Source organism: Pseudarthrobacter humi (genome assembly GCF_024294965.1).
GTDB classification, from domain to species: Bacteria; Actinomycetota; Actinomycetes; order Actinomycetales; family Micrococcaceae; genus Arthrobacter; species Arthrobacter humi.
Genome location: NZ_JANCLV010000004.1, coordinates 167471 through 223317 on the forward strand (window position 1 = coordinate 167471; position 55847 = coordinate 223317).

56 protein-coding genes (2 of these 56 running past the window's edge) are annotated in these 55847 nt (G+C 64.4%); 26 read left to right on the forward strand and 30 right to left on the reverse strand.

All coding sequences use genetic code 11. The annotated features are described in order from the left end of the window. The 9 genes from NFC73_RS07985 to NFC73_RS08025 all read right to left on the reverse strand — a co-directional run. Positions 1-1279: the 5' portion of a right-handed parallel beta-helix repeat-containing protein gene (locus tag NFC73_RS07985; RefSeq protein WP_254749128.1), read on the reverse strand. It extends 86 nt beyond the left edge of the window; only the first 1279 of its 1365 coding nucleotides appear in the window; its start codon is at positions 1277-1279; its stop codon lies beyond the left edge, outside the window. Between the two features lie 27 nt (positions 1280-1306). Next, a complete protein-coding gene (locus NFC73_RS07990) occupies positions 1307-2344 on the reverse strand; it encodes a carbohydrate ABC transporter permease (protein WP_254749129.1) in 1038 nt (345 codons plus the stop codon). After that, entirely contained in the window at positions 2344-3231 is an 888-nt protein-coding gene (locus NFC73_RS07995) for a carbohydrate ABC transporter permease (RefSeq protein ID WP_254749130.1), read from the reverse strand. The genes NFC73_RS07990 and NFC73_RS07995 overlap by 1 nt, the downstream gene beginning before the upstream one ends. Positions 3232-3314: 83 nt before the next feature. Continuing rightward, entirely contained in the window at positions 3315-4592 is a 1278-nt protein-coding gene (locus NFC73_RS08000) for an ABC transporter substrate-binding protein (protein WP_254749131.1), read from the reverse strand. A 313-nt stretch (positions 4593-4905) separates the two neighbouring features. Further along, complete coding sequence (locus NFC73_RS08005) at positions 4906-5736, reverse strand: phosphoenolpyruvate hydrolase family protein (RefSeq protein ID WP_254749133.1); 831 nt, start codon at positions 5734-5736, stop codon at positions 4906-4908. Then, on the reverse strand, positions 5729-7006 hold the full coding sequence (locus NFC73_RS08010; protein ID WP_254749135.1) for a Tm-1-like ATP-binding domain-containing protein: 1278 nt from the start codon (positions 7004-7006) through the stop codon (positions 5729-5731). The genes NFC73_RS08005 and NFC73_RS08010 overlap by 8 nt, the downstream gene beginning before the upstream one ends. A gap of 41 nt (positions 7007-7047) precedes the next feature. Then, positions 7048-7431, reverse strand: a complete 384-nt coding sequence (locus NFC73_RS08015) for a cupin domain-containing protein (RefSeq protein ID WP_254749137.1) — start codon at positions 7429-7431, stop codon at positions 7048-7050. Between the two features lie 13 nt (positions 7432-7444). Next, complete coding sequence (locus tag NFC73_RS08020; protein WP_254749139.1) at positions 7445-8080, reverse strand: GntR family transcriptional regulator; 636 nt, start codon at positions 8078-8080, stop codon at positions 7445-7447. A gap of 34 nt (positions 8081-8114) precedes the next feature. Further along, positions 8115-9242 carry a Gfo/Idh/MocA family protein gene (locus tag NFC73_RS08025; RefSeq protein WP_254749141.1) on the reverse strand — a complete coding sequence of 376 codons (1128 nt, stop codon included), beginning with the start codon at positions 9240-9242 and terminating at the stop codon, positions 8115-8117. A 365-nt stretch (positions 9243-9607) separates the two neighbouring features. Here NFC73_RS08025 and NFC73_RS08030 point away from each other — a divergent pair, with 365 nt between their 5' ends. From NFC73_RS08030 to NFC73_RS08055, 6 genes are all read left to right on the forward strand, one after another. Further along, a complete protein-coding gene (locus NFC73_RS08030) occupies positions 9608-10807 on the forward strand; it encodes an ABC transporter substrate-binding protein (protein ID WP_254749143.1) in 1200 nt (399 codons plus the stop codon). Positions 10808-10872: 65 nt separating this feature from the next. Then, complete coding sequence (locus NFC73_RS08035; protein WP_254749145.1) at positions 10873-11790, forward strand: zinc-binding dehydrogenase; 918 nt, start codon at positions 10873-10875, stop codon at positions 11788-11790. Beyond that, positions 11787-12737, forward strand: a complete 951-nt coding sequence (locus tag NFC73_RS08040; protein WP_254749147.1) for a carbohydrate ABC transporter permease — start codon at positions 11787-11789, stop codon at positions 12735-12737. Before NFC73_RS08035 ends, NFC73_RS08040 begins: the two co-directional genes overlap by 4 nt. Next, complete coding sequence (locus NFC73_RS08045) at positions 12734-13561, forward strand: carbohydrate ABC transporter permease (RefSeq protein ID WP_254749148.1); 828 nt, start codon at positions 12734-12736, stop codon at positions 13559-13561. The genes NFC73_RS08040 and NFC73_RS08045 overlap by 4 nt, the downstream gene beginning before the upstream one ends. Before the next feature lie 62 nt (positions 13562-13623). Further along, complete coding sequence (locus NFC73_RS08050; RefSeq protein WP_254749149.1) at positions 13624-14415, forward strand: sugar phosphate isomerase/epimerase family protein; 792 nt, start codon at positions 13624-13626, stop codon at positions 14413-14415. A gap of 77 nt (positions 14416-14492) precedes the next feature. Then, positions 14493-15653, forward strand: a complete 1161-nt coding sequence (locus NFC73_RS08055; protein WP_254749150.1) for a LacI family DNA-binding transcriptional regulator — start codon at positions 14493-14495, stop codon at positions 15651-15653. Between the two features lie 209 nt (positions 15654-15862). On the opposite strand, the gene hpt is transcribed toward NFC73_RS08055, so the two are convergent. From hpt to dacB, 5 genes are all read right to left on the reverse strand, one after another. Then, positions 15863-16414 carry a hypoxanthine phosphoribosyltransferase gene (hpt, locus tag NFC73_RS08060; protein WP_056347981.1) on the reverse strand — a complete coding sequence of 184 codons (552 nt, stop codon included), beginning with the start codon at positions 16412-16414 and terminating at the stop codon, positions 15863-15865. A 30-nt stretch (positions 16415-16444) separates the two neighbouring features. Beyond that, positions 16445-17506 (reverse strand): tRNA lysidine(34) synthetase TilS, encoded by a 1062-nt coding sequence (gene tilS, locus NFC73_RS08065; protein WP_254749151.1) that lies wholly within the window; start codon positions 17504-17506, stop codon positions 16445-16447. Between the two features lie 114 nt (positions 17507-17620). Beyond that, positions 17621-18754: an Rv3626c family coenzyme F420 biosynthesis-associated protein gene (locus NFC73_RS08070; RefSeq protein WP_056347689.1), complete on the reverse strand. Its 1134-nt coding sequence runs from the start codon at positions 18752-18754 to the stop codon at positions 17621-17623. Between the two features lie 132 nt (positions 18755-18886). Continuing rightward, on the reverse strand, positions 18887-19858 hold the full coding sequence (locus NFC73_RS08075) for a hypothetical protein (RefSeq protein ID WP_254749152.1): 972 nt from the start codon (positions 19856-19858) through the stop codon (positions 18887-18889). A 508-nt stretch (positions 19859-20366) separates the two neighbouring features. Continuing rightward, on the reverse strand, positions 20367-21863 hold the full coding sequence (dacB, locus tag NFC73_RS08080; protein WP_372494601.1) for a D-alanyl-D-alanine carboxypeptidase/D-alanyl-D-alanine endopeptidase: 1497 nt from the start codon (positions 21861-21863) through the stop codon (positions 20367-20369). Between the two features lie 154 nt (positions 21864-22017). Here dacB and NFC73_RS08085 point away from each other — a divergent pair, with 154 nt between their 5' ends. The 3 genes from NFC73_RS08085 (at position 22018) to NFC73_RS08095 (ending at position 24705) form a co-directional block, all read left to right on the forward strand. Continuing rightward, a complete protein-coding gene (locus tag NFC73_RS08085) occupies positions 22018-22506 on the forward strand; it encodes an inorganic diphosphatase (protein ID WP_056347687.1) in 489 nt (162 codons plus the stop codon). A gap of 94 nt (positions 22507-22600) precedes the next feature. Beyond that, positions 22601-23956 (forward strand): carboxylesterase family protein, encoded by a 1356-nt coding sequence (locus NFC73_RS08090; RefSeq protein WP_254749153.1) that lies wholly within the window; start codon positions 22601-22603, stop codon positions 23954-23956. A gap of 119 nt (positions 23957-24075) precedes the next feature. Further along, on the forward strand, positions 24076-24705 hold the full coding sequence (locus NFC73_RS08095; RefSeq protein WP_308292660.1) for a DUF429 domain-containing protein: 630 nt from the start codon (positions 24076-24078) through the stop codon (positions 24703-24705). Here the strand turns inward: NFC73_RS08095 and NFC73_RS08100 are convergent. Then, a complete protein-coding gene (locus tag NFC73_RS08100) occupies positions 24702-27152 on the reverse strand; it encodes a phosphoketolase family protein (RefSeq protein ID WP_254749459.1) in 2451 nt (816 codons plus the stop codon). The genes NFC73_RS08095 and NFC73_RS08100 overlap by 4 nt on opposite strands. 143 nt (positions 27153-27295) lie before the next feature. Between NFC73_RS08100 and NFC73_RS08105 the strand changes: the two genes are divergently transcribed. After that, on the forward strand, positions 27296-27895 hold the full coding sequence (locus NFC73_RS08105) for a hypothetical protein (protein ID WP_056347683.1): 600 nt from the start codon (positions 27296-27298) through the stop codon (positions 27893-27895). Between the two features lie 116 nt (positions 27896-28011). On the opposite strand, the gene NFC73_RS08110 is transcribed toward NFC73_RS08105, so the two are convergent. Then, positions 28012-28203, reverse strand: coding sequence for a hypothetical protein (locus NFC73_RS08110; RefSeq protein ID WP_254749154.1), 192 nt, complete (start codon positions 28201-28203; stop codon positions 28012-28014). Positions 28204-28292: 89 nt separating this feature from the next. Here NFC73_RS08110 and NFC73_RS08115 point away from each other — a divergent pair, with 89 nt between their 5' ends. The 7 genes from NFC73_RS08115 (at position 28293) to NFC73_RS08145 (ending at position 35098) form a co-directional block, all read left to right on the forward strand. Further along, a complete protein-coding gene (locus NFC73_RS08115; RefSeq protein ID WP_254749155.1) occupies positions 28293-28601 on the forward strand; it encodes a hypothetical protein in 309 nt (102 codons plus the stop codon). A gap of 169 nt (positions 28602-28770) precedes the next feature. After that, entirely contained in the window at positions 28771-29769 is a 999-nt protein-coding gene (locus NFC73_RS08120) for a LacI family DNA-binding transcriptional regulator (RefSeq protein ID WP_254749156.1), read from the forward strand. Positions 29770-29913: 144 nt separating this feature from the next. Then, complete coding sequence (locus tag NFC73_RS08125; protein WP_254749157.1) at positions 29914-31278, forward strand: ABC transporter substrate-binding protein; 1365 nt, start codon at positions 29914-29916, stop codon at positions 31276-31278. 2 nt (positions 31279-31280) lie between these two features. Then, a complete protein-coding gene (locus tag NFC73_RS08130) occupies positions 31281-32258 on the forward strand; it encodes a carbohydrate ABC transporter permease (protein ID WP_254749159.1) in 978 nt (325 codons plus the stop codon). Then, positions 32255-33169: a carbohydrate ABC transporter permease gene (locus tag NFC73_RS08135; protein WP_254749161.1), complete on the forward strand. Its 915-nt coding sequence runs from the start codon at positions 32255-32257 to the stop codon at positions 33167-33169. Before NFC73_RS08130 ends, NFC73_RS08135 begins: the two co-directional genes overlap by 4 nt. Positions 33170-33254: 85 nt before the next feature. Beyond that, a complete protein-coding gene (locus NFC73_RS08140; RefSeq protein WP_254749461.1) occupies positions 33255-34349 on the forward strand; it encodes a Gfo/Idh/MocA family protein in 1095 nt (364 codons plus the stop codon). Continuing rightward, a complete protein-coding gene (locus tag NFC73_RS08145; protein WP_254749162.1) occupies positions 34349-35098 on the forward strand; it encodes a ThuA domain-containing protein in 750 nt (249 codons plus the stop codon). The genes NFC73_RS08140 and NFC73_RS08145 overlap by 1 nt, the downstream gene beginning before the upstream one ends. Before the next feature lie 116 nt (positions 35099-35214). Here the strand turns inward: NFC73_RS08145 and NFC73_RS08150 are convergent, their stop codons facing one another. Continuing rightward, positions 35215-36075: an HAD family hydrolase gene (locus NFC73_RS08150; RefSeq protein ID WP_254749163.1), complete on the reverse strand. Its 861-nt coding sequence runs from the start codon at positions 36073-36075 to the stop codon at positions 35215-35217. 274 nt (positions 36076-36349) lie between these two features. Between NFC73_RS08150 and NFC73_RS08155 the strand changes: the two genes are divergently transcribed. Beyond that, entirely contained in the window at positions 36350-37393 is a 1044-nt protein-coding gene (locus tag NFC73_RS08155; protein WP_254749165.1) for a hypothetical protein, read from the forward strand. A gap of 29 nt (positions 37394-37422) precedes the next feature. Here the strand turns inward: NFC73_RS08155 and serS are convergent, their stop codons facing one another. Next, complete coding sequence (serS, locus tag NFC73_RS08160; protein WP_254749167.1) at positions 37423-38703, reverse strand: serine--tRNA ligase; 1281 nt, start codon at positions 38701-38703, stop codon at positions 37423-37425. Between the two features lie 90 nt (positions 38704-38793). Between serS and NFC73_RS08165 the strand changes: the two genes are divergently transcribed. Next, entirely contained in the window at positions 38794-39852 is a 1059-nt protein-coding gene (locus NFC73_RS08165) for a diacylglycerol/lipid kinase family protein (protein ID WP_254749169.1), read from the forward strand. 12 nt (positions 39853-39864) lie between these two features. Here NFC73_RS08165 and NFC73_RS08170 read toward each other — a convergent pair whose 3' ends face one another. The 3 genes from NFC73_RS08170 to NFC73_RS08180 all read right to left on the reverse strand — a co-directional run bounded on the left by NFC73_RS08170 (position 39865) and on the right by NFC73_RS08180 (position 41503). After that, a complete protein-coding gene (locus NFC73_RS08170; protein WP_141139103.1) occupies positions 39865-40074 on the reverse strand; it encodes a hypothetical protein in 210 nt (69 codons plus the stop codon). Positions 40075-40198: 124 nt separating this feature from the next. Next, the gene (pheA, locus tag NFC73_RS08175; protein ID WP_254749171.1) at positions 40199-41137 is read right to left on the reverse strand and encodes a prephenate dehydratase; all 939 of its coding nucleotides are present in this window, start codon (positions 41135-41137) and stop codon (positions 40199-40201) included. A gap of 39 nt (positions 41138-41176) precedes the next feature. Further along, positions 41177-41503, reverse strand: a complete 327-nt coding sequence (locus NFC73_RS08180) for a rhodanese-like domain-containing protein (protein ID WP_056347663.1) — start codon at positions 41501-41503, stop codon at positions 41177-41179. 111 nt (positions 41504-41614) lie between these two features. On the opposite strand from NFC73_RS08180, the gene NFC73_RS08185 reads away from it, so the two are divergent. From NFC73_RS08185 to NFC73_RS08195, 3 genes are all read left to right on the forward strand, one after another. Further along, complete coding sequence (locus NFC73_RS08185; protein ID WP_254749172.1) at positions 41615-42358, forward strand: Type 1 glutamine amidotransferase-like domain-containing protein; 744 nt, start codon at positions 41615-41617, stop codon at positions 42356-42358. Beyond that, complete coding sequence (locus tag NFC73_RS08190) at positions 42351-43805, forward strand: amidase (RefSeq protein ID WP_254749173.1); 1455 nt, start codon at positions 42351-42353, stop codon at positions 43803-43805. Before NFC73_RS08185 ends, NFC73_RS08190 begins: the two co-directional genes overlap by 8 nt. A 68-nt stretch (positions 43806-43873) precedes the next feature. Next, a complete protein-coding gene (locus tag NFC73_RS08195; RefSeq protein ID WP_254749174.1) occupies positions 43874-44092 on the forward strand; it encodes a hypothetical protein in 219 nt (72 codons plus the stop codon). 62 nt (positions 44093-44154) lie between these two features. Here the strand turns inward: NFC73_RS08195 and NFC73_RS08200 are convergent, their stop codons facing one another. Together NFC73_RS08200 and NFC73_RS08205 are read right to left on the reverse strand one after the other, a co-directional pair. Continuing rightward, positions 44155-44721: a DUF4190 domain-containing protein gene (locus tag NFC73_RS08200; protein ID WP_254749175.1), complete on the reverse strand. Its 567-nt coding sequence runs from the start codon at positions 44719-44721 to the stop codon at positions 44155-44157. Between the two features lie 77 nt (positions 44722-44798). Then, positions 44799-45722, reverse strand: a complete 924-nt coding sequence (locus NFC73_RS08205) for a nuclease-related domain-containing protein (RefSeq protein WP_254749176.1) — start codon at positions 45720-45722, stop codon at positions 44799-44801. A gap of 286 nt (positions 45723-46008) precedes the next feature. On the opposite strand from NFC73_RS08205, the gene pgm reads away from it, so the two are divergent. Then, positions 46009-47667, forward strand: coding sequence for a phosphoglucomutase (alpha-D-glucose-1,6-bisphosphate-dependent) (gene pgm, locus NFC73_RS08210; RefSeq protein WP_254749177.1), 1659 nt, complete (start codon positions 46009-46011; stop codon positions 47665-47667). Positions 47668-47784: 117 nt separating this feature from the next. On the opposite strand, the gene NFC73_RS08215 is transcribed toward pgm, so the two are convergent. Further along, positions 47785-48390, reverse strand: a complete 606-nt coding sequence (locus tag NFC73_RS08215; RefSeq protein WP_254749178.1) for a malonic semialdehyde reductase — start codon at positions 48388-48390, stop codon at positions 47785-47787. Between the two features lie 186 nt (positions 48391-48576). On the opposite strand from NFC73_RS08215, the gene NFC73_RS08220 reads away from it, so the two are divergent. Beyond that, positions 48577-49929 carry a uracil-xanthine permease family protein gene (locus tag NFC73_RS08220; RefSeq protein WP_254749179.1) on the forward strand — a complete coding sequence of 451 codons (1353 nt, stop codon included), beginning with the start codon at positions 48577-48579 and terminating at the stop codon, positions 49927-49929. Positions 49930-49957: 28 nt separating this feature from the next. Here the strand turns inward: NFC73_RS08220 and NFC73_RS08225 are convergent, their stop codons facing one another. From NFC73_RS08225 to NFC73_RS08235, 3 genes are all read right to left on the reverse strand, one after another. Further along, entirely contained in the window at positions 49958-50821 is an 864-nt protein-coding gene (locus NFC73_RS08225) for an SGNH/GDSL hydrolase family protein (protein ID WP_254749180.1), read from the reverse strand. After that, the gene (locus NFC73_RS08230) at positions 50818-51636 is read right to left on the reverse strand and encodes a GAF domain-containing protein (RefSeq protein WP_254749181.1); all 819 of its coding nucleotides are present in this window, start codon (positions 51634-51636) and stop codon (positions 50818-50820) included. The genes NFC73_RS08225 and NFC73_RS08230 overlap by 4 nt, the downstream gene beginning before the upstream one ends. A 123-nt stretch (positions 51637-51759) precedes the next feature. Beyond that, positions 51760-52077, reverse strand: a complete 318-nt coding sequence (locus tag NFC73_RS08235; RefSeq protein ID WP_254749183.1) for a hypothetical protein — start codon at positions 52075-52077, stop codon at positions 51760-51762. A gap of 142 nt (positions 52078-52219) precedes the next feature. On the opposite strand from NFC73_RS08235, the gene NFC73_RS08240 reads away from it, so the two are divergent. Then, on the forward strand, positions 52220-52714 hold the full coding sequence (locus NFC73_RS08240) for a DUF6328 family protein (protein ID WP_254749185.1): 495 nt from the start codon (positions 52220-52222) through the stop codon (positions 52712-52714). Positions 52715-52780: 66 nt separating this feature from the next. Then, positions 52781-53443, forward strand: a complete 663-nt coding sequence (locus tag NFC73_RS08245; protein WP_254749187.1) for a DUF6766 family protein — start codon at positions 52781-52783, stop codon at positions 53441-53443. Between the two features lie 75 nt (positions 53444-53518). On the opposite strand, the gene NFC73_RS08250 is transcribed toward NFC73_RS08245, so the two are convergent. From NFC73_RS08250 to NFC73_RS08260, 3 genes are all read right to left on the reverse strand, one after another. After that, on the reverse strand, positions 53519-54643 hold the full coding sequence (locus tag NFC73_RS08250) for a glycerate kinase (RefSeq protein WP_254749189.1): 1125 nt from the start codon (positions 54641-54643) through the stop codon (positions 53519-53521). A gap of 72 nt (positions 54644-54715) precedes the next feature. Continuing rightward, positions 54716-55540, reverse strand: a complete 825-nt coding sequence (locus tag NFC73_RS08255; protein WP_254749191.1) for a class I SAM-dependent methyltransferase — start codon at positions 55538-55540, stop codon at positions 54716-54718. Positions 55541-55593: 53 nt separating this feature from the next. Continuing rightward, on the reverse strand, positions 55594-55847 hold the 3' portion of the coding sequence (locus NFC73_RS08260) for a DUF7793 family protein (protein WP_254749193.1). Its footprint extends 133 nt past the window's final position; the window shows 254 of its 387 coding nt (coding positions 134-387); its start codon lies off the right edge, out of view — the gene reads right to left on this strand; the stop codon is at positions 55594-55596.

The following is a 55847-nucleotide window of genomic DNA, read 5'->3' on the forward strand; positions in this document are numbered from 1 at the left end:
GGGCGTCACTTCCGGAATCAAGGATCGTATTCCGAGCTGATTCGGAATCGACCATGACGGCGGTAACGGCGAGGCTGTCCGCAGCCTGGGTGGTCAACAGGGCGTCCACTTGAGCCTCGAAGCAGGAGTCGCTTGACGTGGAGTGAACGTCCATCGCCACCACATGGTTGTTGGAGACGAAATTGGCCACCCCCGCCTTCAGCCGGATGATGACAGGCGTCGCCCCTGCCGGCCGGATGCTCTCTGAGTCGATGATCTGGGAGAAGTGGTTGGCGACGACGGTGTTGTTGCTGCCGCTGACACGAAGAAGCCCATTCAGGTCGTCCAGTCCGTTGTCCACTCCAAGGAAGGGCGTCCACGGCTCATGGTCACGCAGGAAGTGATTCGTGGCCACGAGGTTCTCCGAACTGTTCGCGAGAATCACCATCCCAGGGTAGAACGAGTGCAAACGGTTATTGGTGATGCTTGACCGCGTGACGCCGTTGAGATGGACGCTGCTCGCGCCACGGGGGAACACGTTGTTCGCGGTAATCAGGAGGCCGCCATGGTTCTCGGCGTAGATCGAGTGGCCCTTAGGGCCTGCTCCCACCAGGTTGTCGGTGATCTTTGATGCCTGTCCCCACCCGCGCAGCTCGATGCAGCTTCCGCATTCGGCGATGAAGTTGTCGTGGATGGAAAGCGCGTCTGCTTTGTAGACGGTGAGCGCGTTCTCAAGATAGACGAACCCCATGCCGTTCACGCGGAATGAGTCATTGGCGTCCGCGACGTATATCCCGGTCTTGCCGTTGACGTAGGTGTTCTCCGGAGGCATCCCTGAGCCATCCGGGGTGAAGTGCAACCCGTCGATGCAGAAGTTGGAGAACTCGATCGAGCTGATCCGCGGGCTCCCGCTTCGCGCAACGTAGAAGGCGGCTCCCTTGGATTCTTCCCCGTCTTCGCCGAGGGGAATGTCGACGAGAATCCGACTCCCGCCGGGCCACAGCTCATGCAAGCCGACCCACTCCTCCTCGGGAACGTTGAACCGGATGCTCGACGACGTAAAGCCGTGTCCCGAGCCCTGGATCCTGAGGAAGCTGACGTCAATCACCACCTGCGTACGAAGGTGGTAGTCCCCGGGCGGAATGTAGATCACCGCGCCCGGCTTTCCTCCATTGTTCACATCGGTGACCGTCTGCCGGGCCTTGATGTCAGCGATGATGCTGTTGATTACTTCACCGACGTCCTCGGACGGATTGCCGACGGGCCACGTAGTCACGTCGTAGCAATTATTGCTTGACACAGGTTCTTCCCTTTGTGTTGTGGTTTCTCAGCCCTTGACGGCACCGAGCGTCATGCCTGCGACGATCTTGCGCTGCAAGAGAAGCGTGAGAAGGATGACGGGGATGGAGTAGACGGCAGCGAGCGCCGTCATGGATCCCCAGTCGAGGCCGAACTGGGTCTGGAAGTTTGCAATGACCACCGGGGTGGTCTGGGATCGGATCGCCGTCATGAGGAGGGCGAAGAGGAATTCGTTCCAGGAGGCCAGGAAGGCGAAGATCGCGGTGACCGCGATGCCACCGGAGACCACCGGGATGACTACCCGCCAGAGCGCACCGAGTCGGCTGCAGCCGTCCACCGTGGCCGCTTCCTCCAGGTCCTGCGGAACGGCTTCGAAGAAGCTGGACATCAGCCAGATGGAGAGTGGCAGGGAGATGGTGGCGTGGGCGATGGACAGCGCGATGGGGGTATCTGCAAGTCCCGCCGTCGCCATCATCGATGCGAGCGGGATGCCGATGGCCACAGGCGGCACCATGCGGGTGACCAGGGCCGCCATGATGAAGACGCGGCCGCTGGGTGTTTTGTACCGGGTGATGCCGTACGCGGCCGGAACCGCCAGCACGAGGGACAATACCGTGCTGATGACGGCCGTCTGGGTGCTGTTGATGAACGAGGCCAGCACCCCGCTGCGTCCCAGGGCGTTGGTGTAGTTCTCCAGCGTCCATTCCCGGGGAAGGATCGTCGGCGGCACCGCGATGGTGTCGATCGGCGTCTTGAAAGACGTGAAAAGAAGGTAGAGGAAAGGGAAGGCATATAGCACCATGGCGGCTGCCAGCAGGATCCAGAGCAGAGTCCGTGTGCTGCGCTTTCCGGCCTCGAGGCCTTCCGCGTTGTAGCGGCGCCAGCGCCTGGCGGTACTTGCCGGAGCACCCGTGGTAGGCAATGTTGGGGCTGTTGCGGTGGCCAATGGGATCTCGCTCCTGTTATGCGCTGGGGAGAGGCGCGCTACAACGCCTGCGTGACGTCGTCGGTAGGCGACGTCGGGAGTCGGCAAGGTGCCGTCATCTGGAGTTTGGGCGATGCTCATCAGGTGTCCTTTCCGGGCCGCCAGATGGTAGCGACGGCGAAGAAAGCTACGCCGAGCATTGCCAGCAGGTAGATGGTGCCCATGGCGCTGGCCAAGCCGGGATCGCCGAAGCGGATCATGGTCTTGTAGATCAGCAGGCTCATGGTTTCGGATGCGGACTGGGGGCCGCCGTTGGTCTGGATGAGGATGGTGTCGAAGGCCCGGGCGGCATCGATCCCGCGGACTACCAGGGCCACGGCGATCACGGGCCGCAGCAGCGGCAGGATGATCCTGAACAGCATGGCGGGTGCACGGGCGCCGTCGAGGCGGGCGGCCTCGATGATGTCTCCGGGAATGTTCTGGAGACCGGCGAAGAGGATCAGGCACATGAAGGATGTGGTCAGCCAGATATCCGGAACGGCCACGGAGAACAGCACGATGTCCGGGTTGGACAGCCAGCCGATCTGGTTCGGGTTCTGAAGGATCCCCGCCTGGTGCAGGAGCGTGCCGATCAGGCCGAAGTTGTCGATCATCAGGAATTTCCACAGCAGGCCGGCCACGATCGGGGCGATCATGAGCGGGTACAGGAACACGGTCCGCCAGATCTGGGAGTTGCGTCCCAACGTTGTGAACAGCAGGGCCATGCCCAGGCCGAGGGCAAACTCGAGAGTGACCACCACGAGTGTGTAGGCCAGAGTCCGCCAGCCAGCCCCCATGAAGGCTTCCGAGGTGAATGCCCTGACGTAGTTGTCCAAGCCCACGAAGTCGCGGGGGCCGCCGGCCATGGGTGAGATCTTATAGAAGCTGTCCGCGATGAGCCGGAACAGCGGATAGGCCACGAATACTGCCAGGAACAGGGCCGCCGGAGTCATGAGATACAGGGCGAAGCGGCGATCGGAGATGCGCACGGTTTTCTCTTCTGTTGGTTTGGGACCGCGGCCGGCACCGCATCTGCGGCGGTGCCGCGCTGGCTGGTGCCGGCCGCGGAGTCTTATTTGAGCAGGTCCTGGATCTGCTTTTTGGCGTCAGCCAGGAGGGAGGCGGAGTCCCCGCCGGCCACGGCCTTCTGTAGGAGGGGCACCAGGACCGTGTCCGTGATCTGCTGCCACTTTGCGGTTGCCGGTCGCGTGGCTGTGGCCTTGCCGTTGAGCGTCTGGATCAGAGGGCGGAAGCTTTCGTACCCTTCCTTGTCCTGGTATTTCTCGAACGCCGAAATCCGGGAAGCGAGGCCCAGGCTGGATTCAATACCGAGGCTGTTGTGGTCGTAGGCGCACTTGATGAACTTTTTGGCGTTGTCCGTGTTTTTCGTGGCCTTGGGGACTGAGAGGTACCAGGGTCCGGGAACGCCGGCCACGCCTGCGCTGCCGCCGATCATGGCTGCGGCGCCGACTTTGCCGGCCACCGGTGCGTCCTTGGGGATCTGGCGGTAGGCGTGGGCCCAGAAGCGGGTCATGGCGGTTTTGCCCTGGTTGAACAGGTTCTGGGCTGCTGCCCAGTCCACTTGTGCTGCGCCCGGGGGGGCCGACTTAGTCATGCTGACGTAGAAGTCGAGGGCTTCCTTGTGGGCGGCGTTGTCGATGATCACGTTGTTGTTTTCGTCCAGGACCATGGCGGATCCTGCCTGAAGGACGTGGGCGAGCCATTCGGTTTCCACGGCCCCCTTGACGTCGGTGCCGTACATGCCGTCCTTGGTGAAGAACTCGGAAATGTCCTGGTATTTCTGCCACGTGGTGGGCGCTGCCAGTTCGTAGCCGTACTTGGTCTTGAAGTCCGCCTTGTTCTTGGCGTCTTCGAAGAGGTCTTTGCGGTAGAGGATGATCTCGGCGTTGGTCCAGGCGGGCATTCCGATGAAGTGCCCGTCTACTTCGGCTTCCTTCACCAGTGCGGGGAAGATGTCCTTCTTGGCTTCGTCGGTGAACAGTTCGTCGATGGGCTGGACTGCGTCCTTGAAGCTGGGCAGCCAGACCGAGTCGAGCGCGGCGACGTCGAAGGAGACGGTGCCGGAGGAGAACTCGCTGGAAAGTCTGTTGAACAGTCCGTCATACGGGAGCTCAATGAAGTTGACGCCGAGTCCGGTGTCCTTCTTGCATTGTTCGGCCACCCCGGTCAGCTCGGCGTGGCCGCCGGCCTCAACCAGGACGTTCACGGTGCCACCAGCGCTGCCCGAATCTGTCGGGCCCCCGGCGCCACAGCCCGTGGCCGCAAGTGCGACGGCGGTGCAGAGGCCACCAATCGTGGCGAGTCTGTTGATGTTGTTTCGAGTGGACATCGCTGTCGACTCACTTTCTCTGGGAAGGGAACTTCAAAGAACTCTGGAATTTGCCAAACCGTTTTGCTAAAACGACTTGGCACCAAGCGTAAACCAGGCTCATTCCCAGTGTCAAGGGTCACAATGAGAGTTTTGGCGAGAGCGGCTCACCTTGACGCTGGGCAGGAAAACGTCTCTCGGCCTGCTCGGTTGTTGCCGGGATGCTAGCCGACCGGCAACAGCCTTCAGCCACAAACGGTGTCGTTGCGTCGCAGGTGGGGGGAAGTTGCGGGGCGTGTCAGCAACCTCCCCCACGGGTTCCCATTGGGGTGCGTTAGTTGTTAAGCGTGATTCCGGCGAAGTCGCGTACGCGGGCTGTGATGGCCTGTTCTGTTGGCAGTCGTTCCATTGACGATGCGCCAAAGAATCCGGCCACGCCCGTTGTGGCGTTGAGGACGTGAGCTGCATCCTCAGGATTGGCTAGGGGACCGCCGTGGCATAAAACGATAACGTCCGGGCGTACGGCGACGGCGGCATCGCGTATGGCCTGGATGCGCGTGATGGCTTGATCGAAGCTCATTGCAGTGCTGGCACCGATGGTCCCGCTGGTTGTCAGCCCAACATGGGCCACCAGCACGTCCGCGCCGGCGTTGGTCATGGCTCGCGCTTGGTCTTCATCAAATACGTAGGGTGCCGTGAGCATTCCGCGCTGATGCGCCTCCTGGATCATTTCAACTTCGAGTTGGTAGCCCATCCCTGTCTCTTCAAGATTCTGGCGGAACACCCCGTCAAAGAGTCCCACCGTGGGAAAGTTCTGCACGCCGGCGAACCCCAGCCCTGCGAGCTGGCCCAGAAGGACAGGCATCTGTCGAAATGGGTCGGTCCCGCAGACGCCCGCCAGGACGGGGGTCTGTTGAACCACAGGGAGAACTTCCCTGGACATGTCCACGACGATGGCGTTGGCGTCGCCATAGGGGAGCAGGCCTGCCAGCGATCCGCGCCCGGCCATCCTGTACCGTCCCGAGTTGTAGATGATGATGAGGTCTGCTCCGCCGTCCTCGGCACATTTTGCAGAGATCCCGGTCCCGGCGCCGGCGCCGATGATCGGCCTGCCCGCCCGAATCTTCGCGCGGAACTGTTCCATGACTGCGTTTCGTTCATTCATGCGGTGTCCCTGCATTTCTTCCCTGCGGCTGAACGCGGCGATGTGAATTGTCGTCCTTGATCAGCCGGTCTAGCTCCTCCGCAGCCGCCACTGCGAATGTCCGATCGTTAATTGAGGCCTCCATCTCGATGATGTTGACGGCACTGTTTTTCAGTTCCCCGCGTAGGGCTTCGAGAAGCGCGGAATCAGCGCCCGGGTCCCAGAACGGACCGTCACTGATGTCCAGGGCTGAGAGGCCATGGAGCGGGACGAACAGGGTGGCCTGACCAGTCGCGGCGCTGAGTTTCGCTCCGATGATTCGCCCAAGTGTCTCGTTTTCAGCCCTGGTCGTCCTCATCAACGTAATCGTGTCATTGTGAACGTGGAGTTGGCGTTGGCGGAAGGCCTCTGGCACCGTCGCCAAAGGACCGAAATTGACCATGTCCAGTGCTCCCAGGCTGACGACCTGTGGGACCGCATTCTTTCCGGCGGCGTCGAGTCTGCTGGCTCCAGCGCTTAGTACTCCACCGACCAATTCGTCGGCCAGTTCCGTAGTGGTGAGGTCGAGGACACCGGCAAAGAAACCTGAAGTGATGAGGCGTTCCATGGAACGCCCGCCCGACCCGGTGGCATGGAACACGAGCACTTCGTAGCCCAGTGCCTCCAGATGGTCGCGCGCGGCTGTCACCCCGGTCGTTGTGACGCCGAACATCGAGGCAGCGATCAGCTGTTTTTCCGACGTCGTTGCCGGTTCAGTTTCGCGTGGATCCGATGACGCCATTCCTGCCATGGCGGCGGCGGCGTTTCCGAGGATTTTCCGGGAGATGCTGTTGATTCCGGCAATGTCGACGATGCTGTACATCAGTGTGACATCGGCGGTCCCGATGTAGGGAGAGACGTCACCACTTGCCATCGTAGATACGAGAAGTTTGGGCACCCCGATGGGCAGTTGCTGCATTGCGGCACCGGCGATGGACGACCCGCCCGACCCGCCGAGGGCAAGGACACCGTCCATATCACCGTCGGCTAAGAGCCTGGTCAGCACGGCGCCCGCGCCGTTAGCCATGACGGACATGGCAGCACCTCTGTCGTGCTGATCGCGGAGCGCCGCGAGGCTGGATCCGGCCGCCCGGGCGACCGTGTCGGCGTCAATGTCGGGGGCGAGTGCGGGGTCGAAAATCCCGCAGTCAATCAGGACTGAGGAGCACCCCAGTTCGTGGAGTCGCTGCTTCACCCAGCTGTACTCCGTGCCCTTCGTGTCCATGGTCCCCAGTAGGGCAATGGTTGGCATGTTGCCTCCTAACGTCGTCGTTGAGTGAAGCTGGGTGGTTTTTAGGTGTGCACGTCGGCGGGGACGCCTACGGGTTCGACAACCCGGTTTGGGGAGGAGTAGGAAACCAGAACGTTGAGGACTTCGTCGCCGGTGTTTATGGATGAATGTGGCACTCCTCTGGGAATCACGACACCTTCGCCGGCTGTCAGCGGCCGAATGCTGTCGCCAACCCGCTGATCGCATTGGCCACTCATGACGTAGATGACCTCCTCGCAGTTCGGGTGCCGGTGTGCGTCATTTGAGTGGCCGGGCTGGATGGTCACGACGCCGATGGTTTGCTCTGCCCCTGAGACAAGCTCCGCGTTGACGAGCCACGTCAGAGATCCCCATGAAGCGTTGACGCTGTGCGCCGTGTCTCGGGAAAACGTTTCACCCTTGCTCATGCTTTTTCCTGTCTTAGTCAGTGATATTTGCGATGACGGATAACCGCACATCGTCGATGTGTTTTTTGAGAAGCTCCGATGCCCGCTCGGGATTGCGTGTCTGGAGCGCCTCCAGAAAGAGGTGCCTGTTGACAGCTGCATCTTCGGCTATGTGAGGTTGCCGGTTTCCAATAGCGCGGACCATCTGGATCTGACGGCTCAACAGCGACAGCATGTGCTCAACAGCAGTGTTTTCGCTTTTCGTCACGATGAATTCATGTAATTGCCGGTCAAAATCGCCATAGGCAACTAAGTCCCCGTTTTCCAGGGCTTCGTCGCACTGCCGGACGAGCTCGGCACAATGCTGGATGTCTAGATCCGACATCCGCGGAAGGGCGAGTTTGACGGCGAGCCCTTCCAGTTCCTGGCGGGTGACGTAGACGTCACTGATGTTTTTCCGACTCAGGGCCACAATTGTGTTTCCTTTGTACGGGATCCTTGCGACGATCCGGTCCTGGACCAGCCTGTTGATGGCTTCACGTACGGGCGTCCTGCTGACCTGCAGCCGTGCTGCGAGAATCCGTTCGTCAAGCCGATCTCCGGGGAGGAGCTCCCCCTCAAGCACGAGTCCCCAAATTCGTTCATAGGTACTGTCGTTTAGATTCCCCATGGGAGCCCCTCCAAGTTTGGCGTATACGGTTCGATTACTTCACGCTATCGCCCTTGAGGTCGATGAAAACCCCAGACGGATGGGTGCGGATGGCTTCGAAGATGCGGATGATCTCCAGGCACTGATCGAGCGTTCCCTTTGTGACCGGCTCTTCGGCGAGGACGCTGTGGCAGAACTGATTGATCTCATTGAAGTAACCAAGGAGAAAGTTGCCGTTGTTGAACAGGGCGCCGTGAGAGAACTCCGGGGACCAGGTGAGAGCGGCCGATTCGGTTGGCACGAGGTAGCTTGCGCCGCCATAGTCCGGGCCGGGTGAGGGTCGGTAGTACGTCAGGTCCACGCCGTTCTCCAGGACGACGTTTGCGTTCTGGCCCACAACCTCGACCCGTTCCAGGGGACTGGAACCAGAAATACCGGCAGCGAAGTGAAGGGTACCGATGGCCCCTGAGGCGAAGCGCAGCAGCAGGATTGAACTCTGCGATTTGGGTTCCCATTCATACGTGAACTTATCGACGGTGCCCATCAGGTGGAGAATCGTGGCCATCGGATGCCAGATGTGGTCCAGCAGTCCGTAGACGGCATGCAGGTCTCCGCGCTCTTCCATCGGCGGAATGATCTGGGGATATCGGACTGTAATGGAAGCCGGCGTTCCGAACTCTCCGTTTGAAATGATCTCCTTTACGCGCTCCACCCCGGGGGTGAACATCTTTTTCAGTCCCGTCATGACCGTCTTGCCGGCGGCATCTGCGGCGGCCTTAATCTCTTCGATCTCGTGGACCGATACCCCGGTGGGTTTCTCCATCCAAACGTTTGCCCCGGCGGCAATCGCATCGAGTGCGATTTGAGTCCCCGGCGACCGGCCGTCCTTGTCATAGCTGGTCACGATGAATACGGCTTCTGGACGCTCAGCGGCGAACATTTCCCGATGGTCGGTGTATGCCTTCGTTGCTCCGAAAGCGCGGGCCGCCGCCTCCGCCCGTTCTTCGTTGAGGTCACTGATTCCGACAAGATCAACAGGAGCAAACCTCAGGACCGGCAGCGTGTTGAAATACGGGTGTCGTCCGGCGCCGACCGCGCAGACCCGGAGCCGCCGCGGATATTCGTGGGCGTAGCGGATTGCTCCGCCCTCGTAGTTAAAGGGCTTCTTGATAGTTTCCAACATCGTTGATCCTTATCCTCACCATTGGGGCACGCAGGAATCTGCGGCGCATTCACCTTGTCGGACGGCATCGGGACTGTTGGACGAACACCAACAGTGCTGGTATGCCAAGACTGACTTTGGTATGCCTATCGTTGCACCTTGATCCGAGGCCGTCAAGGCCGCAACACCCGGGCATCTTCTTGGAGGGTCTTGACATGGCACTCGAGCGACTTTAGCGTTGGCATACCACCCAATCGGCTGGCATGCCAGACTCAATGAGGAGTGTCATGTATCAAAAAAGGGTCACGACCCTAATCGCTCTTGCCGCCGCTACTGTCCTGCTCGCGGCCTGCAGCAGCGCCCCACCAGGAGGAAGTCAGACACCGATGGCCGATGAGGAGGGGCCGGTTACTTTGCAGGTGACAGCACTCGAACGGCCTTTCATGAAGGATGCGATTGCGAAGTTTGAGCAGGATCACCCCAACGTGACTGTCACGTTTACCAATCAGCAGCCAAAATTCGAGGACGGTTCGGTCCAGACAATCTTGCGTTCGGGGGGAGGCCCGGATGTCCTTGAGCTTTCGGCAGGTCCGGCGCGCGTAGGTCAGCTGATCAAGAATGGACTCATTCCGGAAATCAATGCGATCTACTCCGAAGAGAACCTCACCACCAATCTTCGTCCGTACGTGCTGAAGCAACTCGACGCGTATTCGGAGGGCAAATACTCGGAAGTAGTCAGCGGGATTGACGTCTTCCAGGTGTATTACAACAAGGCAATCTTCGCGCGACTCGGACTCGCTGAACCAAAAACATGGGAAGAATTCCTACACATCTGTGCTGCAGTCAAGGACACTGGCGTGCTCCCGATTGTTGCCGGCTTCCGTGACAACCTGCAGGGCGGATGGATGTTTGGCAACATCGTCCAAGCAGTGGCAGGTACGCAAGCGATGACCGAGGTCATATACGAGGACGGAAAATTCGACCAGCCGGCGTTGATTAGGGCGGGCCAAACCCTCAGCGACTTCGTTGATCAGGGATATATCGATGGCGGACAAGCCTCAGCCCTGGGATCAGACCAATCGATGGCCGCCTTTTTCCAGGGCCGGGGCGCGATGACCGTACTCGGCCAGACACACCTCATTCGTGCTGAAACCAACGACAAGGTCGACATTTCGCAGTTTGGGTCGTTCCTCATGCCCTCACCAAACCCCGGTCAGGCGCCGGCGGCCACGGCAGGGCTTGGAACCAGCTGGGTAATGAACCCGAACTCTCACGCCCCCAAAGCCTCACGCGACTGGCTTCGATGGGTGGCCAGTGAAGAATACGTCACCATGGCGCTAAAGAGCGGCGGTTTCAATTCCGTTCCGGCACGCAAGCTGCCAGCGGGCGTCTCTATGGGCCCGATGCTGGACGCTGCATCCAACAATGTCGACGGAGCAGGATACAACCCAAGCGTCTTCCTCCCCGCCAAGGCCGTGGCGGCCTGGTATCAAGCACCGCAAGCCATAGTCACGAAGCAAAAGACGCCAGAACAGGCTATGGCCGAGATCCAGTCGGCGCTTTCCCAAGCCAAAGCTGCGGGCTAGCCCCACACCGTCCCCGAATCAACCGGCGCGCTGACAGGCGCGTCAAATCAACAGGAGAAAATCACTTGAAGGCATACATCGCAACCCCCGATCTGTCCGAAGCAGTTACCCTGATGGACGCACCGAACCCGGCTGCGGAGCGCGACAGCGCTGTGATCTCGGTCGAAGCCGTATCTTTGAACCGCGGGGAGTTTGGCGGACTCAGTGAAGCCGGAGCGCAGCCTGGCTGGGATTTCGCAGGACGGGTAACGGCGGAGGCCCTGTCCGGCAAGGGACCCCGGGTCGGCGACCGCGTTGCCGGAGTCGTCCGCAGCGGGGCGTGGGCGGAACAGATCGCCGTTCCGGTCGGCCAGCTTGGCCTATTGCCGGACGATGTTTCATCCAGCCAAGGGTCAACACTTGGAATTGCGGGCCTTACCGCCCTCCGACTTATCCGCAGTCTCGGCAACGTAGCGGGCAAACGGATTCTTGTTACGGGAGCTTCCGGGGCCGTCGGACGCTTTGCTGTCCAGCTTGCGGAGCAATCCGGGGCGAGCGTCACCGCGTTGGTAAGCACTCCCGAGCGGAAGCCGTCTATTTCTTCGCTAAGAGCCAGCGAAGTAGTCTCAGATCCGGCTGAACTCGCGGGACCGTTCGACTTTGTCATCGACGGCGTGGGCGGACCGGTTCTGGAGGCTGCGATTCGCTCCGTCGGCGCAAACGGGACGGTTGTCACTTATGGAATCGCAGGAGGAGCGCCGGCTCAGCTTCGCTTTGCTGACTTCCGAAACGGTCCCGGCAGCTGCCTGCGGGGCTTCTTCATCTGGCAAAGTGACCTGGACAGCTTCGGAATCGACCTGACGTACCTCGCCGATCTCGTCAAGTCTGGCGCCCTTGAGGCCCACGTGGCGCTCGAAGTTGAGTGGTCCGAACTGAACCAGGGACTGACAGCGCTCAAGGAACGCCGGACAGAGGGCAAGGTTGTCGCCCGGAGGGCCGGATGATCTCCACCGCCGAGGGAACGGACCTCGAAAGGAGCATCTCCAAGAATCAGGGCGGGCATACTAGGAAATTCCGCCGGACCTCCAGCTGGACGCTCTCTGCACTCTTCCTTGCTCCCTCGGCCGTTTTCATAGTGCTGTTCCTCTTCCTGCCGGTTGCAGAAGCCTTTCGCCTTTCGTTCTTTGACTGGAACGGCCTATCCGCAACGATGAACTTTGTTGGGCTCGAGACATTCATCGATACGTGGACGGATCTGCGGCTTCTGTCATCGCTGTGGCTCACGGTCGTTTGGTGGGTTCTGCACGTCGTCCTCGCAATCGGCGGTGGGCTGTTCCTGGCGGTGCTTCTGGCGAACCTCCGATGGGGCAGGGGACTGTTTCGAACGCTGACGTTCCTGCCGCATGTACTCTCACTCAGCGTGGTTGGTGTTATCTGGGCACAGCTATACGATCCGGGAATCGGCGTTCTTAATCAGGTACTGAACGGCGTTGGGCTGTCCGCTCTTACCAGAGCCTGGCTGGGAGACCCCCAGACGGCGCTGGTTGCTGTGGCGGTAACCAGCGCCTGGCAGGCCTTCGGCTTTTACATGGTGATCTATCTTGCTGCGATCCAGAACATAGACCCCGGCCTATATGAGGCAGCCCGTGTGGACGGCGCATCTGCCATCCAACAGTTCCGTCACATCACGCTCCCCAGCCTCCACAACGCGACAACCGTTGTGCTGATCCTCGGGTTCATCAGCGCACTTAAAGGGTTCGGGAGCGTATGGGCGATGACCCAGGGCGGCCCGGGTACATCGACAGAACTCATATCCGTATACCTATACCGCCAAGCGTTCCAGTACGGAGAGGTGTCACGGGCCGCCGCAGGGGGACTGACGCTCGGATTCCTGGTCATCATCCTGACCGTCCTATTCAACCGATGGAGAGACAGGAGGTCGGAAGCGTGAAACTACGCATCTTGATTCGGGCCAACGTGCTAGTTGCGGTGATGGCAATCATCGCCTTTGCCATCCTCGTACCCTTCATCTGGGTGATACTGAGCGCATTCAAGAACAACTCCGAGATATTCGGCGAATCTCTGGGCCTGCCAAGTACATGGCGCTGGGAAAACTTCGCCACGGCGTGGACAGAGGGGAACCTCGGCGCATACTTCGGCAATAGCCTCTTCTCCGCCATTGTGGCAACGGCAGTCGGAATTCTCGTGGCGTGTCCGGCGGGGTACGCCTTCGCGAAGCTCTCAATCCGCCGGGTCACACCTGTCTTCTACATATACGTGTTCGGTCTCACGCTCCCCATCCAGACGATCATGATTCCGGTGTTTTACCAGATCAAAGGGTATGGACTATCCGACAACATCTGGGGACTCATTCTCGTCCTCGTGGGCACCGGAACGCCCTTTGCTGTATTCCTCATGCGCGGCTTCTACCGTGACCTCCCGGAGCAACTCAGTGAAGCGGCCAAAATCGACGGCGCCTCCGAATGGACAATCTTTGTCCGCATCATGCTGCCGCTCTCCAAGCCGGGGGTGCTCGCCCTCGCAGTCTTCAGCTTTTTGCAGGCGTGGAACGAGTACCTGTTGGCACTTCTGCTCTTGACCTCGGACAAGAGCAGAACCATTCCCACTGGGCTGGTGATATTCGCCAATTCGGATGTTGCCAATTACGGTCCACTGTTCGCCGGCATGGTGCTGGCCATTGTGCCGTCGGCATTCGTGTACATCCTCCTTCAGAGGTCATTCACGCAAGGACTTGTCGCCGGTTCGCTGAAGTAACTGATCACCATGCCAGCCGCCCATGGATCTGGCGGACGAAAAAGAACACAAGGACACATGACATGAATCTTTCATTCAGTACGGTTGCCTGCCCTGGCTGGAGTCTGGCGCAGGCTGCATCCGCAGCGCACACATTCGGATACCAAGGCATCGAACTTCGCGTGCTCGACGGCAAGGTCGTTGAGCCGTCAACACTTATCGGGCGGTCTGCGGAGGTGCTCGAGACTCTAGGTGACATCAAAGTCGCCTCGATCGACACGTCCATCGCATTGGCCGTCGACGGACCCGAATGGGCCGGACAGTTGGAGGAGTTCTGTGCTTCAGCTGCCGCCGTCGGCGCACCCGTCGTTCGTGTTTGGGGAGGCCGCTATCCCAGTTCAGTCCGATATGAAGAAGCCGTCGAGCAGGTCTCCAAGCGCCTGAACGAAGCTGCGTCCATCGCTGAGGCCGCCAGCGTTCAGGTACTGCTGGAGACTCATGACGCATTCTCTGCCTTATCCGTCATGGAAGACGTGTTCGCCAACATCCCCAGCCCTCATGTAGGCGTACTTTGGGATGTTCACAACACGTACGCGGTGGGCAAAAGTTCCCCCCACGAGGTTTGGTCGTCATTGGGTGACCGGATCGCTCAAATCCATGTGAAGGACGCCCGGCCGGGCGCGGGCGAGCTGTGGGACCCGGTTCTGCTCGGCTTCGGAGCCGTACCCGTCCGGGAATCGGTCGAAACACTGAAGCAGGCAGATTTCGGCGGATGGCTTTCGCTGAACTGGCTCAAGTTCCAACGCCCGGAACTCGAAGAGCCCGAGATTGCGCTTCCGCAATACTCAGGGCTGCTCCAGGAATGGATCAAATAGGGCAAGCGTGGCTGGGCGCCAGCAATGGCGCCCAGCCACAACCATCCGCCGAGTTGTCACTATCCGATGATCTGCGAATGGTTTTGGGACAGGACACCATCGTGGTCAACGGTGCCGGCCAGCGGCAGAATGCGGTCACGGCTGGACAGTCCGTGCCGGCAGCCTCCATGAACTCGGCCCGGAACGGAAAATCAAACGCCACTATCTACGACGTTGCGATGGTTGCCGGCGTCAATCCGTCCACTGTGTCCCGGGCGCTGAGCAAGTCCGGCCGGGTCAGTGCCAGGACGCAGAAGCTCATTGAGGCTGCCGCCACCGGGCTGAATTTCCACGCTAACCCGTTCGCCCGGGCACTGCATACTGGCCGCACCAACACGTTCGGGCTCATAGTCGCGGACCTCACCAGTCCAGCGTCCTTCGACATCATCCGGGGCGCGGGGATCACCGCTACTGTCCGCAATTACACTTTGGCGCTTGCTGGCTCAGCGGATTCGACGGTGACTGAGCTGATCGCAGCCCGCCGCATGATGGCCACCGTGGACGGTCTCATCCTTGCCAGCCCGTGTATGGATGACGATGACATCCGGACCCTCGCCCGCGACAAGCCCGTGGTGGTCATCAACCGCGAGGTAGACGGCGTGCCGTGCGTGGTACCCGACGAAAGCAAGGGTATCAGGGAGGCTGTCCGCAGTCTGGCCGCCAACGGACACACCAAGGTTGCCTTTGTTGCCGGGCCGCCGCAGTCCCCGATGTCCATCCGCCGCTGGGAAGCCGTGCAGGCATCGTGCGAGTTCTCCAGGCTCGACGCCGTTCGCCTGGACTCCAGCAGACCCACGGTCGACGGCGGTCGGCAGGTTGCGCAAGACGTCCGGGCCAGCGGTGTCACGGCCGTGCTGACCTCTAATGACCTCCTAGCTTTCGGGCTGATGCAGGAACTCCAGGCGGCCGGAATGGTGGTTCCGGACGAGATCAGCATCGTGGGCTTCGATGACATCTTTGGGGCCGGTTTCACCACACCGCCGCTTACCACCGTGCGATCACCCCGAGAGGAGTGCGGCTCGGGCGCTGCCACACTCCTATTGGACCTCCTACACGGGACAGCGCTGTCATCTGGTGTCCCGACCATAGTGACAGAGCTTGTCCAACGGGGCTCCAGCGGCAGGGTGTCGGCCCGGAAAATGTCCCCAGCACGGTGCCGCCGCCACGAGATAGAGGCAGAACTTAGGCGACGGGCCTGAGATGTCCTCCTGCGGGCGGTAATCTCGGTGGGTTTTCCCAGAATCTCACGCCAGTGTCGGATCCACATTGCCGATCACGCATCTGGCTTCTCATTTGAGGGCAAGCCCCAAACAGGAAGACGTAAGTTTCCGACCCTGTACGTTCGGCGCCTTAAATGCCCGCGGCGGCCTCCGAAGAGGCCGCCGCCGGCAATGCCGTGCCTGAGTCTTTACTCGTAAACGTGCGGGGCGAGGGTGCCCACGAAGTCCAGGTTGCGGTACTTCTCGGCGTAGTCCAGGCCGTAGCCCACCACGAACTCGTTGGGGATGTCGTAGCCGACGTACTTGACGTCGATCTCCACCTTGGCGGCCGTGGGCTTGCGGAAGGCGGTGCAGATCTCCACGGAAGCGGTGCCGCGGGATTCCAGGTTGGTCTTGAGCCAGGACAGGGTCAGGCCGGAGTCAATGATGTCTTCGACGATCAGGACGTCCTTGCCCATCAGGTCCGTGTCCAGGTCCTTGAGGATCCGGACAACACCCGAGGACTGGGTGCCGGAGCCGTAAGAGGACACTGCCATCCAGTCCATCGAAACGTGGCTGTGGAGCGCGCGGGCGAGGTCGGCCATAACCATCACAGCGCCCTTGAGTACACCGACCAGAAGGATTTCGCGGCCTTCGTAGTCCTTGTCGATCTGCGCAGCGAGCTCCGCGATCCGCTGTTGGATCTGTTCCTTGGTGTAGAGAACGTGCTTGAGGTCTGCCTGGACGTCGTTTGAATCCACCAATGGCTCCTGTGTAGATGCGGGGTGCGACTATTCTTGGGGCGGTTTTTGAGGCCGGAATACTAGCTTCCCACAGCGGGCCGCTTCACGGGGAACATGGGCGCCGCCGTCGGGACCGTCGGGCCGCGTTTCCGCCGCGTCCCGCTGGGCCAGTTCGGCGAGGGACAGCCGGTACACGCTCACACCGCCAGGCAGCTCCACGGGACCGGCGGAACCCTGCCGGCGCAGCAGCGCCTCCGCTGCCAAAAGGCGCTGGTAGCTGGGCTGTTGACCCCCGACGTCGGCCGCTGCCTTGGCGATGACCCGGAACCTGATGGCCGGGGAAAGTTCCCCCAAAGCCTCCTCCGGGAGGCTGACCTCCGGTCCGGACCGCTCGGCCAAGGCTGCAAATGTGCGATCTGCCACGTCCTCCAGATAGTCGGCGTCCAACTGCAGGATGGACGCTGTCCGGGCCAGGGATTCAGCCACGCCGGGCCCGAGTTTTTCCTCGAGCATCGGCAGTACTTCCACCCTGGTCCGGGAGCGGGCAAACGACGGGTCTGCATTGCTGGGATCGTGCCAGGGCTCGAGGTCTTCGACATCGCAGATCTCCAGGGTGTCTGCGCGGCGCAGGCCGAGGAAGGGCCGGAGCAACAGGCCGCGGGCAGGCCGCATTCCAGCCAGCGAGCGCGTGCCGGAGCCGCGGGCAAGACCCAGCAGGACCTGTTCGGCCTGGTCGTCCAGGGTGTGGCCGAGCAGGATGGCCGCGGCTCGGTGCTCCTGGGCGGCCGCCTCCAACGCTGCATGGCGGGCATCCCGGGCGGCGGCCTCCGGGCCCATCCCGGTGCTGGCGACGGTGACGGTCCTGAGGTCCACGGGGGAAAGGCCCAGTTCCTTCAGTGCGTGGACTGTGGCCGCAGCCACCTGGGCCGAGCCTTCCTGCAGCTGGTGGTCAACCACGACGGCGCCGACCGTCAGTGGGTGCCCGTCAACGTGGCCGCGGCGGGCGAAATAGGCCGCCACCGCAGCGAGGGCCATCGAATCCGGGCCACCGCTGCAGGCCACGAGCACATGGGCCGGATAGCCGGCGTCCGCCAGGGCGTTCTGGACCATTTTGCGAGCCTTGCCGACGACGGGCGCGAGCCGGCCAGGCCGTCGTCGTCCGCTTGAAGCCGTGCGGGCTTCCGGCACTTTTGGGGCGTCCGGCACGTTTGGGGCGTACGGCACCTACAAGCCCATCCGGTCGACCCACAGCTTGGCGTCGTGGATTTCGGGCTCAGTCGGGAGGTTGTCCGCGGATTCCCACACGCGGTTAAAGCCCTCCATCCCGGCCACGTCCACTACAGCGCGGACAAACTTGGCGCCGTCGGAATACTGGCGCATCTTGGCGTCCAGGCCCAGGAGGCTGCGGATGAATTTCTCCATCACGCCGCGGTCCTTGCCGCGGTCGGTGAAGCGCTGCCGGATGGTCCTGACGGAAGGGACGATACTGGCGTCGACGGCGTCCATCACAACGTTGGCGTGGCCCTCCAGCAGGCTCATCACGGCCGTCAGGTGGGATAGTGACGCCTTTTCCTCGGGGTTCTGCAGCAGGTCCAGGATGGCGCCGCGGCCGGGAGTATTACCGGTGGCGGTCCGGTCCTTGAGGGAACGCGCGGCGGCGGAGGCACGCTCCATCAGCGAATCTACGTTGCCCAGCAGGTGCCCGCTGAGGTTGTCGATCTCGGAAAGCATGTGGTGGCGGAGCCAGGGCGCAGCCGCGAACTGCACCCGGTGAGTCTGTTCGTGCAGGCAGACCCAGAGCCTGAAATCGTCCGGTGCGACGTTGAGCTCGCGCTCCACGGCCACGATGTTGGGCGCCACAAGCAACAGGCGGCCGGCGGCGGGCGCTTTGGAACCTTCGGCCAACGCGGCGAACGGATCGTACTGGCCCAGGACCTTGCTGGACAGGAACGCCAGGACAGCGCCGAGCTGGCTGCCCGTGATGGCGCCGCTGACGCTTGCCGCCGCCGGGCTGACGTTGCCGCGTCGGCTTTCGAGCATTTTATCCATGGCGGGCTTGAGCATCACGGCAAAGCTCTGTGTGTTTGCCTTGGCCCAGCTGGCCCGGTCCACCACCAGGACAGAGGAGTCGCGGAGGTCCCGTGCGGCTTCGAGGCCAGTGATTTCGTGGACGTGCGGGACGGAGGCGTCCGCGAGGCGGCGCAGGCTGTCCACGGCTTCGCCGATTTCCGCCGAGTTGAGGGTTGGCCCCGCGGAGGCCAGCCGGGCCGCCGTGGACGCGGCCAGGTCCCAGTTGATCAGGGCCTGGGCCGGGCTGGATGATGCCGGGGCTGACGAATCACGCGCAGTGGACTCCATAGTCCCCATCACATCACAGCCGACGGCGGATGGTCCTTAAGTTCGCTGACCGGCGAACGGCTCGGGGCATCGGTGACCCGCGCCTGTGGTTCGTTTCAGAAATCGACCGGTTGCGCTGTCCTTATACTCGCGTCACGGAGTCTTGGTGGCAAGTTCGGCAGGAGCGGTCTTGGCGTAGACGTCCTTACTGACCTCATATCCGTGCTCGTCGAGCTCAAGTGCTTGTTCATTGACGTCGGCCAGTTGGGCGTCAGAGAGCTTTTCGATTTTTTCGAGGTCCAAGGTTTCCTGTTTCACGCCGCCCTCGGCTGTCACCCTTACCAGCCCAGTACCGGCCGAATAGAACTTACGCTGGTGGCCTACATCCGGCTCCAGCGGATTGTGCTCATCAATCACCAGCACGCCTTCGTAGCAGTCGGTGGGGACGCATAGCGCCACGTTGTCCTCGTAGGCACGCGCGCAATCGAGGAAACCTACTGAGGCCGCGTGAGCCTGAACATATTCCGGCGTGCCGGTCCGTGGCTTCGCTTGCATTGCAATTCCGGCTTGGCTCCCCGAAATCCCGTGAATGAAAGTATTGGGCGCCCCCATAAATTTCTCGTTTTCGAACTCCTCGGGATACTCACCGAAGAGCCAAACCGCTCCAGCGTTATCCTGGGCAAAAAAGGCCAGCTCCGATTCAACCAGCGCCCCGTCCTGGTAATCACGGTCCCACATCACCAGGGTTTTCACCCCGTCAATGACCTTGGTCAGGCCGGTTACGGTGTGTGTGACCCTGCGTTCGGTGGTGCCATCTTCAGCGGCGACCGTGCCGGTGGTGGTATACACGGTGCCTGGCTTTAGCGGAAACCACTTGTTGTCGATCGTCGGAGAGCTTTGGAAAGCCGTCTTGTCGAAGCTGACCGCAGACCCTGGCCCGCACAGCTCTGGCGCCTGCGATGTCGCTGTCGGTGACCCTGACGGCGATGCCGGCCCCGAAGTGCCGGTGGAGTTGGGCTGTGCCTGCCCGGCATCCGGCGCACCGCACGACGCCACAGTCGACATCGTCAGGAGCAGCGTGAAAGCGGAACTGAGGGCTAATAGTCGCCTATGTGGCTGGAACATGATTGTGGCCTTCGCTGTCGGAATTCATTGCTTTCAGCAACTGCCACGGGCGCCCCGTTTCGGAGCCCACCGAGGGGCAGCGCTGTCGAAACCGCGCCGGATCTGAGGCGATCCGAAGACGCCATCTATGGGCCGCGGCGAGCCGCCGAACGCGCGGCCTCGAGCACAAGGTCATGCCGTCCGCGTCCTGGCGGGAGTGGGTGGGGGCGGCGTCGGAGTTTGATCGGAAATGGACACCAGCCTCCCCCTTCGTCACGTTTCAACGGCGGATGTCCTCTGCGTAGCCGAACACACGGAGTCCGCGTGTGGTTGAGCCTAGGGCTGGCCTCCGTCGAGTGTCACGAGTAGCCGGTACCTGCTTTTCCGCCCGCCGCGCCGCAAGTAGGTGTACCCAAAAGAGCAGGCCCGCATTACAGCGGTCAGCACCCGCACGAACGGTGTTGCCCGGCACCGCTATTGCGGTGCAGGGCAGCGGTTGCGGTAGGAACCCGGTTGCGTGAGGAGCAGGTCAGCGGCAGCCGCAGGCGGCGAGCGCGGTGGCGGCCCGGTCCAGGGCTTCCCTGTTCCCGGCGGCGCCGGGCTTCAGGTCGTTGCCGATGAAGGAGAAGACCAGGAGCCGGCCGTCGGCGTCCACCACGTAGCCGCTGAGGGCGATGACCGAATTCAGGGTCCCGGTCTTGGCCCTCACCAGGCCGGCGCCGCGGGCCGTGGAGCCATTGACATAGCGGGTGTCCAGTGTTCCGGTCAGCCCCGCGACCGGAAATCCATCCAGCGCGGCCCGCAAACGCGTGTTGGTCCCGCTGGTGATGGCACGCACCACTTCCGCGAACTGGCGGGCGGAGACCTGGTTGGCCAGCGCCAGCCCGGACACGTCCGCGAGCCGCATGGCGTCCGTAGGGATGCCCAAATCCGCGAGCTGTGCGCGGACTGCTCCGGTGGCGCCGTCGTTGCTGGCAGGCTCCCCCGCAGCCGCCGAGGCCATCCGGCCCAGGACCTCTGCCAGGTAGTTGTCCGAGGTCTGCAGCATGAGATCCACCTGCTGGCCGACCGTTGCGGACTGGACCTCGGCAAGGACCGCCGGCTCTTCTGCCCGGGGCGCATCGCCCGAGGGTGCGGTGTAACGTTCGACGCCGGCCGCTACCGTGAGTCCCGCAGCGGCACCCGCCGTCTTGAGCTGCGCGGTAAACGCCTCGGCGGCGGTGATTGCTGAGTCCTGCGGGCGGGGGCCGGTGGTCACGGCCGGGTCAAAGCGCGCCGAGTTCAGCGCAAGCGGGTACAGCGGGGCAACCTCGCCCGCGGCAACGTCCCCGTCTGCCCAGGCGGGGTTCAGCGTTGGGCCGGTGAACAGGGAGTCGTTAACCAGGACCGTCAGCTCGCCGGTTGTTCCTGCGGTTTGGAGCGCGTTCACAGTGGACGTGGCGAGGGTGGCGAGTCCGGCGTGGCCCATCACCTGGTTGGGCGCGGATTCCCCGTCACCCAGGAGGACGTCGCCGCCGCCGGTGAGCACCACCTGGTTGGCAGCGGGCCCCGCCAGGACCTTGGTGCTGAAACGGTGGTCCGGCCCGATTGCGCGGAGGGCGGCCACGGCAGTGAGCAGCTTCATATTGGAGGCGGGAATCCGGCTCTCCGAACCGCCGCGGTCAAACAGGACCTGGCCAGTGAGCGCATCCTGGACCAGCCCCGTGAAGCTGCCGTCGCCGTCGGGCTTTAAAAATCCGTCCAACTGAGCGGCGACCGCGGAGGGCAGCGGCGCGGGCGCCGACGCCGAGAGCGGAGAAAGGCCCATTCTGGCGGAAAGCGCGGTGGGGGCCTGCTGCCAGGCGGGCACTTCGGGTGTCGCCGCAGGAGGCGGGCTGACGAAAGCAGGGGCAACCAGCCATGCCGCCGGGAGGGCCAGCATGACGATCACGGCCAGGAGCAGCGCGGTGGGCCAGGAACGCAGTCCGCGGTGGAACGTTCGCCGGAATCCGTCCCTGAACGCGCCGAAGCCCGATGTTTCCTTCATGTTGGTGCTGGTCCTCAAGTCCTGAAATTTCCCCGCAAGTTCCTGAAACCTGGGCCTCTCGCTATATCCTCAATAGTAGTCGGCGGCACGGACACTCCTTTTTGTTGTTCGTCTCCTGTGCCGCGAACCCCCTGCAATTGCCGAGGAGCATTCCATGAAGCATGACGTGACCATCGAGATCCCCAAGGGATCCCGCGTCAAGTACGAAGTTGACCACGAGACCGGCCGCGTCCGCCTGGACCGCGTCCTCTTCACCTCCATGCAGTACCCCACGCACTACGGTTTCTTCGAGAACACCCTGGGCGAAGACGGCGACCCGCTGGACGCACTGGTGCTCCTGCAGGACTTCGACCTGCACCCCGGCGTCATCGTTGAGTCCCGCCCCATCGGCGTTTTCAACATGACCGACGACGGCGGCGGCGACGCCAAGGTCCTGTGCGTCCCGGTTGATGCCCGCTTTGACCACATCCAGGAAATCAGCGATGTCAGCGAATTCCTGATCAAGGAAATCGAGCACTTCTTTACCCGCTACAAGGACCTGGAGCCGGGCAAGTGGGTCAAGGCCGAGGGCTGGGGCGACCGCGCCGCCGCCGAGGCCGAGCTGGAAGCCTCCATCAAGCGTTACGTGCCGGCAGCGCACTAGTCCGCGCGGTCTCAGCAACGCGGGGTCACTTCCTGCCCATTCCATCTCCGGAATTGGGCAGGAAGTGACCCCGCGTTGTGGTTTAAGGTGGAGGGTGAGTTCCGAGCCTTCGAATCCCCCGTATTTTGAACCGCCGTATTTTGCGCCGCCGTGCGGGCCCATCACAGGGTGGCGGGACGGTGAGGTGGTTCGCGCCACCGGCATTCCCTATGCAACTGCAGGCCGCTTTCAACCTCCGGTGGCCGCGTCCGACTGGACCGCCAGCTTTGCCGCCACCACCCTCGCACCGGCCTGCCCGCAGGGCCCGGTTCCGTTCCTGGACGACGTCCTGGGTACCCGGTACGGCGAGCTCCCAGGAAGTGAGGACTGCCAGCGCCTGTCGATCACCGTTCCGGTCGGGCTTGCCGACGGCGAGCAGGTCCCGGTCATGGTGTGGCTGCACGGCGGCTCCTACACGTCCGGCTCCGGCGACCTGGCGATCTTTGATGCCACGTCCCTGGTGTCGGAGAACCGGGTCATTGTGGTCTCCGTGACCTACCGCCTGGGCCTGTTCGGATATTTGGCCACCGGCACCGGCCGGCCCGCAAACCTCGGCCTGCTGGACCAGTTGGAAGCATTCCGGTGGGTGCAGCGGAACATCGCGGCCTTCGGTGGGGATGCAGGGCGGGTCACCGCGTTCGGGCAGTCCGCAGGCGGCGACTCCGTGGCCCACCTCATGGCGACGCCCGAGGCGCCGTCCCTGTTCCAGCGGGCCATCATCCAGAGTGCACCGCTGGGCATCACCCGCGGCCGGCACAAGATGAGCCGTGCCATGGGCATCGCCGCCGACGCCGTCAGGGAGGACACCCCGATGCTGGACGTTGTCGCGATCGAAGACCACGTGTCCCAGGTGGCCCGGAAGTTTGGCCTGATGGCGGCCATGCCGTTCGGCACCCAGTACGGGCACGAGCCGCTGCCGCCGGAATCGCGCGTTGAGGCCGCCTGGAACGCCACGGCCCCGGGCATCGAGGTGCTGATCGGGCACACGTCCGACGAGGCGCGGCTCTTCCTGCCCCGCAGTCCCCTGGTCAGCCGGCTGGGCAAAGTCCCGGTGCTGGGTGCGGCCGCCGTGCAGGCGATTAATTGGGCGGTGACGGAGGCGGTCTACGGCCGGGCAGCCCGGAAGTTTGCCCGCCGTCACGCCCGCGCCGGGGGCAAGGCCTACAGCTACCTGCTGTCCTGGGGCGCACCGGGAAACTTCTACCGCGCCGCACACACCGTTGATTTGCCGTTGCTCTTCGGAAACCAGCAGACCTGGGCCGCTGCCGGGCTCCTCAAGGGCGCAACCTGGGATGAGATCGACGCCGTGGGCCGTGAGATGCGCCGGCTGTGGGCTGACTTTGCCCGCGGCGACGGATTGGGTGAGACAGGCGGGATTCCCGGCGCTCTTCAGTACCGTGCAGCTCGATGAGGACTCTGGGCGTCGATCTGGCAGCCGCGACCAAGAAGACGGCCGTTGCCGTCTAGGAATGGGATGCTGGCACTGCGCGCCTGGAGCACCTCGCCCTCGACGTGTATGACAGGGAAATTGTGGAACTGTTCGGTGCCAGTTCGATGACCGCGATCGACTGTCCCGTTGGCTGGCCGGACGCCTTCCTGCCGTTCCTGGCAGGCCACCTGAATTTTGACGCGCATCCAGTCCTGGACCACGACGGCATCGAGGGACGCCGACTGCTGGCCTACCGGGAAACGGACCGCTTCGTCACGGGGCACACCGGGCTGATTCCGCTCAGCGTCTCCGCCGACCGGCTCGCCCACCCGGCCATGCGCTGTGCTGTGATTCAGGCCAAGATCGCCGCTGAGCACGGGCCGCAGGCCAGGGACGGGTCCGGCCGCTTAGCCGAGGTCTACCCTGCAGCGTCCCTCAAAGTCTGGGGTCTCCTGGCCCGTGGCTACAAAGGCCGTGGCACCCCTGAGTCCGAGCGTCTTGGCGTGATTCTGGAGCAGCTGGTCGCGGCGGCGCCATGGCTGGACCTTGACGGCAACGAGGACCGGTTGGCTGCCTCCGACGACCTTTTTGACGCGGTGATCGCCTCTTTGACCGCCCGCGCCGTGGCGGCGACGCAGACTCTCCGTCCACCGGACCTTTATGCTGCCGCAGCTCTAACCGAAGGCTGGATCCACGTTCCGTCCGGCCAGCTGGCCGATCTCTTGGCCTAGCCGCTTTCCTTTTGGGCCATCAGCGTCCACTTCCGGATCTCCTCCGGGTCCTCGCCGTGTGTGCGGGTGTGTGCGCGGGCCTGGATCCGCCGGTCCTGAAGGTCCTGCCGCAGCAGCGAGTGCTTTTCGGCCAGGCCGGGTACGCGGTCAATGGCGTCGATGGCCAGCTGGAAGCGGTCGATCCCGTTGAGCATGGCCATGTCGAACGGAGTGGTGGTGGTCCCTTCCTCCTTGTAGCCGCGGACGTGCAGGCCGTCCTGGTTGGTGCGGCGGTAGGCCAGCCGGTGGATCAGCGAGGGATAGCCGTGGTAGGCGAAGATGATCGGTTTGTCCGGGGTAAAGATGCCGTCAAAGTCCGACGCCGGAAGGCCGTGAGGGTGCTCACTCACGTCCTGGAGCCGCATCAGGTCAACCACGTTGACCACGCGGACCTTCAGCCCCGGGATGCCCCACTTCAGCAGTTCGGCCGCGGCCACTGTTTCCACCGTAGGCACATCCCCGGCACAGGCCAGAACAACGTCCGGGTCCTCCCCTGGCACCTCCGAACCCGCGAATTCCCAGATGCCCAGGCCGCGGCGGCAGTGGTTCGCTGCGTCGGCCGGGCCCAGCCAGGTGGGCGACGGCTGCTTGCCGCTGACCACAATGTTTACGTAATCGGTGGAAGCCAGGCAGTGCTCCATGACGGAGAGCAGCGTGTTCACGTCCGGCGGCAGGTACACGCGGATGACCTCGGCTTTCTTGTTCACCGCGTGATCGATGAAGCCGGGATCCTGATGCGAAAAACCGTTGTGGTCCTGCTGCCACACATGGGACGAGAGCAGGTAGTTCAGCGACGCCACGGGCTGGCGCCACGGCAGCTTGCGGTGGACCTTGAGCCATTTGGCGTGCTGGTTGAACATGGAATCCACAATGTGGATGAAGGCCTCGTAACAGCTGAACACCCCGTGCCGGCCGGACAGGAGGTACCCTTCCAGCCAGCCCTGGCACAGGTGCTCGCTGAGCACCTCCAGAACCCGGCCCGAACGCGCAAGGTGTTCGTCGACGTCGTCAATCCGGTACTGCCAGACCTTGTCCGTCACTTCGTAGACGGCCTGAAGCCGGTTGGATGCCGTCTCATCCGGCCCGAAGAGGCGGAAGTTCTCCATGTTCAGCGAGATGACGTCCCGGATCCACGAGCCCAGGGTGATCATGGGGCTGATCCGTTCGGTTCCCGGCGCTGCGATGTCGACGGCGTGGGCTGCATAGGCGGGCAACCTCAGCGGTGTGCGAAGGAGTCCGCCGTTGGCGTGCGGGGTGGCGCTCATCCGGAGGTTTCCGGTGGGCGCATTCGTGGCCACGTCGGGCCGGAGCCGGCCATCGGCGTCGAACAGCTCCTCCGGACGGTAGGACTTCAGCCACTCCTCCAGCTGTTTCAGGTGTGCGCCGTTGGTGCGGACTTCCGCCAGCGGGACCTGGTGGCTCCGCCAGGTGCCCTCCACCTGGAGTCCGTCCACTATCCGCGGTCCCGTCCAGCCCTTGGGCGAGCGCAGCACAATCATGGGCCAGTGCGGCGCAGCGCCGCTTCCCGGGGCACCGGCTGCAGTGCCGCCGTCGTCCGCATTCCCGCCCACCCCTTCCGCCCGGGCCCGGCGGGAGCCCTGGATGGCGCGGATTCCGGCCAGGCAGTTGTTGAGGGCGGCCGCGAAGTCCCGGTGCGCCTGCTCCGTGTTGTCCGGATCCTCGACGGTCACGAAATACGGTTCGTGGCCGTAACCGCGCAGCAACTGCTCCAGCTGTTCCTGCGGCATGCGCGCCAGGATGGTGGGGTTGGCGATCTTGTAGCCGTTCAGGTGCAGGATAGGGAGGACGGCACCATCCGCGGCCGGATCCAGGAAGTTGTGCGAGTGCCAGCTCGCCGCGAGCGGCCCCGTTTCGGCCTCGCCGTCGCCGATCACGACGGCGGTGATCAGCTGGGGATTGTCGAACACGGACCCGTAGGCGTGGGCCAGCGCGTACCCGAGTTCGCCGCCTTCGCTGATGGACCCCGGGGTTTCCGGCGCCGCGTGGCTGGGAATGCCGCCGGGGTAGGAAAACTGGCGGAAGAGTTCGGCCATTCCTGCCTCGTCGGGTCCCACCTGGCCGTAGATTTCCGAGTACGTGCCCTCAAGCCAGGCGTTCGCCACAACAGCAGGACCGCCATGGCCCGGGCCGGCAACGAAGAGCATCTCCTGTTGGTCCCGGCGGATCACACGGTTGAGGTGTGCGTACACAAAGTTCAGCCCGGGAGTGGTGCCCCAGTGGCCCAGGAGCCTGGATTTGGTGTGGTCCGCAGCAAGGGGTTCCCGCAGCAGCGGATTTGAGCGCAGGTAGATCTGCCCCAAGGAAAGGTAGTTCGCGGCCCGCCACCAACGGTCCACAAGGTCCAGTGTTTCCTGCCCCAAACTGTCCTGCCCCATGCTGCCGGCCATGACCATCCTCACGTAGCTGCGCGCCGCCGTCGGCAGCCGAGCCTCCATCGCAACACCTATCGGTACGCTGCACAACCCTGCCCCTGAGGGACTCCTCGCAGACTTGCCTTGGGCCAACTACTAACCGGTAGTCTGTGTTTCACATGTTCACGTTGACCATCAACCAGACCGACAGCCGGCGCGACGGCGACCGCGTCCCTCAGCTGCTGAAGGACCTGCGGCACATACCCGCGCGCCTGGATTTCGACCGGTCGGTGGAGGATGAAGTCCAGGGCATTGTGGACTGCCCGCATCAGGCCGTGGAGGCTGCCCTGATCGCCCTGCGCTGCGGCTCCTGGTACGTGGGGCTCGGCGTCGGGCCGGTCAACGAGCCGCTTCCCAACCAGATCAAGGATGCCTCCGGCCACGGCCTGATCTATGCCCGGCGCGCGGTGGACCGGCTCCGGAACAGCAAGGAACGCATCCCGATTGCCGTGGAAGGACCGCTGGCGGACATCGCCTACGAAGCTGAGTCCGTGCTGCGGCTTTTGGGCCATATTGTGCGGGACAGATCCGGGGCAGAATGGCGCGTCCTGGACCTCATGACCCCCGGCGTCCGCGGACAGCAGAAAGCGGTGGCCCAGGAACTCGGCATCACCACGCAGGCCGTCAGCAAGGCTGTGGCCAGGGCCCAGTGGAACGAGGAACACGCTGCCCGCCCCGCCGCCGCACGGCTGCTGGCACTCATCCTTGAGGTGCGCTGAACGCAGCTGGCTCACGCCTGACTCACGCCGCAATTACTGCATGGCGACGATGAACACCTCTGACCGGTCAGCGGCGGACGCAACGGCGACAGCCTGAGCTACGCCTTCAGCCGCGACTATACGGTGGACGCCGTCACCGTGACGTCCGCCGAGAAGGCAGCCCAGAGCCTGAAGGTCCAGTTCCAGGATGCCTCGGGCGCCTGGCAGGACACGTCGGCGGGAACCATCACGGGCCTGACGACGGCGGCGCCGGTCACCGTCCGGTTTGATCCGGTCACCACGCGCGGCATCCGGGTTTCGTTCGTCACCACGGGCTCCTTCACGAAGGTTGCCGAGGTGGCCATCGACCGGCTCCCGCGTAGGCGAAGCAGGCCTTGCTGATCTCGGCCGGCTCCTGGTGGACCAGGCATCTGTGGCGGGTTTCGCAGCCGCAACCACCGGCTATCAGGTGCTGACGACGTCGGTGACACCCGCCGTCGTCGACTATCCCCTGGACACGAACGCCAAGGTGACGGTCCAGCAGGCAACGGCCGAAAACCCGACGGCGGTAGTCACCGTGACAGCGCCGGACGGCACCGTGAAGGCGTACCGCCTGGACTTCTCCACGGGCAAGGATGCGTGCAGGAACGGCGGCTGGAAGACCAGCCCGTCACCGCACTTCGGCAACCAAGGCGAGTGCGTGAGCTACTTCGCGGCCGGGAAGTAGCCCCAGCTGGAAGCGGCGCCCCCGGCCGGATTCATTCCGGCCGGGGGCGTCCCTGTGGATCACGACCCGGGCCTGCGGGCGGCTATGCTGAGGAAAAACCGGCCGCAGCACGGCACGGCACGGGCATGGCGGCAAGGACCAGCAGCACTGGTCGCGGAAGGACAACCGAATGGCGCGAGCGACAGTCCAGGACGTCGCCAAGACAGCAGGGGTGTCCGTAGGGACCGTGTCCCGCGTCTTGAACAAGAGTCCGGCCGTCAGCGAGTCGAGCAAGGAAAAGGTCACCGCGGCCATCCGGCAGCTCAATTACCGCCCCCTCGCCTCTGCCCGCGACCTGCGCCGGGACCGGACCATGCGCATTCTGGCCCTCGCCAAGAACCTGAACTCGCCCATCATCAGCGAAGCCTTCCGGGGTGTCGGCGACGCCGCGGCCTCGTCGGGCTATGTCAGCCTCATCGCCCCGACCGCCGGGGACCCGGAACGGGAACAGCAGCTGGTGGACATGCTCCGCAACGGATCCGTGGACGGGCTGATCATGTTTTCGCCGACGATGCCGGACGAAGATGTCGACGAAATGGCCGAGCAGCTAAGCGTTGTCCAGGTCTGCGAGATCGCCGACTCCGAGGCTGCGTTCGGCGTATCCATCGACGACCGGCAGGCCGCCTTCGACATCACCACGCACCTCATTGAAACGGGCGGCCGCCGCTTGGCGATGATCGGCAACAGAGCCGCCCGCTCCGGCCGGCTGCGCGAGGAAGGCTTCCGCCAGGCGGCCGCCGAAGCGGGTATATCCCCGGACCAGACGCTGTTCGTGGAAGGTGAGTTCGACTTCCACACCGGGCGCCGCCTCACCAGGAAGCTGCTGAAGGCTGCCCCCCTTCCCGACGCCGTGTTCTGCGGCAGTGATACCGTCGCCGCCGGATGCGTCCGTGAAATCACCGACGCCGGGCTCCGCGTGCCGGACGACATCGCCGTGGCAGGTTTTGATGACTCAGTGCAGGCGGAAATGTGCGTCCCGGAGCTGACCACGATCAGACAGCCGGCTTATGACATGGGCCGCCTGGCTTTCGAAGAGCTCCTGGCGAGGATGACAGTGCCGGGGGTCCACCGCCGCGGCCGGACTTTCCTCCCGCATGAGCTCGTAATTCGGGACTCGACGAAGAACTAAGCAGGGGTTGACAGCCTCACGTGGCGCCTGTCACACTTCTTTGGAATCGATTCCAAGCTTTTCGACGGGGCGCTTTGGCTCCAATTTGGAATCGATTCCAAAAGTAGAATTCGAAAAGAAGCCGGCCAGGCAAAGGAGCCACTCATGGACTTGATTCGACCTTCTTCTCCGCTCCAGGAGGACACCACACCATCCCGGGCTGTGGCACGCACCACCGCCCTGCACTGCAGTTCCCGGCGGCGTCCGCGCACCGTTGCCGTCGCCGCTGCGGCCATGGCTGCGGGACTGCTGCTGAGCGGGTGCGGCGGCGGCGCCGCCACCCCTGGTGCGGAAAACGCGTCAGCTGCCGATCCGGCGTCGGCCGCTGGCGCCACTGGCAGCATCAACATCTGCGGCGGCAAGGACGCCTCTGGGATCTACAAAGGCACGGCGGAGGCCTTCACCACGGCGAACGGCAAGGTCACTGCCAAGTACACCGAAATCGGAGCAACTACAGACGAGGCCCGCACGCAGGCCGTGCAGCGGCTCGAAGGCAAGTCCACCGAATGCGATATCTTCCTCACGGACGTCATCTGGACGTCCGAGTTCGCCTCCCAGGGCTGGCTGCTGGACCAGACCAAGCTCGTCGAGGCCAACAAGGACCGGCTCATCCCCTCCACCGTGGAGACCGCCAAGTACGAGGACAAGTACTGGGCTTCCCCGTTCTTCACCAACGCGGGACTCGTGTACTACCAGAAGGACAAGGTGGCCAAGCCGGAGACCTGGCAGCAGCTCTACGCTGAAGCAGCCGCGGCCCCCGGCAACAGCTTCGTCTACCAGGGCAAGCAGTACGAGGGCCTCACGGTCAACTTCCTGGAGATGCTCTACAGCGCCGGCGGAGAGGTGCTGGACAGCAAAGGCGAGGTCAAGATCGATTCACCGGAGACCCGTGAGGTGCTCGACTTCATGAGCCAAGGCCTCAAGGACGGCTCCGCGGAACGTGCGGTGCTGACCTACAACGAGGACCCGGCCCGGCTGGCCTACGAGTCCGGCAACTACGGCTACCAGCGCAACTGGCCGCACGTATTCCGCCTGCTCAACGCCACCCCGCTGGCAGACAGCTTCGGCGTGGCTCCGCTTCCGGCCTGGGAGGGCGGCAAGGCCTCGGGCGTCCTGGGCGGCTGGAACCTGGCCATCTCGGCCCACTCGACCAACCAGGCAGGGGCAGTGTCCTTCATCGACTTCGCCACCACCCCGGACTGGCAGAAGCACGTTGCCATGGACTTCTCGCAGGCCCCGGTCAATGAAGCCGCCTACTCCGACGCCGCTGTCCTGGCGAAGATGCCGTTTGCCACCGAACTGCTCGCCTCCGTCAAGGGCGCCAAGCCCCGCCCGATCTCCCCGGTCTACCCGCAGATCTCACAGGCGATCTACAAAAACGTCTACGCAGTCCTCTCCGGCGCCGCCTCCATCGAGGACGCCGTGAAGACGATGGCCGAAGAGATCAAGACCGCAAAGGCGAGCTTCTGACCATGGCAACCAAGTTCCTCTCCCCCGGCCGCGGGGTGAACAGTCACGGGTTGAACGGCCGCGAGGTGAAGAGCCGCGGCGGGAACGGCCGCGACCGGGCGGAGCGGCGCGTTGCGTTCCGGATGACCGCACCGTCCCTGGTCCTCATGGCCCTGGTGGCAGCAGTCCCCATCGGCTACGCGCTCTGGCTGTCACTGAACCAGTACAGCGTCCGCACCGCCGGGCTGTCCCGCTTCGTCGGTTTGGAAAACTACATCACGGCGCTCAGCGGGCCGCACTGGTGGGCCGCTTTCGGCCAGACGTTCCTCTTCGCGGGACTTTCGGTTTCGCTGGAGCTGGTGCTCGGCACTGCGATGGCGCTGCTGCTCAACCTCGCCTTCAAGGGCCGCGCACTCCTGCGCACCGTGGTCCTGCTGCCCTACGCGGTGGTGACCGTGGTCAGCGCCATCACCTGGGAAACGATGTTTGCGCCCAACCTGGGCCTGGTCACCAACGTCCTCTCGACGCTGGGCCTGCCAGGCGGGGACGTCGTCTGGCTCGGTGAGCACGGCTACGCGATGGCCGTGATTGTCCTGGCCGACGTCTGGAAGACGACGCCATTCGCGGCCCTCATCATCCTGGCCGGCCTGCAGGTCATTTCGGTCGAGACCTACGAGGCGGCGGAACTCGACGGTGCCAGCAAGTGGCAGGCCTTCGTCAACATCACCTTGCCGCTGCTGCGTCCCGCGATTGTACTGGCGGCGATTTTCCGCACCATGGATGCCCTGCGCGTCTTCGACCTGCCGTTTGTGCTCACCCGCGGCGCCAACGGCACAGAGTCCATGTCGATGCTGGCCTACACTCAGCTGCGCGAGAACCGCCTGGTGGGCGAAGGATCGGCGCTGTCCATCCTGACCTTCCTTACCGTCATGGCCGTTTCGGTGGTCTACATCCGCTTCGCCGGGGGCAACATCCGTGAAGTCGCCAAGGAGGAACAATGAGCACCCTGACTGCACAGCGCACGACGGCGGCACCCGCCGCCCGCGGTAGGGCACCGAAGCGCCGGTCACCCAGGCGCAGGCTCCGCGGCGAGGCGAAGCTGCACCCGGTCGTGTGGGTCTTCGTGTTCGCCGTTATGGGTTTCTCGCTCATACCGTTCTACTGGCTGGTCAACACGTCCCTCAAGCAGGGCGTGAGCCTGTCCAAGGGGGAGCTGTTCCCGAGCCAGCCCACGTTCGAGAACTACCTGGCGGTGTTCCAGAACCCCGAGTTCCTCCTTGCCCTGCGCAACTCGGTGATCATCGCCGTCGTCACCACCACGGTGGCGCTGGTGTTCGCTTCCTTCGCCGCCTACGCCCTGGCCAGGCTGAAGATGCGGCGCAAAGCCATGATCCTGACCCTCATCCTCTCGGTCACCACCTTCCCGGCCATTGCCATCGCGGCCCCGATGTTCTCGATCTGGCGCGAAATCGGCCTGTACGACACGCTCCTGGGCCTCATCATCCCGAAGCTGACGTTTGCGTTGCCGCTGGCGATCTACACGCTGACCTCCTTCTTCAAGGAGATTCCGCGTGAGCTCGAGGAATCGGCGTACATGGACGGGGCCACGCCGTTCATGGCCTTCCGCAAGGTCATCCTGCCGCTGGCGGTCCCGGGCCTTGCCACCACGGCGATCCTGGTGTTCATCTCCGTCTGGAACGAATTCCTGCTTGCCGTCACCCTGACCACATCGCCGGAGGCCCGTCCGGTCCCGGTGGCGATCGCGTTCTTCAGCGGAACCAGCGAGTTTGACCAGCCGCTGGGCACCATCAGTGCCGCGTCGGTGATCATCACGGTCCCGCTCGTCATCCTGGTGCTGGTGTGCCAGAAGCGCATCGTTTCCGGCATGACCGCCGGCGCCGTCAAGGGCTAAAACCTCACCAATCAAGTTCCCAAACAAGACAAGATAAGGAAATATCGTGAGCAACGAGCAGTCCCCGGGACAGCAGGCCGCTTCCCTGAAGGAACCACAAGCCGGAGAACTGAGGGTGGGCGTCGTCGGCATTGGCTGGGCGGGACAGCAGCACCTCAAGGCCTACGATTCCCTGGAAGGCGTCCGCATCGTGTCGCTGGCAGGGATGGAACAGGAGCTCCGCGACTCCCTGCAGGCCGAATACTCGATCCCGAACGCCTTCGCCGGCTGGGAAGAGATGCTGGAGCACGGCGGCCTGGACGCTATCAGCGTGGCGGTGCCGACCTTCCTGCACGCACCCATCGCCATCGCCGCCCTCGAGCGCGGCCTGCACGTTCTGAGCGAGAAGCCGATCGCACGCAACGCCGTCGAAGGCCAGGCCATGGTGGACGCCGCCCGCAAGGCCGGGCGCGTCCTGGACATCGCCTTCAACCACCGCCGCCGCGGTGACATCCAGGCCCTCAAGGAAGTGATCGACGACGGCGGCGTGGGCCGCCCGTACTACGCCAAGGCTTCCTGGCTGCGCCGCTCCGGCATCCCCATGCTGGGGAGCTGGTTCACCAACCCCGAGCTCGCAGGCGGCGGGCCGCTTGCCGACATCGGCGTCCATGCCCTGGACTACGCCCTGCACCTGCTCGGCGAACCGAAGGTGGTGGCCGTGTCCGCCACTACCCATTCCGAGCTGGGCCCCCGCGGCCGGGGCGGCAACGACCGCTACACCGCCATGGCTGCCAGCAACGCGTTCGAGGTGGAAGACTTCGCGTCCGCGTTCCTGCGGCTGGAAGGCGGCGCGACGCTGCTGATAGAGGCCGGCTGGGCCAGCTACCGGGAGACGGACGACGTGCTGGACTTCATGGTCTACGGGACCGACGGCGGAGCGGAGCTGAAAGTGCAGGGCGCCCCTTTTGCCCCCGTTGGCCAGCTGAGGGTGTTCACCGAAAAAGACGGCGAAAACGCCGACTACGTGCCGGCTGCACTCCCTGGCCGGGCGCACGATGGCGTAGTGGAAGACTTCGTGACGGCCGTCCGGGGCGGCGCAGGGGGCTGGGGCGAACATGATGGCTCACTGGCCCTCTACCGCGCCCAAATCATCGATGCGTGCTACCAGTCGGCACGCGAGCAGAGGGAGGTTCGTCTCTAATGAACGACAAGCTGAGAATCCGGGTCTGGAACGAGGGCGTCCACGAGGCACTCAACGAGCCGTCCCACATCGGGGAGATCTACCCTGACGGCATCCACGGCGCCATCGCGGCCGGGCTGCGTTCCTTCTATCCGGAAGCGGAGATCACGACGGCGGTCCTGGCCACCGATGATGAACACGGCCTCGACGAGGAGGTGCTCGCCGAGACGGACGTCCTGCTGTGGTGGGGCCACATGGCCCACGCCGAGGTGAGCGAAGCCGTCGTCGAACGCGTCCACCGGCACGTCCTGGGCGGAATGGGGCTCATCGTGCTCCATTCGGGGCACTTCGCCAAGGTGTTCACCCGGCTGCTGGGCACCAGCTGCTCGCTGGCGTGGCGGAACGACGGCGAACGCGAGCTCGTGTGGACGGTCAAGCCCTCGCACCCGATCGCCGAGGGCGTGGACAGCCCCATCGTCATCCCCGAGCAGGAGATGTACGGCGAGCTGTTCGACATCCCGGACCCCGACGACCTGATCTTCATCAGCTCGTTCGCCGGCGGCGAGGTGTTCCGGTCCGGGGTTACGTTCACCCGGGGCAAGGGCCGGATCTTCTACTTCAGCCCCGGCGACCAGGAATACCCGGTGTACCACCACCCGCAGATCCAGCGGGTCCTCGCGAACGGCGTGCGCTGGGCGGCCCAGCCCGAGCTGCACCGATCCGTGCCGGCCGTGAGCAACCCTGCGCGGGGCTGGTTCGGGGAGGCGTAGCTGTTAGCAGGGCCCACGAGTTTTTGTCCAGGTAATGCGCTCCGCGCTCCGGCGAGCGTTCAGGCGACACTATCTGGACAAAAACTCCAAGCGAGGCTCTGGAGGGGGAGGCAGCCCTACGCCAGGAGGCTGCGCAGCACGTGGGCGGCGCCGTCGTCGAACACGGAATGCGTGACCTCATCCGCAGCGGCGATCACTTCCTCCGGGGCCTGGCCCATGGCGACGCCCCGCCCCGCCCAGCCCAGCATTTCGATGTCGTTCCGGCCGTCGCCTATAGCCACGGTCCGGTGGGGTTCAGCCCCCAACTGGCCGCGGAGCCGTTCCAGCGCGCTGGCCTTGGTGACACCGGCTGCGGCGATGTCCAGCCACGCCGTCCAGCCTACCGAATAGGTGACGCCGGCCAGTCCGATCTCCTGGATGGTTGCGGTGAACTCTTCCGGGGTGTTTTCCGTGCTGAACACCACCAGGCGGACGGCGGTGGCCTCGAGCAGAGTCTGGAAGTCGACGCCGATGGCCTCGACGCCGAAGCTGGCGTCCTGGAATCGTTCCGTGGACAGGAAATTGCCGTCCTCGTCCTCCAGCGCATACTTCGCAGTGGGCAGCTTCTGCCGCAATGCCCGGAGCGCCGGGGCCGGATCGAAAGTGGCCTTGTGGATGATTTCGTAGCCGTCGGTCAGGTCCGGATCCAGCCGGAGGGTCACGCCGCCGTTGCAGCAGACGGCGTAGCCGCGGTCGATGCCGATCTGCTCGATGATGGGCAGCGTGGCGTTCAGGGAACGGCCGGTGGCGATCAGGACGTCGTGCCCTGCAGCCACCACGGCCTGGGCGGCCTCACGGACAGGCACTGACATGTGGCCGTCGTGGTCCACCAGGGTTCCGTCCACGTCCAGGGCAACCATGAACTTGGTGGTGCTGTTTTCGCTTGCGATCCGCTGGTCATCGATGCCAGCGACTGTGGTTTCAGTCAATGTAGTCATACATCCAGTAGACCAGAGACCCCCTGAAACCGGCTAGGACGCAGGCCACAACGCGCATGAACACCCGGTTAATACTCACAGGGTTATCCCCGGTGTGAGTGTTAACCTTCGGGACGCTGTCCGCCTCCCGGCCGGCCGTAGATTCCCCGCCGGATGGTCAATTCCCCGCCGCGTGACACGGGGAAAAGTCCACATTGAGGGGACTTGCCGGGACTTATCCACATCCGGGCGCGCGGGTCTGGCTGGCTAGGAATGAACCGACCAGCATTGGACCATGGAATCCGCCCCTCCTGCCCTGATCCTCGCCAGCCGCAGGCGTGCCCTCACCGGAAGCAGCCGTGGCTTGAGCCGCGCCTACGGCAGGGGCGAGCTCGTCCGTGTCCGAAAGGGCATCTACTACAGCAAGCCCGCTTGGCTCGCACTCAAAGCTTGGGAACGTTATGCAGCCACGGTTGCAGCGGTGGCGGCCAGTGATCCGGCAGTAGGTTTCTGCTACCTGACCGCCCTGCGTGTCTGGCGATTGCCCAGCCCGCGGGTTCCGGACTACATCCACATCCTCACGCCATCACCCCACAAGGCGGGCAAACTCCCGTCGACTACCCGGGCCGCAAGGGATCCGAAGACGGGCCGCACCGGGTTGGAGGACGTGCGGGGCTATGGAATCTCACGGCATCATTGGCAATCGGACGTCGTCGGCACACGTGGGTTCGGTGTGACGCCACTGGTTCAGACGGTCACAGATTGTGTTGGCCGGCTGGAACTTCCTGAGTCCGTGGCCATCATGGACGCTGCGCTGGGGAACCGGCGCAAAGAAGGCGAAGGCCTCACTCGAGTCGATGTGCAGCATGCGGCGGCAGGTCTTGCTTCAGCTGCTAAACGCCGTCGGATCCTGGAGGTACTCGAACTGGCTGACGCGGCTTCGGAATCCGCCGGGGAGTCCCGGAGCAGGGCACTCATCCACGTTCTGGGGCTTCCGGCTCCGGTCCTGCAGCGTTCGTTCCATGACCATGAAGGTTTCATTGCGCGGACAGACTTTTTCTGGCCGGATTACGGCGTCATTGGGGAGTTCGACGGCGACGCCAAGTATCTCGACGACGACCTCCTGGACGGCCGCAGCACACGGGAAACCGTCCTGGCTGAGAAGAAGCGTGAAGACCGGCTCCGAGCGCTTGGCTACAAGGTTGTCCGCTGGGACTGGAAAGCCGTAACCGACCCGGAGCTATTGCGGCGGAAACTTGAACGTGCCGGAATCACTACGCAAGAATCCCCGCCGCATGGCCTAATCCCCGTCGTGTTACCGGGGGAATGGACCACGTGACGGGGATTTCTCCCTCGGATCAGCGAAGCCTAGAGGACGGGGAAGACTTCCATGCCGCCGAGGTACTTCTGCAGTGCGGCCGGGACGTTGACCGAGCCGTCGGCGTTCTGGTGGTGCTCCAGGATGGCCACGATCCAGCGGGTAGTGGCCAGCGTGCCGTTGAGGGTGGCTACGGCCCGGGTGCCCTTGGCAACGCCTTCGTCGTTGACCACACGCTCGCGGATGTTCAGGCGGCGTGCCTGGAAAGTCGTGCAGTTCGAGGTGGAGGTCAGCTCACGGTAGGCGCCCTGCGTCGGAATCCAGGCTTCGCAGTCGAACTTGCGGGCCGCGGACATGCCGAGGTCGCCGGCGGCAGTGTCAATGACGCGGTACGGGAGCTCGCACTTGGCCAGCATCTCCTCTTCCCAGGCCAGGAGCCGTTCGTGTTCGGCTGCGGCCTCCTCCACTGTGGTGTAGATGAACATCTCCACCTTGTTGAACTGGTGGACACGGATGATGCCACGGGTGTCCTTGCCGTGCGAGCCGGCCTCACGCCGGTAGCAGGAGCTCTGGCCGGCAAACCGGATGGGCCCGGCCGTCAGGTCCAGAATCTCGTCCGCGTGGTAGCCGGCCAAGGCAACCTCGGAGGTGCCCACCAGGTAAAGGTCGTCCTCGGCGAGACGGTAGATCTCGGCGTCGTGCTTTACATCAAAGCCGGTGCCCTGCATGGTTTCGGGGCGCACCAAGGTTGGGGTGATCATGGGAACGAAGCCAGCGTCGATGGCCTGGTCCATGGCCATCTGCAGCAACGCCATTTCCAGGCGTGCACCCACGCCGCGCAGGAAGTAGAAGCGTGAGCCCGAAACTTTCGCGCCGCGCTCCATGTCGATGGCGCCGATCAGCTCACCGATTTCCAGGTGGTCCTTCGGCTCGAAATCGGGGAACTCGCGGGGCGTTCCAACGGTTTTGACCACGATGTAGTCGTCCTCGCCGCCCTCGGGGACGCCGCTCTCAATAAGGTTCGGGATACTGCGCAGCAGTTCGTCCTGCTTGGCCTGGGCAGCGTCTGCTTCGGCCGATGCGGCCTTCACTGTGTTGGCCAGCTCCTTGACCTCGGCGAGCAGGGCTTTCTTATCATCGCCCTTGGCCTGCGCCACCTTCTTGCCGAAGACATTTTGCTCGGCACGGAGGTTTTCAAACCGGATCAGGGCGGCACGCCTGGCGGAGTCTGCGGCCATGATCGCGTCCACCACTGATTCGTCGGCGCCGCGGGCGCGCTGGCTGGCACGGAACTTGTCCGGGTTTTCGCTGAGGTCTTTTACGTCGATCACCAGACAAGAGTATCGAATCCGGCGGACCCAACACTGCGCGGCCGGACGGGGGGAATCGCGGCGCCGCGACCGGGATACTGTTGAAGCACCATGAACGACTGGCTTCTCTACGTCCTGAGCGCGGCGGCGCTGGCTTTCGCCGTCTCCAGCTGGTGGGGTGTCCGGAAGCTCAAGGCCCTGCACATCCGCAGCGCGGTCCATGAAGAAGCGCACGAAACGGGCCTCACCCAGCAACGCGTGGTCGTCATCCTCAACCCCGTCAAGGCACGTGCCCCCGAAGCGAAGGAAGCCATCCAGCGCGCCTGCCTGACAGCCGGGTGGGACGAACCCCTCTTCCTGGAGACCACTGCCGAGGACCCGGGATACTCCCAGGCCCGATCGGCGCTGGACTACAAGGCCGACGTCGTTCTGGTGGGCGGTGGCGACGGCACCGTGCGGGTGGTGGCAGAGTCCCTCGCACACACGGATGTAGCCATGGGCCTGATTCCGCTGGGGACGGGAAACCTCCTGGCGCGAAACGTGGATCTGGATGTCAACGACCTTCACGCCAACGTGCATATAGCTCTTTTCGGCCACCAGCGCTACATCGATACCGCGAGGATGGCCATCGAGAATTCCCGCACGGGACATTCATCCGAGCACGCGTTCCTGGTGATCGCCGGGATAGGCATGGACGCCGAAATACTCGCCGATACCAACGACGGCCTAAAGAAAGCCGTGGGTTGGCTCGCCTATACCGAAGCCGGAATGCGTCATATGCCGGGGCGGCGAAGGAAGGTCTCAGTCGCGCTGGATGACAAGCCTGAGCAGGTCCGGAACATCCGCAGCGTCCTCTTTGCCAACTGTGGGCTGGTCCCGGGCGGGATCGACTTCATCCCGGAAGCCATGATCGATGACGGCATGCTCGATGTGGTGGTCATGAGCCCCCGCAGCGCCATCGGCTGGCTGGCCATGTACGCGAAAATCCTTTTCAAACACAAAGGCAACCTGCCCATCATGACGATGTACCGGGCCGGCCGAATCGTCATCAAGTGCCCGGAGCCCATGCCCACGCAAATCGACGGCGACACGTCCGGGCTGGCCACCAAACTCACCGTCCGGGTGGAACCGCGTTCGCTCCTGATACGGGTCAAGGGCCAACCAGCCTGAGCCGGCCCGGCCTCAGGCGGTTGCCTTCTTGGCAGTTCCAGCCTCTGCAGCAGCCTTCGCGGCACGTGCCTCGGACTGCTCCCGGATCATGGCCTGCTCCTCTTCGAAGCGCAGGCGGTCGGCGCGGTCAGCGTCGTCCCCGTCCCAGTCCTGGTTGTCGGCTGTGGGCTTCGGATTAACGATCATGCCCTGACCGTCGTTGTCTGTGCTGCTGGTGCTCATGACCTGTTCCCTTCATTAGGGGCCATCCCCCAAGTGGATCAAGCAAGCATACGCACAGTAGCTATCCCGCGGAAGTACCTTGGCCTACGCTGTGGGCGAAGCCTCGGGCGGCGTCAAGCTGCATTCATTCCCCCTGCAGAATCTGCTCCACCCATTCATGCGCCGCCCGGAATGCCTCGTCAGAGGTGTGTTGCGGGACGCTGGAGCTTTGGGCGTCAGCCCGTCCGTAGGAGCCAAGGAAGCGGGTGGCCGGACTGATGCGGTGAAGCCCGGCCAGCGCATCGGCCACACGGGCGTCCGCGATGTGCCCGTCAGCGTCGATGCTGAAGAAGTAGTGTCCCAGGTACTGACCCGTAGGCCGGGATTCGATCCGGCTGAGGTTCACGCCCCTCGTGGCGAACTGGTCCAGGATTTCCATCAGCGCACCCGGGCGGTCTTCCGGAAGCGGGACTACCACAGTGGTCTTGTCCGCACCGGTCCGTTCGGGCAGCGCGCCAGGCCTGCTCACCAGGATGAACCGCGTCACTGCTCCCGGATTGTCGCCGATGTTCTCCGCCAGGACTGTCAGCCCTGGCTGCTCCTGGGCCACAATGGGCGCACAGATCGCGGCGTCGTAGTGGGCGTCGCCGTCCAGGAGGCCCAGGGCTGCCGCTGCGGTGGAGGAGCCGGCAACATATTCTGCACCTGGAATATTCACATCCACCCAGAGACGGCACTGTGCCCATGCATGGCCGTGCGTGGAAATGCGGCGGATGTCATCAATGCGCACACCGGGCCTGGCCACCAGGACAAAGCTGATGGGGACCAGGACTTCGCGGGTAATTCGGAGTTCCTGCCCGCTGGCAATGGCGTCCAGCGTGGCCGTGACCCCGCCTTCCACCGAGTTCTCAATGGGAACCATCGCTGCGTCCGCAGAGCCATCGCGGACCATGTCCAGCGCAGCGTTGACGTTGGAGGCGGGGATGCGGGTGGCCCCTCCGGCATCCGGAACCTGCATGAGCGCCGCCTCGGTGAACGTGCCCTCAGGCCCGAGGAAGGTGTACGTAACAGGTGTCGCGGGCATGGATTCCTCTGTGGTGACGTGACGCAGGTTCGGGCTGAACTACAGAATGAGCGGCTTGAGGCCATTGTCGGACACGAGTGGCTTGCCGGACTCGAGCCACTGGTCCATTCCGCCGGCCACGTTGATGGCCGTATAGCCCTGTCCGGTGAGCCATTGCGCGGCGCGGAAGGACCGTCCGCCAGTGCGGCAGATGACATAGACGTCCTGGTCCGGGTCCAGCTCGTCAAGCCTCGCCGGAAGCTGGTCCAGGGGAATGTGCACAGCGTCCTCAGCGTGTCCGGCTACCCATTCATAGTCTTCGCGGACATCGAGAATCACGGCGTCGGCTGGGACGTCGTTGACGGGCACGGTATCAAAATCGCTCATGGGAGTCCTCTTTCGGAGAATCACGGGTCTCCTTCCAGCCTAGCGCCAGCCGATCGTCCCGCTCCCGAAACCAGGGACAAGTTACGCTGTTGAAGACCCTGAGGAGGATCCTTGCCCGCTGAGCAGCCCACCATTTTGGCCACGTCTGGAGGCTACAGGCCCGGTGTTCGAACACGCTTGGAGTTTGACCGCCTGCTTCACTACGCCGTGGAGCTTTCCGGAGCCGGCGGACGGCCGCCGCGGGTCACCCACGTGGGTACGGCGGCCGGGGATCAGCGCGGGTTCAATGCGGAAATGGATGAGGCCGCGCGGCTGGCGGGATTCGACTTCAGCCACCTCAACCTCTTCACCATGCCAAACCACGCAGACCCGGAGGCACATCTGCTGGAACAGGACGTGGTGTGGGTGAACGGCGGCTCCGTGGTGAACCTGCTTGCCGTCTGGCGTGCCCACGGGCTGGACGGCATCCTCCACCGCGTGTGGCAGCAAGGAGTTGTGCTGGCGGGGGTTTCGGCCGGATCAATCTGCTGGTTCCAGGGCGGCACTACTGATTCGTTTGGGCCGGAGCTGCGTGCAGTGACCAATGGCCTGGCCTTCCTCCCATACGCCAACGGCGTCCATTACGACTCGGAGGAAAGGCGGCGCCCGCTGGTGCACCGGCTCGTGGCTGACGGAATGCTGGGGGAAACGCACTGCACGGACGACGGCGTGGGGCTGGTCTACCACGGTACGGAACTTGTGGAAGCGGTTGCCGAGGTACGGGGCAAGGGCGCTTACATCGTCACCGCGGAAGCCGGTGGAGCGGATGGAACCACGGCTTCCGAGAGGCGCCTGGAGCCTCGCTTCCTTGGCTGACATCCACGATCTGCCGGCTGTTCGGCTCCGGGATGCGCTCCGTGCGGGAGAGCTTTCAGCGCGGGAAGCCACAGCCCATTTCCTGGCCCGGATCGAAAAGCAGAACCCGTTGCTGGGCGCCTTTGTCACGGTCACGGCGGATCAGGCGATGACCGACGCAGCCGCCGCCGATGCCCGGTTCGTCCAGTTCCGAAAAGACTCCGGGAACGACTCCGAGAGGGACTCCGGGGGCAGTGCGGGCGGACTGCCGCTCCTGCACGGCATGCCGGTGGCGTTCAAGGACCTGACCGACGTCGCAGGCGTGGTGACCACTCACGGAAGCGCTGCACTTGACCACAAACCGGCGCCCGCCGATGGCGCCCTCGCCGCAGTCCTCAAGGCCGCTGGCATGGTCTCACTGGGCAAGACGCAGGTTCCGGAGTTTGGACTGACGGCGTACAGCGAAAACCGCATCGCACCGCCGTCGCGCAATCCCCATGCCCCGAGCCGGAGTTCGGGCGGCTCCTCCGGGGGCAGCGCTGCCGCGGTGGCCGCTGGCCTGCTTCCGTTCGCGCCAGGGACCGACGGCGGGGGCTCCGTCCGCATCCCGGCGGCCGCCTGCGGCCTCGTAGGGCTCAAACCCGGCCGCGGCGTGGTGCCGTCGGGCGAGAGTTCAGGTGACCCCGCCCGCCTGGTTGTAGCGGGGCCCCTGGCCCGCAGCGCAGCCGACTCGGCCCTGCTGCTGGATGCTCTGGCGCCATCCGCTGGCAGCAGTTATCTGGACGCTGTGGCGCACGAGCCGCGCCCGCTGCGCATAGGCCTGACCCTGGACAGCCCCTGGTTCGCCACATTTCCGTTCACGCCCGAACCCGAAGCCTTGGCCGCGCTGCAGGCGGGCACCGAAATGCTGGAGCATGCCGGGCACGCCGTCAGCGAAGCCGCCGTCCGCTACGACAACCGCTACCCGGACGCCTTCACCACCGCGTGGACCGCCGCCGTCGGAACCGCCCGGATCAGTCCGCACCGCGAAGCGCTTCTGGCCCCGCTGACCCGCACCTTCAGACGCCGGGCCCAGCAGCGCAGCGCCGCAAAACTCAATGAATCGGTGGCGTTCCTGCGGCAATTCGAACGCGACACGATCACGCAGTACGGCGGCTGGGACCTGATGCTGATGCCGGCCCTCGCGCAGACGCCGCGCCCCGTGGGCTGGTTTACCGGCGCCACGCACGGCGACGAACCGTGGCCGGCAGCAGAATGGCCCGGGGACGCCGACGGCGACTACCGCCGGCAGTGCGAATTCGCCCCGTGGTCCTCCATGGTGAATGTGTGCGGCCTGCCTGCAATCACAATTCCCGTGCACTGGACCGGCGGGCAACCGGCGCATGGCCTGCCGATGGGGATCCAGCTTGTAGGGCCGGCGGGATCGGAACTGCTCCTGCTCCAGGTGGCTGCCCAGCTCGGCTTCTGATGCCGTTTGAACTGCTCCAGGGTGTCGACTCCGGAGCCGATCCGGAGGACGATTAAGAGGCAATCATCATGAGGAGGTCTGTGATGTGCTATTCATCGATGGAGGATTTCGGGTGGCGTGCCAAGAAGGAAGCCGACCGGAAACCCGAAGCGCGCCAGGAAACACCGCCGGACCGGCCGGAGCCGCATTACACGGCCCAGGACTTCACCTTCTGGGCCTTCCCGCGTCGCCGGAGGACCCACGAAGCCCAGGAACCGGCCGCTGAGAGCAGGCGCGAGAGAGTCTGATTTTGCGAGTCAGGCCCACCTGAAGAAAGGCCCCCTGACGGGGGCCTTTCCGCTGCGTAGGTCTAGTTGTATCCCATAGCGGCGCTGTACGACATCAGCCCGATGATGAGGAGCAGCCAGAACGCCCCGTAGCCCAGCAGGCAAAGGTAGCCGAGGACCAGCCCGGTAATGGACATGCCCTTGCCGGAGGGTTCCCGGCGGAGGGCGAGATGGCCGGTGATGATTGCGGCGATCTGTGGAATCATGATCCAGCCAAGGATGACCGAGGAAATGCCGAGCACCATGCTGGCGATGCTCAGGCCTTTGGGCTCCTGGGCCGGCATGCCGTAGTAGGCGTGCTGCCCGTACGCCGGCTGGCCATAAGGGCTGTGGCCCTGGCCGTAAGGGCTTGCCGGCTGGGCATACGCCGCGCCGTACTGATCGCCGGGCTGGCTGTACTGGCCTGGCTGGCCGTACTGACCTGTGCCGTACTGGTTCTGGCCGTACGCGTTCTGGTCATACGGCGGCGGCGCCGGAATGCTTGGGCCCTGCGGCGGCACAAACTGCGGCGGCTCGTAGCCTGCCGGCGAATCGCCGGGTCCCGCGGCAGACCCTTGCGAATCAGGGCGCGGAGTTGGCTGGTCAGTCATGATTTCCCCCCTTCGACGTCTTCGCTTCCCAGCCTACCGCCGCCTGCATTACAGGCCTACAGCCGCCCTATCCAGGCCTACCGTCCCCAATACGGCAGTATGTAGACAGCAAAAACCACAAAGGCAGCCAGGAACATCAACCGGGCCATTCCACTGGCGGCGTCGTGCTGCGCCCTCGACTTCCTGGTGCGTCCCGAGCCGCCTCCGCCCGCCCCGCTGCCAGTCCCACCACGCGCCCCACGGCGCGTGCCATAGGCGGGCTGCCGGGGCCCGCTCCGGCCCCCTGACTGCCCGGACCGCGGCGGCCCCGCCACCGGCAGCCCTACGGTCGGCAGCCCTACGGTCGGCGGCTTCACGGTCGGTAACTTAACGGTCGGCGGCTTCACGGTCAGCGAGTTCACTGCAGGACGTTCCGTCGCAGATTCCTGCGTAAGCTGTCCGCCGAGGTGCGTATACACGCTCACCACCGTCTGCTGGTCCAGCACCCGGGGCAGCGCCAGCACGGCAGCAACAACGCGGTCTGCCCCTGCCACGGCGACGTCTGAATTGGTGATGCCGAAGAAGTCCAGCTGCCCGGTGAGGCAGATTAACGGGCGGACGAACCGCCGGTGGGGCGGCGCCAGCACGGACGCAACGGCGGCGCACTGCGCCAATGCCCCGTCAACGGACTGCGTCCTGGCAAACCGTCCCTGCCACAGGACACCGGCGGCGACACTGACCTCGCCGGTCCAGTTCTTGGCATCGACCACCACCACGCCGCCGGGACCAACCAGCACATGGTCAAGGATGGCCTTGGGCCGCCCGGGCCAGTGGACCTCGTTCAGCAGGTACCAGCCGTGCGGAATGAGCAGGCTCAACCTGTCCGCCACGAGCCGTTCGCCCACAACACCGGCGTCCCGCGGCTTTGTGGCCCGTTCGGCCTCATCGAGTTGGCGTTTCAGCCGCTGCACCCGTTCTGCAGCAAGCCTCGACTGCTCGTCCGCGCCGTCTCCTGCCCTCATGACGTACCCCCTGGCTCCCGCATGCCAACCCACTGCAGTGTGCGACTACTGCACTGCCAGACACTTACTGCAGAGCCCGACGGCGGCGCTCCCCGCCGTCGGGCATTCTTTCCTGAGCTTTTCCGAACGTAGCAGCGCCACGGGAGCCGGTATATAGGTACTTTTGGGGCCAGTACCTGCTTTTACTACTTGCTGCCAAGCATTCGGCCAGGACTTTTCCGCGTCATAGGGACCGGATTATGGACCGCGCGTTTTGACTGCAGCCCACGTCTGGCATGCTGGTGCCATGGCTAGCCGCGCGGGCACAGTTGCCCAACCCCAGGACCTTGTTGACATCACTGCGCTCCTCGACGCGTATTACGACATCACGCCGGATCTCAGCGATCCCGGCCAGCGCGTTGCGTTCGGTACGTCCGGGCACCGCGGCTCGAGCCTCAAGGCTTCGTTCAACGAAAAACATATCGTCGCGATCACGCAGGCAATCGTGGAGTACCGTGCCGGGCAGGGCATCACCGGCCCGCTTTTCCTGGCGAAGGATACCCACGCCCTCAGCGAGCCGGCGCAGAACTCCGCCCTGGAGGTTCTCGCAGCCAACGGCGTGCACGTGCTGATCGACGCACGGCACGGCTACACGCCGACTCCGGCGCTGAGCCACGCGATCCTCACCTACAACAACAACCGCCAGCCCGGCACTCCCGAGGCGGACGGCATCGTGGTCACGCCCAGCCACAACCCGCCCGGAGACGGCGGTTTCAAGTACAACCCTCCGCACGGCGGCCCGGCCGATTCCGACGCCACGGGATGGATCGCCAACCGCGCCAACGAACTCCTCGAAAACGACCTGCGGGGCGTGAAGCGCATCCCCGTCTCGGACGCCCTGGCAGCGGACAGCACCGGCAAGTTCGACTTCCTCAGCAGCTACGTTGACGACCTCCCGTCCGTCTTGAACCTGGACGCCATCCGCGACGCCGGCGTCCGGATCGGCGCCGACCCCATGGGCGGCGCCGCCGTGGATTACTGGGGCGAGATCGGCGAGCGCCACCACCTAAACCTGACCGTGGTGAACCCCACCGTGGATCCCCAGTGGGCGTTTATGACCCTGGACTGGGACGAGAAGATCCGGATGGACTGCTCCTCGCCGTTCGCCATGGCTTCCTTGATCAACAGGATGTCCGACGGCGGCAGTTCGGCCGCGTTCGACGTCGCCACCGGAAACGACGCCGACGCCGACCGGCACGGCATCGTGACCCCGGACGGTGGCCTGATGAACCCGAACCACTACCTCGCCGTCGCCATCGATTACCTCTACCGCAACCGCAGCGGCTGGAACCCCGACTCGGTGGTGGGCAAGACCCTGGTTTCCTCCTCCATCATCGACCGCGTGGCGGAAAGCCTGGGCCGCAAACTGGTTGAGGTCCCTGTGGGCTTCAAGTGGTTTGTGCCGGGACTGCTGTCGGGTGAAGGCGCGTTCGGCGGCGAAGAGTCTGCCGGCGCCTCCTTCAACAAGCTTGACGGCAGCGTCTGGACCACCGACAAGGACGGCATCCTGCTGGCTCTTCTGGCCTCGGAGATCACCGCGGTCACCGGCAAGTCGCCATCGCAGCTGTACAAGGGCCTGACCGACCAGTTCGGCGCCCCCGTCTACGCACGCATTGACGCAGCAGCCACACGGGAGCAGAAGGCGGCACTCGGCAAGCTCTCGCCGTCGGACGTCACCGCAACTGAACTGGCCGGCGAAACCATCACCGCCAAGCTGACCGAGGCACCCGGCAACGGCGCGTCCATCGGCGGGCTCAAGGTGGTCACGGAGAACGCCTGGTTCGCCGCCCGCCCGTCCGGAACCGAGGACGTCTACAAGATCTACGCCGAGTCCTTCAAGGGCGAGGAGCACCTCAAGCAGGTCCAGGCGGAAGCCAAGGCGCTGGTGGACGGCGTCATCGCCTAGCCTGCGCAGGCACTTGGCGACGCGCTAAATACCCCGCGACACAGAAATGCGCTGGCGCTCGTGGTATTCCAAGGGCGCCAGCGCATTTGCGTGTCGTCAGTCCGAAGCGGGCTGTGACTAGATGGTGCGGACGACGTCGTCGTAGCTGAACTTGGGCTTCGCGGCACCCCAGGCGTCTGCGCCGGCCTGGCCGATGTTGACCACCATGAAGCTCTTCTGGTCACCGGCCGGGAAGAACGCGGCGTCGATGGCGCCGAAGTCGGCTCCGGTCATCGGGCCGGCTGCGAGGCCCAGGGACCGGACGGCCAGGATGAAGTAGCCGGCCTGCAGGTGGGCGTTGTTGTTGCCGGTCGATGCAGCCAGGTCCGGGGCGGCGTCGTACATGGCCTTCGGGGCGTTGTACTCGGGCAGGAAGTTGTCCCACTGCTCGGCCCAGGCGGTGTCGTAGCTGAGGACGGCAACCAGCGGCGCGGAGGCAGTCTTGGCCTTGTTGCCGTTGGCCAGGGTGTCAACGAGCGTGGCGCGGGCCTCGTCCGAGCGGACGTAGGTCACGCGGAGGGGCTGGGAGTTGAAAGCTGTGGGGCCGAACTTGGTGAGCTCATAGATGGCACGGGCCTGGTCCTCGGTCACCTCGCCGGTGAAAGTGTTGGCCGTGCGGGCCTCGGCAAAAATGGCGTCGACGGCGGCCGAATCGATAACAGCTTCTTCGTGGGCAATAGTCATGGCGTACCTTTCGCTGGGCCGCTCATCGCAAATGATGGGCCGGCGGTCTGCTTTCCATAGTTGTAACTTCAAGCAGGCCGGACATCTTCCCACTACGGCAGGTGACGTTCACCACAGCGGAGCCGCGCGGTATTGTTGCACCGGAAGATCCCAGCCCCAGCGGCAACCCCTTGAAAGGCCCCGACCATGAGCATGCTCGGAATGAAATGGAAGCTTCACGGCACCGGCAAATCGATTAAGCCCGGCCACGTGGTTGCTCCGGATGAGCGCCTGGCCTGGCCCCTGACCATCGGCGTGGGCATGCAGCACGTCGTGGCCATGTTCGGAGCCACCTTCCTGGTGCCCATCATCACCGGCATGCCGCCGGCTACCACCCTCTTCTTCTCCGGCATCGGCACGCTGCTGTTCCTGGTCATCACCAAGGGGCGGGTGCCCAGCTACCTCGGCTCCAGCTTCGCGTTCATCGCGCCCATCATGGCGTCCCAGCAGCAGTTCGGCGTGCCCGGCGCGCTGGGCGGAGTGGTGCTCGCCGGCGTCGCGCTCGCCCTGATCGGCGCGATCGTGCAGAAGTTCGGCGCGGGCTGGATCAACCGGCTGATGCCGCCCATCGTCACCGGCGCCATCGTGGCGCTGATCGGCCTGAACCTTGCCCCCGCGGCGAAAATGAACTTCGACGCCGCCCCCGTCACCGCCGTGATCACGCTGGCCACCGTCATCCTGGTCAGCGTTCTTTTCCGCGGAATCGTCGGCCGGCTCAGCATCCTCGTGGGCGTGGTGGTGGGGTACGCCGTGGCCATGCTGCGCGGCGAAGTGAGCTACGAAAAAATGGAAGCCGCCGCCTGGGTCGGCCTGCCGCACTTCCAGACCCCCGAATTCCACGTGGGCGTGCTTGGCCTTTTTGTCCCCGTGGTGCTGGTCCTCGTGGCCGAGAACATCGGGCACGTAAAGTCCGTGGCGGCCATGACCGGCCAGAACCTCGACGGTGTCTCCGGCCGCGCGCTGATGGCGGACGGTGTGGCCACGGTCCTCGCCGGCGCCGGCGGCGGTTCCGGCACCACCACGTACGCGGAGAACATCGGCGTTATGGCGGCCACCAAGGTGTATTCGACGGCGGCGTACTGGGTTGCCGGCGTCTTCGCCGTTGTGCTGAGCTTCTCGCCGAAATTCGGCGAACTCATTGCCACTGTCCCGCCTGGTGTGCTGGGCGGAGCGGCCACCATGCTTTACGGCATGATCGGCATCCTGGGCGTCAAGATCTGGGTGCAGAACAAGGTGAACTTCTCCAACCCCGTGAACCTGACCACCGCCGCCGTCGCGCTGATCATCGGCATCGCGGATTACACCTGGACCATTGGGGAACTGAAATTCACGGGCATCGCCCTCGGCTCAGCCGCCGCCCTGGTGATTTACCACGGCATGAACGCCATCGCGAAGGCACGCGGCTCGGTGGCCGAACCGGAAACGGAGCAGGCGGGCCTGCCTCCCGCCGTCAAGGCAGCCGTCAACGCAGCAGCGAAACGCGCGCACAAGAGGCGCTGACCGTCCGCACGCGCGTCCGGCTGTCGCGTCAGGCCGCGTGTCCGCCGCCGATGAATGGTCCGGGTGGGGTTCCGATGCCGAAGACCGGCCGCGGCTGGGGGCGCTTGGCGGTCAGCTCCCCTGCTGCAGGGTGCTTCAGTTGCCGGATCACCCACGGGACCAGGTATTCCCGTGCCCAGATGAGGTCCTCGGTCCTGGCTTCCTTCCAGCTGCGGGGCAGCGGCGGCTTGGGCGCCAGGGGCTCCAGCGTGTGCGGGACACCCAGGGCCTTCAGCACGGCCGCGGCGATGGTGTGGTGCCCCAGTGGCGAGAAGTGCAGCCGGTCCGGATCCCACATGCCCGGGTTCGACAGTTCGCGCAGGAACCACAGGTCGACCATGACCGCGTCATGGCGGGCCGCCACCGCGTGGAGATTCTCATTGAAGATGGCCACTTTGCCGCGGATCTGGCTGAAGACCGGCGTCGCACCCCAGTCCGGCCCGGCAAAGAGAACCACGGTGGCGCCTGACCTTGCCAGTTGTGCCACACCGTCGTCGATTTTTTCTGCGAGCCGGTCAGGATCGCTGCGCCGGAAAACAATGTCGTTACCGCCGGCGGAGAGGGTGACCAGGTCAGGGTTCAGGGCGACCGCCGCGGCAAGCTGGTGGTCGAGGATCTGCTGTACCAGCAGGCCCCGGACGGCAAGGTTGGCGTAGGCGAAATCAGGCTGGTTCGCACTGAGCTCCTCGGCCACACGGTCCGCCCAGCCGCGAAAACCACCCTCGCTGCGCGGCTCCGGATCTCCGATCCCCTCGGTAAAGGAATCGCCCAGTGCCACGAGGCGGTGCCACGGGTGGGGCGCCAGTTCCACAGCGGTGTTCCTGGCTGCAATGTCCTGTTTCCAGACGTTCATGCCGTGCTCCCTGTTTTGTAGGGTCCCTCGCTGAGGGAGGAGGTTTCGATTCCAGCTAGTCCCCGGAAACGGGCGTTTTCCTGGCCACGTCCGGCCGGGTCCGGGCGCGAGGCAGCCACAATATTCAAGGCGGTCTCACGAAGCCCCTGGCGGGTGTGCCGCGCGACGGTCCGGAGGTACTGCAGGGCCGCCTCATGGCCGAGTCCGTAATCGGATTTGAGGGCGTTCACTGCCAGGTCCATAAGCACCATGGAGCTTTGGGCTACAGCCAGTTGCGCGCCGGCTTCGGCCCGCTCCACCACCCGCACCACCATCCACAGCGACCGGGCCACCTGCCGCGCATACCGGCGCGTCCTGATGATGTCCTCGCTGGTGAAGGCGTGGGGAGTGGACGCGTAGAGGCTCAGTGCGGCGCTCCAGCCGGCGGCGGCCGCAATCGGCATTGACAGCAGCGACCTGACGCCGTGGTCCGCGGCAGCACTGGCATAGCCCGGCCATCGCCGGTCGCGGGCGACATCGGCCAGGTGCACAAAATCCCCCGTGCGCACGGCCTCAAGCACGGGTCCGTCTGCAAACGAGCACTGTTCTTCGTCTGCGGCGCGGGCCGCGGGGGTGCCGGCGGCGGCCGTTCGGGCCGATCCGGGGCGGAAGAAGGTGACAGCCCAGCTGATCCCGCGGGAATCGCCATCGATGTCGCGCATGAACTCGCGGGTAACCGCAGCAAGGAAGTCTTCAACATCCGTGCTGTCGAACACCACATCCTGGGGGTCGGGAAGCGATTCCCAGCCCGGCTCCCCCGGTGTCTCCGCGGCCATGTTCCACGCCTAGGTTCGAAACGCGTGGCCCACTGCAAAACCTGCTTCTAGGATACGTCCGGTGAAGGCCCCCAGGGCGTGGTCGAGCCACATAAAAACCGCAGTCCGGGCACAGGCCAGTGCCTACCCGGCGTCGAAACTTTCGTCGCCGTCGTCGTTCGGTGATTTGTCCTTGGCCCGGTCGGTTCCGCTGCCGTCCGGCAGGCCGGCAGCATCCTGTCCGGATTCGGACGAGAAGGGTTCAGAACCCTGCGAATCGGCATTGGCGTCGTCGATCTCCGCCTCGGCGGAAGGCACGACGGCGTCGCGCGGGATGGGTGGTTCGCCCGGTTCGACCACGGGAGCATTCGTCTCCGCGCCGCCCACTTCCTGTTCCGCCGTGGGTGTGCCGTAGCCGCCCACTTCCCCGTCCGGTTCCGTGCGCTGGTTGTCCTGACTCATGGTTCCTCCTGTTGTGGATGTGGATCTGACGTGCCCTCATCATTTGAATCGGCAAATAATCAGTAAACTTATCAAACGTTGCCGTTGGCGCAACTTCAGCCTAGTTTTGGAGCACACGCCTAGCCCCGGAGCAAGGAGAACCATGTCGGATGGCGAGGACTTCACCGGCAGCACCGGCCGGAATGAAACCCGCGAAGAGCAGCTTGACCGGAACTGGGCCGAGCTCCTGCAGGAACTCCGGATGCTTCAGACCGGGGTCCAGATCCTGGCCGGTTTTCTCCTGACACTGCCGTTCCAGCAGCGGTTCGAGGACCTGGACAATTTCCAGGTGGGCCTCTACCTCGTCAACGTAGTGATCGCGACGCTGACCACCGCCTTTATCCTGCTGCCGGTCAGCGTCCACCGCCGGCTCTTCCGCCAAAGGCTCAAAGAAACCCTCGTCTCCAGCGCAGACACCATTACCAAAATTGCCCTGGCCGGCGTGGGGATGCTCAGTGTCGGGACAGCCGCCCTGGTCTTCGACGTGACAGCGGGCCGCGCCGCCGGCCTGACCGCCGGCGGAATCCTGCTGACGGTCCTTCTGGTGCTGCTGGCCTACGTGCCGCTGCGGCTCAATAGGCGCGCAGCGGAGCCGTAGACAAGGCGTCGCAGTCAGGACATCAAGGCAGCAAATGCCGGGGGTACAAAATCGAGGAGTTCATACATGCGCAAGTGGGCCAAAGAACACGGGCTTTTGCTCGCCAACGCCGGGCTGTTCCTGGCGTTTTTCATTGGCATGATCCTCTCCGGGGCTGCAGCGTACAGCGAGGATCAGGCGGCCCACGGAGAGCCAGGCGTAACGGTTCTGGAGTACCTGTCCACGGGCGATTTTGTCGAAGCCACTTTTGAAAACTGGGAGTCCGAGTTCCTGCAGATGGCCATGTACGTGGTCCTGACCGTCTTCCTTTTTCAGAAGGGATCCTCCGAATCCAAGCCCATGGGAAAGACTGCCCCGCAGGACCAGGACCCGCGCGATGCCACCATCGGCAAGGCCACGCCGTGGCCGGTGAAGCGCGGCGGCCTGGTGCTGAAGCTGTATGAGCACTCCCTGTCCATCCTCCTGCTGCTGCTGTTTGTTGCCTCGTTCAGCCTGCACGCCGCCGGCGGAACGTCGGCCTACAACGAGGAGCAGCAAACCCACGGGCAGCCCACGCTCACCCTGTTCCAGTACTTGGCGACCAGCAGGTTCTGGTTCGAATCCTTCCAGAACTGGCAAAGCGAATTCCTCGCCGTGGCGGTCCTGGTGGGTGCCTCCGTCTACCTCCGCGAAAGGGGCTCACCGGAGTCCAAGCCGGTGGCCGAGCCGCATTACGAGACCGGGGCCTGAGCTGCGCGCGCCTAGGCAGCCGCAGCCCAAGCAGCAACCCCAGCGCCACCGGGGCGTTTGCCGCCGGGGCTTGTTTCAGGCGCCTTCCAGAACCTGGCTGGTAGCCCAGGCCAGGTATTTTGCGGCGTTGGCGACGGCGTCTTCCGGGCTGGCCGCAACATCCAGCAGCTGCGCGGCGGCTACCACGCCGTGCGCCGCGAGGTCCTCGGGCGTCACCATGATCCGCCCCGCCACCACGATCACCGGGATCCCGCGTTCCCGGGCTGCGTCGGCGAGCGCGATGGGGGCCTTGCCGGTCAGCGACTGCGAGTCCATGGAACCCTCGCCCGTGATCACCAGGTCGGCGTCGTCCAGTTGGCCCGCGAGGCCGGTGAGCCCGGCGACGAGCGCGAACCCGCCCTCCAGCCGGGCGTTGGTGAAGGCAAGGAACGACGCCGGGAAGCCGCCCGCCGCCCCGGCTCCCGGGATGTTGACGTCCCGGCCAGTGGCCTCCCGTAGTACAGACGCCCAGTTGCGGAGACCGGCGTCAAGCTGTTCCATTGCCTCGTCGTCGGCGCCCTTCTGGGCCCCGAACACGTGGGCCGCGCCCGTGGCGCCATAGAGGGGGTTCTGGACGTCCACGGCGATCCTGAACGAGGCGGCGGACAGCCGCGGGTCCAGTCCGGTGGTGTCGAGGGCTGCAACGTCGGCGAGTGATCCGCCGCCCAGCGGAACAACGTTGCCGGTGGCGTCCAGCGGCTTGAGGCCCAGCGCACGCAGGGCGCCGCTGCCGCCGTCGGTCATGGCCGATCCGCCCAGGCCCAGCACAATCTCGGTGGCTCCGGCGTCGAGGGCCGCGGCGATCAGCTGTCCGCAGCCGTAGCTGTGGGCCCGCAGGGCGTTGGCGGGGGTGGGCTCCATCTCGGCCAGGCCGGAGGCCTGCGCCGTCTCGATGACGGCGGTAGCACCGCCGTCGGCGTTCTTCCGGATGGCCCAGGCGGCGCCCACGGGGGCGAGGATGGGACCTACGACGGCGTTGAGCCGCTCCTCGTAGCCGGCCGAAACGGCAGCCTCCAGGGTTCCTTCACCGCCGTCGGCGATTGGAAACTGGTTGGCGACGGCGTCCGGGTAGACGCGCAGCGCACCTTCGGCGATGGCGGCGGCGGCCTCCGCGGCGGTGAGCGAGCCCTTGAACTTGTCCGGAGCGATGAGAATGCGCATGCCGTCCATCATGCCAGCCAACTTCGGGAAAGCGCTTGCCCAATCCGGCATGCGGACAGCACGGGATGCCCACTACCCGCCGGTGTCGGGATCCTTGGCCCTGAGCACCGCAAAGTAACCGGGTATGCGGCTGTTCCCCGCGGCGTCCATCAGCGGGTTGGCCTCGATGGTCGCGGCCCCGTCCTCCACCAGCGTCCACCCGTCCCTGGGCATCACACGGGCGAGCTCCTGCGGTCCGAAATGGCCCGGCATGGGCAGTGTCCGGATCGCGAGCTCCAGTGGAGCCGGGATGCTCCGCAGCGACGCACCCAGATGCGCAACGTACTCCACCGGGTTGCCCTGGAAGTTCGTCTCCGCCAGAAAGACCGTGCCGCGGGCGCCCACGAGCTGCCTCAGGTTCTCCATCAGCGCGGCCTGATCGGCCTCGGTCAGGACATGCAGCACGCCACGGACAAAGACGTTGGCATCCGTGGATCCCACCAGCCCGGAGGCAGCACCCGGCTCGGTCATGTCACGGGCCAGGTAGCTGACACCCGCAATGCCCGCCGATTCGTCCCGGGCACGGGCCACCGCGTGTGCAGACACGTCAACGCCCATCACCTGCGGTGAAAAAGCGGCCAGCGCGCGGCTGAAGGCGCCGTGCCCGCACCCCACATCCACCACGGGAAGGCTGGGATCGAAGTGCCGCTGCAGGATGTCCCGGTAGCCCAGCAGCTCCTGGTCCGTGCCGGAGTCCCACAGCACGTCGCTCCGGGCGCCTGTCCGGGCGATTCCGGCCCAATACCTGTCCCAGGCCACGGTCCTGTTTTTGGGAGCCGACCAGGACAGCGCGATCAGTTTGGGCAGGATGAGGTACTTCCGCAAGGCGGCGAGCACCGGTTTCGCTGGGGATGGCATCGTACAAATATAGGCGCCGAACACGCCGCAGCGGTTTGGCCGGGCGGGTCCGTTCAGGCGGTGTCCGCCGGCTCTTTCAGCAGCCAGGCCATGGCGTCGTCGCGGGACGTAAAGAACCGGGTGGGGCAGGGCACTTTGTTGATACCCAGGATGAAGTTGGCAAGTACTCTGTCAACGGGCGACGCCCCCAGCAGCGCAATGCGGAAGGCCTGGCAGGGGCGGCCAAAAACCGTACGGGCTCCCCGGCTGACCTTGGCCGTGGTGGCCATATCCACCAGCATGGGGTGTCGGCGGGCCCCGCACAGGT

Bases quoted from the DNA above. Each gene is read 5' to 3' on its own strand.
- NFC73_RS08165 (WP_254749169.1), top strand. From the start codon at position 38,794: ATGAACGACTGGCTTCTCTACGTCCTGAGCGCGGCGGCGCTGGCTTTC.
- NFC73_RS08030 (WP_254749143.1), top strand. From the start codon at position 9,608: ATGGCCGATGAGGAGGGGCCGGTTACTTTGCAGGTGACAGCACTCGAA.
- dacB (WP_372494601.1), bottom strand. From the start codon at position 21,863: ATGAAGGAAACATCGGGCTTCGGCGCGTTCAGGGACGGATTCCGGCGA.
- NFC73_RS08225 (WP_254749180.1), bottom strand. From the start codon at position 50,821: ATGAACGTCTGGAAACAGGACATTGCAGCCAGGAACACCGCTGTGGAA.
- NFC73_RS08195 (WP_254749174.1), top strand. From the start codon at position 43,874: ATGAGGAGGTCTGTGATGTGCTATTCATCGATGGAGGATTTCGGGTGG.
- tilS (WP_254749151.1), bottom strand. From the start codon at position 17,506: ATGGTCCAGAACGCCCTGGCGGACGCCGGCTATCCGGCCCATGTGCTC.
- NFC73_RS08215 (WP_254749178.1), bottom strand. From the start codon at position 48,390: ATGACTATTGCCCACGAAGAAGCTGTTATCGATTCGGCCGCCGTCGAC.
- NFC73_RS08200 (WP_254749175.1), bottom strand. From the start codon at position 44,721: ATGACTGACCAGCCAACTCCGCGCCCTGATTCGCAAGGGTCTGCCGCG.
- NFC73_RS08125 (WP_254749157.1), top strand. From the start codon at position 29,914: ATGGACTTGATTCGACCTTCTTCTCCGCTCCAGGAGGACACCACACCA.
- NFC73_RS08130 (WP_254749159.1), top strand. From the start codon at position 31,281: ATGGCAACCAAGTTCCTCTCCCCCGGCCGCGGGGTGAACAGTCACGGG.
- NFC73_RS08205 (WP_254749176.1), bottom strand. From the start codon at position 45,722: ATGAGGGCAGGAGACGGCGCGGACGAGCAGTCGAGGCTTGCTGCAGAA.
- NFC73_RS08105 (WP_056347683.1), top strand. From the start codon at position 27,296: ATGTTCACGTTGACCATCAACCAGACCGACAGCCGGCGCGACGGCGAC.
- pheA (WP_254749171.1), bottom strand. From the start codon at position 41,137: ATGCCCGCGACACCTGTTACGTACACCTTCCTCGGGCCTGAGGGCACG.
- NFC73_RS08075 (WP_254749152.1), bottom strand. From the start codon at position 19,858: ATGTTCCAGCCACATAGGCGACTATTAGCCCTCAGTTCCGCTTTCACG.
- NFC73_RS08255 (WP_254749191.1), bottom strand. From the start codon at position 55,540: ATGCCATCCCCAGCGAAACCGGTGCTCGCCGCCTTGCGGAAGTACCTC.
- NFC73_RS08055 (WP_254749150.1), top strand. From the start codon at position 14,493: ATGGTTTTGGGACAGGACACCATCGTGGTCAACGGTGCCGGCCAGCGG.
- NFC73_RS08010 (WP_254749135.1), bottom strand. From the start codon at position 7,006: ATGCCAACCATTGCCCTACTGGGGACCATGGACACGAAGGGCACGGAG.
- NFC73_RS08070 (WP_056347689.1), bottom strand. From the start codon at position 18,754: ATGGAGTCCACTGCGCGTGATTCGTCAGCCCCGGCATCATCCAGCCCG.
- NFC73_RS08155 (WP_254749165.1), top strand. From the start codon at position 36,350: ATGGAATCCGCCCCTCCTGCCCTGATCCTCGCCAGCCGCAGGCGTGCC.
- NFC73_RS08135 (WP_254749161.1), top strand. From the start codon at position 32,255: ATGAGCACCCTGACTGCACAGCGCACGACGGCGGCACCCGCCGCCCGC.
- NFC73_RS08250 (WP_254749189.1), bottom strand. From the start codon at position 54,643: ATGCGCATTCTCATCGCTCCGGACAAGTTCAAGGGCTCGCTCACCGCC.
- NFC73_RS08240 (WP_254749185.1), top strand. From the start codon at position 52,220: ATGTCGGATGGCGAGGACTTCACCGGCAGCACCGGCCGGAATGAAACC.
- NFC73_RS08025 (WP_254749141.1), bottom strand. From the start codon at position 9,242: ATGTTGGAAACTATCAAGAAGCCCTTTAACTACGAGGGCGGAGCAATC.
- NFC73_RS07990 (WP_254749129.1), bottom strand. From the start codon at position 2,344: ATGAGCATCGCCCAAACTCCAGATGACGGCACCTTGCCGACTCCCGAC.
- NFC73_RS08235 (WP_254749183.1), bottom strand. From the start codon at position 52,077: ATGAGTCAGGACAACCAGCGCACGGAACCGGACGGGGAAGTGGGCGGC.
- NFC73_RS08015 (WP_254749137.1), bottom strand. From the start codon at position 7,431: ATGAGCAAGGGTGAAACGTTTTCCCGAGACACGGCGCACAGCGTCAAC.
- NFC73_RS08005 (WP_254749133.1), bottom strand. From the start codon at position 5,736: ATGAATGAACGAAACGCAGTCATGGAACAGTTCCGCGCGAAGATTCGG.
- NFC73_RS08230 (WP_254749181.1), bottom strand. From the start codon at position 51,636: ATGGCCGCGGAGACACCGGGGGAGCCGGGCTGGGAATCGCTTCCCGAC.
- pgm (WP_254749177.1), top strand. From the start codon at position 46,009: ATGGCTAGCCGCGCGGGCACAGTTGCCCAACCCCAGGACCTTGTTGAC.
- NFC73_RS08170 (WP_141139103.1), bottom strand. From the start codon at position 40,074: ATGAGCACCAGCAGCACAGACAACGACGGTCAGGGCATGATCGTTAAT.
- NFC73_RS08220 (WP_254749179.1), top strand. From the start codon at position 48,577: ATGAGCATGCTCGGAATGAAATGGAAGCTTCACGGCACCGGCAAATCG.
- NFC73_RS08000 (WP_254749131.1), bottom strand. From the start codon at position 4,592: ATGTCCACTCGAAACAACATCAACAGACTCGCCACGATTGGTGGCCTC.
- NFC73_RS08020 (WP_254749139.1), bottom strand. From the start codon at position 8,080: ATGGGGAATCTAAACGACAGTACCTATGAACGAATTTGGGGACTCGTG.
- NFC73_RS08245 (WP_254749187.1), top strand. From the start codon at position 52,781: ATGCGCAAGTGGGCCAAAGAACACGGGCTTTTGCTCGCCAACGCCGGG.
- NFC73_RS08085 (WP_056347687.1), top strand. From the start codon at position 22,018: ATGAAGCATGACGTGACCATCGAGATCCCCAAGGGATCCCGCGTCAAG.
- NFC73_RS08180 (WP_056347663.1), bottom strand. From the start codon at position 41,503: ATGAGCGATTTTGATACCGTGCCCGTCAACGACGTCCCAGCCGACGCC.
- NFC73_RS08150 (WP_254749163.1), bottom strand. From the start codon at position 36,075: ATGACTACATTGACTGAAACCACAGTCGCTGGCATCGATGACCAGCGG.
- NFC73_RS08040 (WP_254749147.1), top strand. From the start codon at position 11,787: ATGATCTCCACCGCCGAGGGAACGGACCTCGAAAGGAGCATCTCCAAG.
- NFC73_RS08145 (WP_254749162.1), top strand. From the start codon at position 34,349: ATGAACGACAAGCTGAGAATCCGGGTCTGGAACGAGGGCGTCCACGAG.
- NFC73_RS08120 (WP_254749156.1), top strand. From the start codon at position 28,771: ATGGCGCGAGCGACAGTCCAGGACGTCGCCAAGACAGCAGGGGTGTCC.
- NFC73_RS08100 (WP_254749459.1), bottom strand. From the start codon at position 27,152: ATGGCCGGCAGCATGGGGCAGGACAGTTTGGGGCAGGAAACACTGGAC.
- NFC73_RS08050 (WP_254749149.1), top strand. From the start codon at position 13,624: ATGAATCTTTCATTCAGTACGGTTGCCTGCCCTGGCTGGAGTCTGGCG.